Consider the following 54,854-nt stretch of genomic DNA (forward strand, 5'->3'; position numbering starts at 1 on the left):
GTAGACATTGCCATCAACATCCAACGCCACAAATCCACGACGATCTCCACGGGCGAGAAAGTAACCGCGATCTTCAAGAGCATTCTTGAATCCAACCTGACTATCGCAGCGTTCCCACGCTTGCTGGAAAGCCTGCTTGATTTCGCGTGGGTCAAGGCCTTGGCGTTTGGCCTGTTGCCATTCTTCGAGCGTAAAGTTGAGCGGGGATTTATTCCCATAGGTTGCCAAGCCATCGGGCAGCACCCACCCATGATCCAGAAACAGTTCGCGCGATAGATCACGCAGTTTGTTTTTGAAGTGGGGGAGGTTGATCGCCTTCATTTCATCCGCATCAATCCGCGATCACACCACATGCGCGTGGCGACGACCTTCCTTCTCATGCATGACGATAGCGCGTGGCTGACCAGTCAGCCCGAGTTGCTGTTCTACGCGGTCTGCTGCCTCAAGGAAGTCTTGTTCGGTGGCGATGTAATCTTGTGGTGGGTTCAAGCTCAGGGAAAACATGAACTGCTTACATTGTGTGGCTTTAGAAATTGCGTGCATCTCAGCGAATGCACCGTGAAGTTGTTCCGATAAAATTCCACGCAACTCTAAACAGCTCACATGATCATTGTCACGATCATTCATGAGGTGATCTGCCAAAGCTTTGGCACCAGCCCGTTGAGAACCTTTGAGGATCATGATTTTACCCCCAAGGCTTCCATCAATGTCGCTCTTATCCACGCCACTTCGGCAACAGCACGTTTGAGATCATCTTCTAGTTCAGGATCGACGATCAACGTGCCTTGATTCAGGTGCTTGGCGATTTGATTGAGATTGTTGGCCTGTCGGGTTTGTCCCAGACGCGCTAGCACCTCAGCTAAGAGCTGTTGCTCCGCAACAGGTGGTTTCCGCCGCTTCCGATATTTGGGAGCTTCAGCGGCAAAAACCACGGACTTGATATACGAGGACAGCGACATGCCCCCAGCCTGAGATTCAAGCTGAGAACGTTCCGCAGGGGTAAGGCGTAATGAGAACGGTGCGAGGCGGCTCATGGGCGTGGCCCTCGCAGGATATTCTTGTCATCCTTGAGGATGTCATTCCAACGCTCAAGCTCTTGGAAAACCTCTTCAAAATCGACCTTCGCGCCTTTTCCAGATGAGTTTGGGCAAAATCCATCTGACCGCACCAAATCTCTCAAAAGATTTGATTTTTAAGGGCCGAATTCTCGGCCCTTTGTTTGTTTTTGGGGATGTCGTATCAGCCGACAATCAGTTGTTTGAGCTGCAAAGCTTCATGTTCCAGCTCCGTTAGGCGGTAGTTCACCAAATCTCCAATCGTGACCATGCCTATCAGGCCGGAGTCGTCTGCAATAGGCATGTGGCGGAAACGACCCTCCGTCATGCGGCGCAGAACGGAAACCATTGGCTCGTCCGGTGTGCAGGTCTGCACTTTGCTGGTCATCACGTCTGACACCTGCTGAGGTAGGGTTTGGCCGGGAGTTTCTGCCAGTTTGCGGACGATATCGCGCTCGGACAGAATACCTTGCAAAGCGCCGTTGGCGTCGGTCACCAGGAGGGCACCGATTCCGCGTTCTTTCAGTACTTTCACGGCATCCCCAAGCGTGTCTTGTGGGCGAATCGAAAACACGTTTCCGCCTTTTTGATCCAGCACCTTTTGCACGGTGGCCACATCAGACGATGTATTTGTGTCCGTGGATTGGCTCATGGTTTTGGTCTTCCCCTCCGATTTGCGGTTTGGGGCTTGATAGGAACTGGGCATTCGGGGCTCCTTGCGTAGAAAATTCTCTAGTCTTATGTGTCCAGCCTAACTGCAGAATCTGCTTTTGGGGAATTTTCTTTTGCCAGACGTTGTGCTTTCGCCTTGGATTGCCACTCTATTGTTTGTTTTGGCCTGCTTGGCAGGCCATCGCTATCGCCGCGTGTGGAAAGAAGAGGGCCCGCGGTGGCAGCTTTGGGTGTTTGGTGTCACAGCAGCGGTGTGTTTGTTGGCGGTTGGGTTGTTGCCGATCACCACAAACTAAAAAGGCGTCTCAATGAGACGCCTTCTGATCATATTGTGGTTTCGGAGGTTAGGCGCGGTCTTCTTCCTGCATCTGTTCCAGCATCTTTTTGGCGCGTGGGCATTGCAGGCGCTCGCGCAGCGGGCTGTCCGGATCAATATCCTTGCTGCACACCACGCATTTGTCTGCGTCACTGATTGCGTTCAACCCGCCGCAAGAGCCTTTGATTGTGCGCCCGCGAAACATCACTCCAACCGCCATTCCAAGCGTTACCAGAAGCAACAGTACAAAAGTGAGCATAAAGGTTTCCATCGCTTGGGGTCCTTTGAAGAGGTTAGCTGGGTTGAATGCTGGCGAATTGATCGGTGGCGTAGGTTTCGAAGCGCATCTTACCAGATGTGATCTCACGGTCGATAAACAAGGCCGCGAGATTTTGCCGCTCCGCAATTTCCATGCCACGTTCGCGCCCGACCACCAGGAGGGCGGTGGCCCAGGCGTCCGCAAGCATAGCGTTTTGGGTCAAGACAGATACAGATGCGGTGGCGTGGGTCAGAGGGCGACCTGTCGTCGCGCTCAGGATGTGGCTGTAGCGGGTGCCGTCATGTTCGAAGTAGTTCCGGTAGTCGCCGGACGTCGCCATGCCCAGATCGGACACGCCCAGCACCTTTAGGAAGCTGCGCTGACGTGCATCAGGGGTTTCAATGGCGATTTGCCACGGTAAACCCTCGGCATTTTTGCCGGACGTGATGATGTCGCCGCCAATCTCTACCATAAAGTCGGTAACGCCAAAGCTTCTGACGGTGTCGCCCAGGCGATCAACACCAAACCCCTTGCCGATAGCAGAGAGGTACATCTGGGTGCCATCGTGGGACTTTGAAAGTGTGTTGCCGTCCAGCGTGAGCGCCTCAGACTGGCCCACAAATTGCATTGCCTTTGCGACAGCGGCGCTGTCCGGAATACGACCTGTAGGCTTTTGTGTCCCGAATCCCCAGAGATCAATCAAAGGGCCAAGGGTGAGGTCAAACTGCTTGTCACTGGTGTCATGCACGTCTTGAGCAGTCTGCAGAAGTTCGAGCATGTCTGCGCTAAGGAAAAACGGTGTATCGGCTTTTAGCGCATTGATCCGCGAAATTTCTGAAGTCGGGTTCCAGTTCGACATTTTTTTGTCGACATCCTGCAAAGCAGCATCAATTGCGGTCTTCAGGGCGTCCTTGTTGAGACCGCCGCGCGGTTCAACTGCGACAATGGTGTAAGTGGTGCCCATTGTTTGGCCGCTTAACAACAGATCAGCTGCGCCGCGTTTGCAGGCCGCAAGCGCCAACGTCATGAAGATAAAACTGCGTCGCGAAAGGGCGGTCATTTTTAGAGAATCTCACTGAGTTGCAGGAACAAATCTAGGCCGCGGCCCAATTTCGGGGGGCTGCGGTGTATCCGCGCTGTTGCAGACGTTCTTTATTGCCCTCAAAGGTGAGAAACAATAGAAAAGTGGCAGTTTAAGGGCTGGTTGCGCGCGCGTTGAACGCGTATAGGCATGCGCGATAGGCACCTAAACTCGAAGACGAACCAGAAAACGACAGGATGACATAGGCGTGCAGCATTTTGCGCTACGAAAAGGCCTGAATCTTCCGATCACCGGCGCGCCGGTATCAGATGAGATTCACGAAGGGGCTGCGGTACGCACCGTGGCCCTTTTGGGCGGCGACTATTTAGGATTGAAGCCACGCATTTCCGTATCAGAAGGAGATGTGGTGGCGGCCGGAGATCCGGTTTTTGCTCACAAAGATACCATGGATGTGAAAGTGGTTGCGCCGGTCTCTGGCCGGGTCAAAGCCATTAACCGTGGCGCCCGACGTGTTTTGCTCAGTGTGGAAATTGAAGTGGACACCGACGCAGCAGAGCCAAAAGACTTCTCGTCGATTGGCGATGTGACCACGCGAGAAGGCCTGGTGGAGCGTCTCTGTGCCGCCGGTTTGTGGACCTCTTTCCGCACGCGGCCTTACTCCAAAGTGCCCACGCCAGACGAATCTCCAGCGGCGATCTACGTAAACGCCATGGATACAGAGCCGTTGGCCGGCGATCCAGCAGTGGTCGTCGCCGATGCGGGTGATGCGTTTGCCAAAGGGCTTGCCGCCATCACCAAGCTGACCGAAGGCGCGACGTACCTGTGCCACGCGCAAGGGGCAAATGTGCCAAGCGCGGACGGCGTGACGGTTGCGACTTTCTCGGGGCCACACCCTGCGGGGCTCGCTGGCACCCATATGCACTTCCTGGAGGCGCCAACCGCGACCAAAACTGTTTGGACGATTGGCTTCCATGACGTGATCGCAATTGGCCGGTTGTTGGAAACCGGCAATATTGACGCTAGCCGTGTGATCGCACTGAGCGGCCCGTTATGTGCTAAGCCACGTCTGGTTCGCACCATTGAAGGCGCTTCCTTGAAAGAGCTCACCGTAGGTGAAGTTTCCTCTGACCTTCCAGTTCGTTTGGTGTCCGGTTCGGTACTGAGCGGTCAGGCAGGGGAAGACGTTGTGACGTTCCTTGGGCGCTATGCCCGTCAGGTCACTGTCATAGAAGAGGATCACAAGCAAATTCCGATGGGTTGGATCCGTCCCATGCCGTCGAAGTACAGCTTCCTGCCGGTGCTGGGGTCCGCCTTCTCCAAAAAACTCTATCCACTGACCTCAAATTTGAATGGTGGCCGTCGCGCGATGGTGCCACTTGGAACGTTTGAGGCTCTGATGCCGCAGGACTTTCTGCCTACGCAACTGCTGCGTGCGCTGTTGGTGATGGACACCGACGAAGCGCAAAAGCTCGGCGCGCTGGAGCTGGACGAGGAAGATCTCGGTCTCGTTGGCTTTGCCTGTCCTGCTAAATACGAATATGGCGAAGCACTCCGCGATAGCCTGACCAAGATTGAGAGGGAGGGCTAACCATGGGGTTGCGCAACTTCTTTGATCGTATTGAGCCGCACTTTGTAAAAGGCGGCAAATACGAAAAACTGTTCCCGATCTATGAAATGGTCGAGAGCTTCATCTATACGCCGAAGACCGTGACCAAGGCCGCGCCACATGCGCGTTCCTATGTCGATATGAAGCGTATCATGACCTACGTGGTGATCGCGACGATCCCCTGTATCATCATGGGACTCTACAACGTGGGTCTTCAGGTCAACTCGGCCTATGCGACAATCGACCCAAGTGGCTGGCGCGCGGCGATCATCTCTGCGCTTGGCATTGGCTTTGATGCCTCCAACCCGCTGGCAAACTTTGCACATGGATTGCTCTATTTCCTGCCGATCTACATAACGACGCTTGTTGTCGGTGGTATCTGGGAAGTGATCTTCGCAACGGTCCGTGGTCACGAAGTCAACGAAGGTTTCCTTGTTACCTCCATGTTGTTCGCACTGATCATGCCGCCTGCCGCACCTCTGTGGCAGGTTGCGTTGGGCATCAGCTTTGGTGTGGTCGTCGGTAAAGAAGTCTTTGGTGGCACAGGCAAAAACTTCTTGAATCCTGCGCTCACTGGGCGTGCGTTCCTGTATTTTGCCTATCCGGCAGACATGTCGGGCGACACGATCTGGACACCAGTGGATGGATTTTCCGGCGCGACCGCGCTGTCCGTTGGTGCCTCCCAAGGGTATCAGGAACTGCCAAACTACGGCATGACCTGGATGGATGCGTTCATTGGTACCGTTCAGGGGTCCATCGGCGAGGTCTCGGCTTTGGCTTGTTTGGTCGGTTTGGCTTTCCTTCTGATCACAAAGATCGCCAACTGGCGTCTGGTTGTCGGCTGTATGGGCGGCATGATCGGCTTCTCGCTTTTGCTCAACCTGATCGGCTCTGACACCAACCCAATGTTTGCAATGCCTTGGTATTGGCACTTCGTTGTTGGGGGCTTTGCCTTTGGTATGGTGTTCATGGTCACCGAGCCGGTGTCCGCATCCCACACCAATATGGGGCGCTACATCTACGGAGCGCTGATTGGCTTTATGGTTGTCATGATCCGTGTCATCAACCCGGCCTTCCCGGAAGGTATGATGCTCGCAATCCTCTTCGGTAACGTCTTTGCACCGCTGATCGACTACTTCGTCGTTCAAGCAAACATCAAACGGAGGGCCCGTCGCAATGTCTGACGTTTCCAACCAAAACAAAGGGCCCATTGCCCGCTTTCTGGCGGCCCCGCCGGACAGCGTTGGCAAGACGGTCTTTATCGCAGTAAGCCTGTGCCTTGTGGCCTCGATGATTGTGTCCGCTGTGTCTGTGGCTTTGCGCCCGATGCAGGAGCAGAACAAGCTGAAAGACAAACAAGCCAACGTTTTGCAGGTCGCTGGCCTGTATGAAGATGGCATGGATGTGATCGAAGGCTTCTCTGTGTTTGAGCCACAGGTGCTTGAGTTGGCGACCGGAACATTCACCGATCAGTTTGACCCGGCGACTTTTGACGATCGCGCGGCTGCTGCCGATCCGGAGCTGTCTGCGCGTCTCACTGACGATCCTGCTGGCATAGGCCGTCAGGCGAAGTTTGTGACGGTCTATCTGCTGCGTAACAACGATGGTTCGCTTGATAAGGTGATCCTGCCGATCCACGGCTATGGCCTGTGGTCGACGCTTTACGGCTTCATCGCGCTGGAAGAGAACGGCAACGACATTTTCGGCCTGCAGTTTTACGACCACGGGGAAACGCCTGGTCTGGGCGCTGAAATTGACAACCCGCGTTGGAAAGCTCTGTGGAACGGCAAACGGTTGTCGGATGACGACGGCACGCTGCAAATCACAGTGGCAAAGGCCGCTCCACCAGCCGGTGCCGAACACCATGTGGACGCGCTGGCAGGTGCAACTCTGACTTCGGTTGGTGTCGACAACCTCGTTCGTTTCTGGATGGGCGAAGCTGGCTTTGCACCATTCCTTGAAAACCTCAAAGCAGGAGAGATCTGATGGCCCAGACCAAGAGAGACCTTCTGATCGACCCATTGGTCGACAATAACCCGATCACTCTTCAAGTTCTTGGCATTTGTTCCGCGTTGGCGGTGACATCTTCGCTGCAGGTAGCATTTGTTATGGCTCTGGCTGTGACAGCAGTGACCGGCTTCAGCTCGATGTTCATCTCGGTGCTTCGTAACCAAATCCCGGGCTCGATCCGGATTATCGTGCAGATGGTGATCATCGCCTCTTTGGTGATCATCGTGGATCAGGTCCTGAAAGCCTACGCCTATGACGTGTCCAAGACACTGTCGGTGTTTGTCGGCCTGATCATCACCAACTGTATCGTGATGGGCCGCGCGGAAGCTTTTGCCATGAAGAACCCGCCAATCGACAGTTTCATTGACGGTGTGGGCAACGGCCTTGGCTACGGTGCGCTGCTGCTGGTTGTTGGCTCTATCCGCGAGCTGTTTGGCGCTGGTAGCCTGTTTGGTGTGAGCATCCTGCCGACCGTGAACAACGGTGGCTGGTACGTGCCAAACGGTATGCTGCTGTTGCCACCTTCGGCGTTCTTCATCATCGGTTTGCTGATCTGGGCGGTACGTGCCTGGAAACCGGAGCAGGTGGAAGAGCGTGAATACAAAATTCAAGTTGTGGAGGGCCACTAATGGAAGGGCTTCTCTCTCTGGCCGTAAAGGCCGTCTTTGTTGAAAACCTCGCGCTCTCCTTCTTCCTCGGCATGTGTACATTCATCGCCGTATCGAAGAAGATTTCGACCGCGCTTGGTCTGGGCATCTCCGTGATGCTGGTACAGGCCATTACGGTTCCCACCAACAACCTGCTTCTCACCTATCTGCTGGCGCCTGGTGCGCTGGCATGGGCTGGCTTCCCGAATGTGGACCTGACCTTCCTTGGCCTGATCTGCTACATCGGCGTGATCGCGGCGATGGTGCAGATCCTCGAGATGGTCCTCGATAAGTTCTTCCCGCCGCTCTACAACGCGCTGGGTGTGTTCTTGCCGCTGATCACCGTGAACTGCGCCATCCTGGGTGGCTCTCTGTTTATGGTGGAGCGCGACTACAACATCGCGGAAAGCGTGACCTATGGCCTGAGCTCCGGCTTTGGCTGGGCATTGGCAATCACCGCCATGGCCGGTGTGCGCGAGAAGCTGAAGTATTCCGACATTCCCGATGGTCTTCAGGGCCTAGGCATTACCTTTATCACCGCAGGTCTGATGGCTTTGGCCTTCATGTCCTTCTCCGGCGTGAAACTCTAAGGGGGTAGGCGCAATGGAAACATTTACTCTAGGTGTTGTTCTCTTCACACTGATCGTACTGGCGCTGGTGACCATTATTCTGGCGGCGCGATCTAAGTTGGTGAGCACAGGTAACGTTGAAATCACCATCAACGGTGAAAAGACCATCTCTGTGCCTGCCGGCGGTAAGCTGTTGCAAACCTTGGCGGAACAGAAGCTGTTTGTGCCGTCTGCCTGTGGTGGTGGCGGTACCTGTGCACAGTGTAAAGTGCGCGTCCATTCCGGTGGCGGGTCTATCCTGCCAACAGAGGAAAGCCACATCACCAAGCGCGAAGCGTCTTGCGGTGACCGCCTGTCTTGTCAGGTTGCGGTGAAGCAGGACATGAACATCGAAGTACCCGAAGAAGTGTTCGGCGTAAAAAAGTGGGAGTGTACCGTGCGCTCCAACGAAAACGTCGCGACCTTCATCAAGAACTTGGTTTTGGAACTGCCAGAAGGCGAGGATGTGAACTTCCGCGCTGGTGGCTATATCCAAATCGAGGCGCCTGCGCACAAGCTTTCCTACAAGGACTTCGCGATTGAGGAAGAGTACCACGAGGATTGGGACAAGTTTAATTTGTGGCAGTATGAGTCCACTGTGAGCGAGCCAATTGAACGTGCGTATTCGATGGCAAACTATCCGGACGAAAAAGGCCTGATCATGCTGAACGTGCGTGTGGCCTCGCCACCTCCGGGTTCGCAGGGCATCCCGCCCGGTCAGATGTCGTCCTATATCTTCAACCTGAAGCCTGGCGACAAAGTCACGATCTCTGGTCCATTTGGCGAATTCTTCGCTCGCGATACCAACAAGGAGATGGTCTTCATCGGTGGTGGCGCCGGCATGGCGCCGATGCGGTCGCACATCTTTGACCAGCTCAAGCGTCTCGAGAACCGCGACCGGAAGATCACCTTCTGGTACGGCGCGCGCTCCAAACGTGAGATGTTCTTTGTTGAGGACTTTGACGGTTTGGCAAAGGAGTTTGACAACTTCGAATGGCATGTGGCGCTGTCTGATGCGCTGCCGGAGGACGACTGGAAAGGCTACACTGGCTTCATCCACAACGTTTTGTTTGAGGAATATCTCAAGAACCACCCGGCACCAGAAGACTGTGAATTCTACATGTGTGGCCCGCCCATCATGAACCAATCCGTGATCAACATGTTGCTTGATCTGGGTGTGGATCGCGAAGACATCATGCTGGATGACTTTGGCGGGTAAACCCAAAGCAGATCACTAAAACGCCGCTCTTCGGAGCGGCGTTTTCTTTTGGCGACGTGTAAAAGCGGGTTGGCCTCCGGGGTGGGCGGTGGCAGGGTGCTCGTCTGTGCAGACCCAAAGAGCGAACAGGGGACACAATGGCCAAAGCGGTGTTTTTGCAAGGGGCGCTGATGCGTCATGTGGCGGTCATGTCGTTGACCTCCTCAGTTGGCTTGATGGCCATCTTTGCGGTCGACTTTGTCGATATGATTTTCATCTCGATGTTGGGCAACAAAGCGTTGGCAGCGGCAGTGGGCTACGCCGGTACTCTGCTGTTTTTCACAAATGCTATTAATATCGGCCTGTCGATTTCTGCGGGTTCATTGGTTGCGCGTTCCATTGGCGCAGACCAAACGAAGACCGCCAAAGAGTATGCCACCTCCGTGGCCCTTCTCGGCGCTTTGACAGGCCTTGTGATACCGGCAGTTGTCTTTCTGTACCTGGACCCGATCCTGAGCTGGTTGGGGGCCGAAGGTGACACTCTGGCTCTTGCGAAACGGTATGTTGGTATAGTGATGCCAACCATGCCGGTGATGTCATTGGCGATGGTGAGCATGGCCGTTCTTAGAGCCTATGGCGACGCTCGGCGCTCGATGATGGGCACGGTGTTTGGCGGGGCCGTGAATGCGGCGTTGGACCCACTGCTGATCTTTGGTTTCGGCTTGGGGTTGGACGGCGCGGCCTATGCCTCTGTCATTGCTCGCTTGGTGATGTGTACCTACGCGCTTTTATGTGTGCTGCGCATTCACCAGGGTTTTGCCGCGCCGAAGGCCAGTATTCTAAAACGTGACGCCAAAGCGATCAGTGCGATTGCAGGCCCGGCGATCCTGACCAATGTGGCGTCGCCAGTTGGCACCGCAATCGTGACCCGCGAAATGGCGCGCTATGGGACTGATGCAGTGGCGGCGATGGCGGTTATCGGCCGGTTGATGCCGGTGGCTTTTGCCGTGGTTTTTGCGCTTTCAGGGGCAATTGGCCCAATCGTGGGGCAGAATTTTGGAGCGTCGCAATTTGACCGTGTGCGCGGCACGCTGAAAGCGGGGCTTCAGTTCTTGTTGGCTTATACGCTTTTGGCGGCGCTGATCCTGTTTCTTGCGCGCGGTTTGATTGCCGATCTGTTTGAGGCCGAGGGCGAAATGCGGACCCTGATCTACCTGTTCTGCGGCCCGCTGGCGCTTTTGCAATTCTTCAATGGCGTGATTTTTGTCTGCAACGCCTGTTTTAACAATCTCGGGCATCCGATTTATTCCACTTACGTGAACTGGGGCCGCCATACGCTGGGCACCTATCCATTTGTAATTGCGGGTGGTCTCTATTGGGGGGCGTCTGGTGTGTTGATGGGGCAAGCTATCGGCGGCGCGATGTTTGCTGCAGTGGGTATTCTCATGGCCGTAAAAACAATCAACCGGCTCAGTCGTCCTGAACCGGTTGATCCGTTTGCAGAGGAAAGCACGCTGCATCACATCAGCGGGCGTCGCAATTGGTAGGTTAGCGCGGGAGTTTGGCCGCCTCGCTGGCCAGCGCTTCAACTTGGTCCCAGGCGCCTTCCTTGACCAGTTTGGCCGGAGCAACCCAGCTGCCACCGGCGCAAACCACATTGGGAAGTGACAGATAGTCAGTCGCGTTTTGCGGATTTACGCCGCCGGTGGGGCAGAAGCTGATTTGCGGCAATGGGCTTGCCAGTGAGCCAAGGAACTTGGCGCCTCCGGCAGCCTCTGCCGGGAAGAACTTCAACATGTTGTAGCCGCGCTCCAACAGTGCCATGGCTTCAGAGGCGGACGCCGCTCCCGGCAAAAGTGGGAGGCCTTCCGCCTCGCACGCTTCCAGCAACGTGTCTGTGGCGCCGGGCGAGACGCCGAAGGTTGCGCCTGCTTCCCTTGCGGCTTTCACATCGGCCGGTGTCAGCAGCGTTCCAGCGCCAACCAGGCCGCCAGGGACTTCCGCCATGGCGCGGATCACATCCAGCGCGGCAGGGGTGCGCAGGGTGACTTCGAGGGCAGGCAGGCCACCGGCCACCAAGGCTTCGGCCAGCGGCTTGGCGTGCGCCACGTCCTCAACGACAAGCACCGGTACAATTGGAGCCGCGTTACAGATCTCGCGGGCTTTCTCGCTCGCGGTTTGTGGAGTGATGGACATTGAAATTACCCTTCAAAAATGGAGGCGCCGGTGGTGGCGGGGCCAACCGCATTGCGGAAGGCGGCAAAGAGGTCGCGACCCGTGCCGTGTTGATACGAACTCAGGTCCGCAGCGGCCAGTTCGCGGCGGTCAAAATCCTCGACCAGAACTTCGAGTGTGCCCGCTTCTGCGTCGACGCGCACCATGTCTCCGTCGCGCAGTTTGGCGATGGGGCCGCCATCCAATGCCTCAGGCGAGACATGGATTGCTGCCGGAATTTTGCCGGAAGCACCAGACATGCGCCCATCTGTAACAAACGCAACTTGAAGGCCTTTGCCTTGCATGATGGACATCAAGGGCGTCAGGCTGTGGAGTTCAGGCATGCCGGTGGCCTTTGGTCCCTGGAAGCGCACCACAATAACCACGTCTTCGGTCAGCTCGCCCGCTTGGAAGGCAGCTTTGACTTCGTCTTGGTCGTGGAACACACGTGCAGGGGCTTCAACAAACCGATGTTTTGGTGCGACTGCAGAGATTTTCATAACGGAAGTGCCAATATTTCCCGTTAGTCTTGCGAGCCCGCCGGTCTCTTGAAACGGATCTGTTGCGGGGCGGACAATCTTGTCGTTGAGAGAGGTTGTTGTTCCAGGCTGCCAGATGAGCGCGCCGTCAATTAATTTGGGTTCTTGTGTGTAGTTGTCCAGACCGTCTCCCGCGACAGTTTTGGTATCCGGGTGCAACAGATCGGCGGACAGTAATTCGCCAATCATATAGCCAAGACCGCCAGCGGCGTGGAAGTGGTTCACATCCGCTAGACCGTTGGGATACACGCGGGCCAGAAGCGGTGTTACATCAGACAGTTCGGCGAAGTCTTCCCAAGTCAGGACAATGCCGCCTGCGCGCGCCATGGCGATCAGGTGGATCAGCAGGTTGGTCGAGCCGCCAGTCGCATTGAGCCCGACAATGCCGTTCACAAAGGCTTTCTCATCGAGAATATCGCAGGTCGGTGTGTAGTTATTGCCAAGCGCTGAAAGTGAAAGCGCGCGGCGGGCGCCTTCTTCGGTCAGGGCGTCACGCAGGTCTGTGTTGGGCGACACAAAGCTGGAACCGGGCAGGTGCAGGCCCATGAACTCCATGAGCATCTGATTGGTGTTGGCTGTGCCATAGAAGGTGCAGGTGCCTGGGCCGTGATAAGCGGCCATTTCTGAAGCCATAAGCTCGGCGCGATCCGCTTCCCCTGCGGCAAATCGCTGGCGCACCTGGGCTTTTTCATCATTGGAGATACCGGTGGCCATTGGCCCTGCCGGAAGGAAAACCGCTGGTAAGTGACCAAAGCTTTGCGCCGCGATCACCAGCCCTGGCACAATCTTGTCGCATACACCGAGATAGACGGAGGCATCAAAGGTGTTGTGGCTGAGGGCGACGCCAGCGGCCAGGGCAATCACATCACGAGAAAACAGTGACAATTCCATGCCTGCTTCGCCTTGGGTCACGCCATCACACATTGCCGGAACGCCGCCGGCAACCTGTGCCGTACCACCTGCGGCGCGGGCCGCGTCGCGCAGCAGGGCGGGGTAGCGTTCAAACGGTTGGTGTGCTGACAGCATGTCGTTGTAGGCGGTCACGATGCCGAGGTTACCGGCGCTTTTGGTTGCCAGCGCGTCTTGGTCCTGACCTGCGCCCGCATAGGCGTGTGCTTGGCCTGAACAGCTTAAATGCGCTCGTGCAGGGCCTTGGCTTGCGGCATCTGCCATCCGTTGCAAATAGCCATCGCGATGTGGCTTGGAGCGCGCGATGATACGCGCGGTGACTTTTTCTACGGTTGGGTGGAGTGGCATGGGAACCATCCTTCCTATTTGGGGCGTATTTTTAGAATGCTTGGTCGCCGATGGGCCGCCAGCGGCGTCCACCTTGGTGCATGAGCATGAGCGCTTCTTCGGGGCCGGAACTGCCCGGATCGTAGGGGACGGGGCGTTGGTTGGCCTCTTCCCACGCGGCGATAAGAGGGTCTGCCCAAGCCCAAGCGGCTTCGACTTCATCGCCGCGCATAAAGAGCGTCTGGTCGCCGCGGATCACATCCATGATCAGGCGCTCATAGGCGTCCTGAGACATCAAGTTTTCGCCAAGTGCGTCGGCAAATGACATGTCCATTGCCACCTCTGTGAGGCGCATGCCTCCGGGACCGGGCTCTTTGATGGTGGTGCGCAGGGTTATGCCTTCATCCGGTTGCAAGCGAATGATCAGGGCATTGCCTTTACGGCCTTCCATCTTGTTGGGAAAAATGTTGTGCGGCGGATCTTTGAATACCACAGCGATTTCGGACGCCCGATCGCGCAGTTGCTTGCCGGTGCGCAAATAAAACGGCGTCCCAGCCCACCGCCAGTTGCCAACGGATAGCTTCATGGCGATATAGCTTTCTGTTCGGCTGTCGGTGTTTCCTACGTCGTCAAAATAGCTCTGATTGTCCCGGCCGGCGCGATATTGGCCGCGTACAATGTCACCCGTTGCGACGGGTTCAAGGGCCTCAATCACTTTGACTTTTTCGTCTCGCACCGAATTTGGCGTAAACTTGCTTGGTGGCTCCATGGCAATCAGACACAAAAGCTGCATCAGGTGGTTTTGCACCATGTCGCGCATCGCGCCGGATTGATCATAGTACCCGCCACGGCCAGCCACACCAATGCTTTCGGCAACTGTGATCTGGACGTGGTCAATGTGAGTGGAATTCCACAGCGGTTCAAAAAGTGAGTTGGCAAAGCGCAGCGCCATAAGGTTCTGCACCGTTTCTTTGCCGAGATAGTGGTCGATGCGATAGATTTGCTGTTCGTCAAAATGCTTCAGCAAGTCTTTGTTCAGAGCCTTTGCACTTTCAAGATCGTGTCCAAAAGGCTTTTCGACCACAATCCGGCTGTCGTCCGTGGCGATGCCGTTGAGGCTCAGCCGCTCGGCAATGGCGCCAAAAAGAGACGGAGACACAGACAGGTAGAACGTGCGCGTGGTCTCTGGACGCAGTGCTTTCTTGAGTTCGCTCCAACCGGTTTCGCCCATGGCGTCGATATGGACGTAGCTCAAGTGATCGAGAAAATCTGTGACGAGATCGTCAGGGCGCATGGCCTCGTCGATAAATTCGATGAGCGCTGCCTTGATAAGGTCGCGGAATTCTGCGCTGTCCATGTCAGAGCGCGCCGAACCGATGATTTTGGCTTCAGCTGGCATTTGGCCCGCGCGAAACCGGTGAAACAGCCCCGGGAGAATTTTGCGTCGGGCCAGATCGCCCGTTGCGCCAAAGATCACGAGGTCAAAAGGTTCGACCGGAATTACGCGTGCAACCATAACAGTTTAGCCTTTCAGAAGAGCGCCCATGCGGCGGCCGGTGTCGAGCATACGATTGGAGAAGCCCCACTCGTTGTCATACCAGCTTACCACACGTACAAGACCATCTTCCGTCACGCTGGTTTGCGCCGGTGCAAACACGGAAGAGTGCGGGTCGTGGTTGAAGTCTGCAGATACCAGAGGCGCTTCCTCATAGCCAAGCACACCTTTGAGCGGGCCTTCCGCGGCAGCTTTCAGCGCATCGTTGATGGCGTCAATAGTGGCTGGTTTGGTGGTGTTGATCACCAAATCCACCATGGACACATTGGCTGTTGGTACGCGGATCGCGGACCCTTCCAACTTGCCCTTAAGATGCGGAAGAACCAGAGAGATTGCGCGAGCTGCGCCAGTGGACGTCGGGATCATCGACAGGGCAGCGGCGCGGGCGCGGTAGAGATCTTTGTGGTTGGTATCATGGGTTGGCTGATCGCCGGTGTAGGCATGGATCGTGGTCATGTAGCCGGTTTTGATGCCAAACGTGTCATCCAAGACTTTGGCCACAGGCGCCAGACAGTTGGTGGTGCAGGAGGCGTTGGACACGATGATGTCATCCGCAGTCAGCGTGTCGTCGTTGACCCCAAAAACAATGGTCTTGTCAGCATTTGCGCCAGGTGCAGAAACCAATACGCGCTTGGCTCCAGACTTCAGCAGCAGCTCCGCTTTGTCTTTGGCGGTGAAAATGCCGGTGCATTCATAGGCTACGTCAACATCAGACCAAGGCAGGTCCTGCGGGTCGCGAATGGCGGTTAGACGGATCTCTTGGTCGGCAACTTTCATCACGTCGCCTTCAAGGCTGACGTCGGCGTTCAGGCGGCCGTGAACGCTGTCGTATTTGAGCAGATGTACCAAGTGATCATTAGGGGAAAGGTCATTGATTGCAACGACTTGAATGTCTTTGGCGTTGCTTTCGATGAGAGCGCGCAGGACGCCGCGGCCAATGCGGCCAAACCCGTTGATGGCAATTTTGATGCTCATGTCATTCTCCAAACATGCAAATCAGCGCTTTCGGTAGCGCCACCGTTAGCGCTATCGATACGGTGAAATGCAACAAGAATCAAGGGCAGTAATTAACTTCCCGCAAAAGCGCTTTCGGGGTTGCTTTGGCCTTGGTTGTGTCCGACGATCCGGCCATGGGAAAAAAGCTACTTCTCAAGGACATCGCCAAACTGGCGGGTGTGAGTGAAATGACGGCCTCGCGCGCTATGCGGGGCGCACAGGACGTGTCTGAAACCACGCGCCAGAGGGTTGAGCAGATCGCTCGCGACGTCGGGTATGTGCCGAATCGTATCGCCGGGGCGCTGGCCTCAAAGAAAGTGAATCTTGTTGGTGTGGTCGTCCCGAGCCTGAATTCCTCGGTTTTTCCTGAGGTGCTGTCCGGGATCAGCTCTACGCTCAAGGCGACGGCACTAAAACCGGTGATTGGCGTCACCGGCTATGATTTGCAGGAAGAAGAAGAGGTTATACGCGAGATGCTGAGCTGGCGCCCCACCGGGGTTGTCATTGCCGGGCTCGAGCACAATGACGCAGCGCGCAAGATGTTGGCCAATGCCGACTGTCCTGTTGTGGAAGTCATGGATGTGGACGGCGAGCCGATCAAACACTGTGTGGGCATTTCGCACCTAGAGGCGGGCCGGAAAATGGCGCGCACAATCCTGAAGGCAGGCTACGGCAAAATCGGTTTCATCGGCACCAAAATGCCGCAGGATTTTCGAGCGGAGAAGCGGCTTCAGGGGTTCGAACTGGAGCTGAAGGAAGCGGGTCTGTCTCTGTTTGATCAGGAGCTCTATTCTGGCGTGTCTTCGATAGAGACCGGCAACAAATTGACGGAGATGTTAACGCAGCGCTCGCCGGAGCTTGAGTGCATCTATTTTTCCAGTGATGTGCTCTCGATCGGGGCCTATATGTATTGTCTTTCCAAAGGGCTTTCAGTTCCAGAAGATTTGGCGATTGCGGGCTTTAACAATTTGAATTTGCTCAAAGGTTTGCCAAAGCCTTTGGCGACAACAGACGCGCATCGATTTGAAATTGGTCAGAAAGCAGCCGAAATCATCCTGGCATCGCAAGCTCCTGACAGCCCGTCGCAGGTGATGAAACTGGAGCCGGTGGTTACCACAGGGCAGTCACTTTAACGGCCGTGTGGTAGAGCGTCAGCGACCAGTTTCGCGGTTTCGCGCCAGGTGCCTAAGGGCGGCAGGGTAGGACCGGAAAAACCCGCTTCTTCAAGAGCTTCCGGAATGTCTTGCCGGCAGTGATCGCCTTCCAAAGCGAAGAAAGGCAAGCACAGGCTTTGAGGCGGCAGGGCCTTTCCGGCATCTGCGATAAAAGGTGCCTCTTCCACAAATCCAACCGAAATCTGTAGTGTGTCAAACCGCTTTGAAAGTGCGTTTTGGAAAGCGCGGGCCGATTCGGCGGCTTTGGGTCCTTTTGCGGAGCCGTGTGCGGCAAGCAGTAGGTGACTTTGCGCCTCGTTCCAGTCAAGGTCCGCGAGCGTTTGCTTCACGCGGTCTACGACCAGGTCTGGCAAAAATACGTCAAACCCCAGCGGCGGAAGGATCGGCAAATCCGCGTCGCCTAAGCGCTTGGGCAACATGCGGGAGACAAAGAAGCCGTCCGCCATGAACATAGGAAACACTGGAGAACCTGATTGCATTTCAGCTACTTGCCGCTCAACTGCGCCCGGCATGGCGAGGGTTGCCGCGCGGATCGTCCAAGTGGGCAGGTGGTTGTTGACGGCTTTGGCAAAGCCTTGCAGCCAGAGCTCTGGCGGCACGGGGGCTGAGGGTTGCCCGTGCGCGACAATCAAGGCTTCGCGGGATTCCTTAGTCATGCAGCGGGCGCTTGGAATGCGGCGGCGAGATCTTCTGGCAGGTCAAATTCAGCCAAAGCGCGGGCGCGGGCGTCTTCGGACATTTTGCGGGCGGTTTTGACCACAATATCGAGGACTTTTTCAGGGCTGTGTTTGGCGGCAAAAGGCGCAAAGTACCATTTGATGAATACAAAACAGATAATGTCTTCAAGCGCTTGGACCTGATCGTTGCGCTTGATGCCCTCCTTGCGCAGCATTGCGCCCGCCGCAGTTACGTCTTCTTCGTCATATCCGGCCTCGGCCATGATCTCGCCCACGCGGTTGGCGTGGTGCACGCCAAGGTCGCGACGCCACTTCAAATAACCGGCGCGACCTTCTGGATAGTCTGCGCGTTTGAGCACCCAGCGTTCGATGTGTTGACCTCGCGATGCGATTTGTAACGCCTCGGAAGCATTGGGAAAAAGCCGGTTGCACTCTTCGGTCATACGTTGGCCATAGAGCAGCGCTTCGGGCTGTCCGTCATCAAGCTTCGGGTCTTTGGCGTTGGCGGTGTCGATGGCTTCCAAGGCGGTTTGAAGGCGGGTCATGGGCTGGCTCCGGGCTGCTTTGATAGGTTGGTTTTAGGTCCTGTGGCGGGTCACGAAAAGGGCCAAAAATTCACGTCGGTATTGCGTCTGTATCGCGACTGTTTCGCGGAGGTGCGTTTTTGAGGGTGTTCTGCAATGGTTATGTGCCGGTAAGAAAGGTGCGCAGCTGGTCCAGATTCAGCGGTTTGTGCAAAAGAGGCGCCTTGAGCGCCTGACATTGCAGTTTCAAGTCAGGGTCGCGGTTGGCGCTGATGACACAGGCGGGCAGGGGGCCGTAGGTTTTGCGCAGCTGGGCGATCAGATCGGTACCGGTGGCGCCGTTGTCGAGTTGGTAATCCGCCAACACCATGTCCGGTGCGATGTCGATTTCACGCAGCAGGTCGAGGGCCTCGATGTCGCTGCCGCAGGCGAGCACATCCGCGCCCCAGTTTTCCAAGGTCATGGAAATGGCGTTGCGTAGCTCGGTGTCGTTTTCGACCAAAAGCACGATGCGATGGGCGAGCGGCGCGGTTGGCTGTGGTTGGGGAAGGGGACTGTCAGTGGGGGCAGTTTGGTCTGTGTGCAACGGCAGGGTGATGCAAAAGCGCGTGCCTCGTCCGGGCTCGGACTGCATTTGCATAGGGTGGGCCAGGAGACGGCAGGCGCGCTCTACAATAGCAAGACCAAGCCCAAGGCCTTCGGCGGGGCTGGCGGCGGCATTCACGCGATGGAACTCGTCAAAGACTTTGGCTTGTTGCTCCACTGGGATGCCCGGACCCGTATCCCAGATTTCCACCACCATAGTTTCACCGCGACGGCGGGCAGCCACCAGCACGCGGCCGTCATCGGTGTAGCGCAGCGCGTTGGCGATGAGGTTTTGCAAAATCCGGCGGAGGTAAGTGGCATCGGAGTGGACGGTGACGTCATGGCTGCGCAGGTCGAAACGGAGGCCCTTTTCCCGGGCTATGGGCGCAAACTCGTCGTGGAGCTGGCCCAGCAGAGCGCCCAGCGGGATCTGTGTGTCGTGTACGGCAGCGCGGCCGCTGTCGAGCCGTGAAATGTCGAGCAGCGCGCCAAGGATATGTTCGACGCTTTGCAAGGCGGAGGAGGCCTTGGATAGGCGCTCGCGCTGATCCGGGGCTTCAAGATCGGTTTCCAGAGAGGCCATATAAAGCTTGGCGGCGGACAGCGGTTGCAGCAGGTCGTGGCTGGCCGCAGCCACAAAGCGGGATTTGGAGGCGTTGGCGCGTTCGGCTTCGGCCAAGGCATCCTGGAGTTCCAGAGTACGTTCCTGCACGTGGCGCTCCAGGGTTTCGTTGACCTGAGAGATGGTGCGCAGGGCGCGGCGCTCGGTCGTGATGTCGGTGAAGGAAATCACAAAGCCGCCGTCGGGCATATGTTGGGCAAACACGGCGAGGATGCGGTCTGCGCCCAGTTCGACTTCAAAGGACAAGGGGGCGCGGCGGCCCTCATGGGCGGCCCAATTGGCCAGCGCCTCCGCATCCGCCGCATGCAGGAAGGCGAGCTTGCGGGAGAGTTGATCAAAGATGGTGTCAAACGGCAGACCGAGATGGAAGCGGCGCAAGGGGATGGAGAGCAGTTCTCCCATGCGACGGTTCCAGCCGACGAGCCTGGCCTCCCGGTCAAAGATACCAACACCTTGATCGAGGTGCTCCAGGGTGGCCTTGATGAGCCGGGATTGATCGTCGAGCAGGCGCTCACGCTCTTGCCGCTCGATCAGCATCATGTCGGTGACATCGGTTTGCAGCACGACGGTGCCGCCATCGCGGGTGCGGTGCTCGGATACTTGGATCCATGTGTCGCCAGCCAGGCGGGCGTTGAAGACCACATGCTGCTCGCGGTGACGCAGCAGGCGTTGGTCGGCCCATTGGTTGGCCGTCATCCCGTCCGGTAGCTCTAGGAAGGCGCTTTGCGAGACGATGTCGACATAATTGGCAAACGGCAGGCCGGGTTTGAACAGGGGGTGGATGTCGCGCATGTGTTTGCCAAAGCGGGTGTTGCAGAGCACCAGCTTTTCGTCGGCATCAAACAGAGCAAAGCCTTCCTGCACGGTCTCGATCGCGTTGGCGAGATTGGCGCGGGCGGCTTCGGCTTCGGCGTTGGCTTGGGCAAGGGAGGCGTTGGAGGTGTTGAGCAGATCGAGCGCGTGCTCCAGCTCGCGGGTGCGGGCGGCCACCTCTTCTTCGAGCATCACGGCACGTTCGAATTGGGCATAAGCCACGCCGGTGGTGTCGGGGCTGGCCTCGGCTCGGCGCATCAAGGTGTCGACGATTTTCAGGAGCTTCTGGTTTTGCCGTACCAGAGAGTCCTTTGGGTCGATCAATGTGACGTCTGTCATTGTGGTGTCAGTCCGCTTCCGGAGGGTAGATGGCGACGCCGGTGAAGGTTTGATTGACATGCATCGAATTGACCTGTTCGCCGTAGGTGGAGAAGCCCACCACGTTATGTTTGGCGAGGACGCGGGAGATGTCACCCGTAATCTGTTTTTGGGTGGCCTCAACCCGGCGCAGGACGCAATCGCAGCCCAAAATCATGGCGGGTGTCTGGTCTTTGGCTAAGGCGCTGAGTTCGCGGTCCAGATGGGCCACCATGTCTTCTGGTTCCGCCAAAGTGAGCACCACACCTTCGTCAATTGCGGAGAAAAATTGCAGGTCACCGTTTTGGGCCACGCGCTGAATGGCGCGCACGTGGGTTTGTTCGCCGATGCGCACCACCACTGGATGGGCCGCAAAGGTGAAGGTGGACAGCTGCTCCGGGTCTTTGCCAAGAATGCGGGCGTACTCTCGAGCCGCCGGTTCGGCGTTTATTTCATAGACACGCCGCGTGGTCGGGTCGGCACCGGTCACCACCATACGTTTTTCAGTTGGTAGGAGATTGTCTGTTTTGAACACATGCACAGGACAGCTGGAGCGAAGCTGCACCACAACCGCCGCGTTGCTGTGAAACGCGCCTTTGTACAAGATATGCGTCTGGCCAAAATCTTCGCCGTCCCCTGCGGAGCCGCCAAACAGCGGCACCGGGCCAAGACCCATAGAGAGATCGGCAGCCAAGGCATCTTCGCGGGTAGAAAGGCCATCCACCATTAGAAAAGCGAATTCTGACGTCCAAGTTGGATGGCTTGCGGCAAGGGCTTTGCGGTTGTGGATCATATCGGTGATCCGCGCCTCGGCTTGGATGCGGGTGAGATCCTCGATGAAGAGCGTGCGGGCGGCAAAATGGGAGGCCGGTAGGCCGACAGCGACAATCTCGCCTTCGGTGTAGCCCGTTGCCGTGAGTTCGCCAGCCGTGGTGCAGCCCACAACCTCGGCGGCACCAAATCGCCCTTTAATGCCGGCAAAAAAGGTGTCCAGATTGGTGCGGGGGGATACAAATAGAATGACCAAGGCAAAGGGGTCTGGCCCCAATGCAGCGACAAGTTGGTCGGCTGCGTCTGGTGCGTCACAGGGCGCAAACCCTGTGCGCACGATGTTTGCCCCTGTCAGGGGCGCGCTGGCATCCATGCTGGCAATCCTCCCGCAGCCCACCTCAAAGCCGCTTGTGGAAGATTAGGCTGCCTAGCCGCTGCTGCGCAAGTGTTCCTCGAAGTTGGCCCCTTTGGCGATCAGGACTGCTTGCGTGCGCGAATGAACGCCCAATTTGCGCATGATCGCCGTGACATGGGCCTTCACAGTGGTCTCCGCGATGGAGAGTTCAAAAGCGATCTGCTTGTTGAGTTTGCCTTCACAAATCAAGTCAAGAATGCGGGCTTGTTGTGTTGTCAAACTAGCCAGGCGCGCCACGGCATCCCGAGTGGTGTCGTCCTCGTCGCGGGTGGGCATGTGGCCCTCGGGCAGGAAGCTGCGGTCCTCGGCCAAGGCTTCCAGAGCGCGGCGGAACATGTCGCGTTGGCTGTGTTTGGGAACAAATCCGGCCGCGCCGGCGTTGAGCGCTGCATTGATGATGCGGGTGTCCGCCATCGAAGAGACCACAAGAATTTTGGCATTGGTTGCTTTGCGCAGGCGCAGAAGGCCGTCAAACCCGTCCACGTCCGGCAGGTTCAGATCCAGCACAACCAGATCTGGGTGTGGGGTGTTTTCCAAGCGCGTCAGAGCGTCGGTCAGGCAGGGTGCGGTTGCCACGTCTGTGATCGGCGCGATGGCCTGGAGCGTCATAACCAACGCGTCGCAAAACAAGGGGTGATCGTCCACCACAAGAGCGTTGGAGAAGCGTTTGAGAACTGGCGAAGCAACATCATTTGGCATGGGGGTAGCCTAGCAGAGCGTGGTGCCACGCCAAGGGGGTCAAAGGTCGTATCCTGCGCGATTTCCTAGGAGGAGCCGCGCGCGTGGGCAAGGCTTTGCCGAGGGAAACTTTCCCCCTTGGGATGCGGTATTCTCGCGCCTAGGTGGTAGGGTATGATGACCGCAATCAAGTCGGGAGCGATAGAATGAACCGTTCAACATTAAGAACTGCTGGCATGCGCATGAGCCTTGCGGCGGTGCTGGCTCTGGGCGCGGGGAGCGTGATGGCAGAGATACAGGATCTACATGGATCGGTGATGTATCGCGAAAAGATTGCCCTGCCACCGGAGGCGCTTGTGGAGGTCACGTTGGAAGACGTGAGCAAGATGGACGTGAAGTCGACAGTCCTCGCCACTCAGACCTTGCGGCCGGAGGGGCAGGTGCCGGTAAATTTCCGCCTGAGCTATGATGACGCCATGGTTGAAGAGCGTGGGCGGTATTCGGTGCGGGCGGTGATCCGTGTAGGGGAGGATGTGCTGTGGCGCAGTACGCAGAGTTTTCCGGCATTGACCAATGATGCCCCTGAAACAGTGGATGTGGTGGTGGAGCGTATGGTGAAACCTGCTGAGAGCGCGCTCGCGGGCAATGAATGGCTGGTGGTGCAGATGAACGACAAAACCGTGGGCACGTCCCAGGTGCCGCAAATCCGGTTTGGCGCAGACGGCAAGGTCAGTGGCACGAGCGGCTGCAACCGGTTCTCGGGCAGCTACACCGAGAAAGATGGTCAGTTGGCGTTTGGGCCGTTGGCGACAACGCGGATGGCCTGTCCCGGTGAGTTGGATCAGCAGGAAAAAGACTTCTTCAAGACGCTGTCAAACGTGACTGGGTTTGGCGTGCGCGCTGGGCACACTGTGCTGCTTGATGCAGAGGGCACAGTGGTGATGACGCTGCTGGCGCAATAGTCGGGGGATTTGGCGTCGGCTGATCCAAATCAAAGCTGGAGTGGGTGTTTTGCGTCACATCTGCGGTCAGCAACGTGAAGGAGACAGCCGATGCTGCGACTGGCAATGATTCTGCATATCTTTATTGGGTCCACTTTGGCCGGTGTGGGCGTGATCGCCGCGCTGGTGACCGGTGTGAACAGCGGTTTGATGCTGTTTGCCTATGCGCTGATCGGCTTTGTGATTGCCTTTCCAGCCAGCTGGAAAGTGGCGCAGGCGCTTTATGCGCGCCCGTCCAAATCCAACCAGGCCTGAACCGAGGCAACAAACTCGCGCGGTTTCTCCGCGTGCAACCAATGGCCCGCGCCGGTGATTTTGGCAAAGCGGGCCTTTGGGAATTTTTCCCGGATTGTAGGGCGGTAGGCGTGCGTGACGTAGTCTGACGTGGCGCCGGACAGGAACAGTGTGTGGCCGCCGTAAGCGGTGCCGACCTCGGGGAAGTCCAGAATTTTTGGCATCTCGCGGTCCAGCACATCCAGGTTGAGGCGCCAGCGTTGTTCTTTCACATCCAGCGACTGGGTGAAGAAGGTTTGCAGCGTGGTGTCGTCCAGATGTTCGGCAAGTTGCGCCATGGCGTCAGAGCGTTTGGTTACCTTGGAGAGGTCGACGGCGCGCATGGCTTCGATGTTCTGATTCTGGTCATGGGTGTAGGTCACGGGCGCGATGTCCGCCACGATCAGGCGGTTGACCAGTTCGGGACGCGTGAGGGCCAGCACCATGGCGGCTTTGCCGCCCATGGAATGGCCAAGCACATCCAGCGGCTTGCCCTGAGCCGTGATGACCTCGGCCAGATCGGCGGCCATGTCCTGATAGGAATGGCTGTCATACCACGGGCTGAGGCCGTGGTTGCGCTGATCGACGCAGAGAATGCGGCGGGTGGCGGAGAGCTTTTTGGCAATGGCGCCCCAGTTGCGGCCGGAGCCAAACAGCCCGTGCACAATCAGAAGGTCCGGTTCAGCGGTGGCAGTGCCATGTTCGATCACGTTCAACATGGCGGTGTGATAGCGCGCTGTGCGGGCGGGTTCCAGAGTTGAGTGTTCTGCGTGCGCGGTCTAGGGTGCGCGCATGATGACGACGCAGGACATTCAGGCCAAAGAGGCGCGGCTTTTGGAACTGGCCAAGGAGAAATTTGGCGTGCGGGCCAAGACCTTGAGCCGGGCGATGAAGAAAATTGGGCGCAGGGTGCCGGCACGGCTGCATCGGCAGGCGGATGTGCTTGTAGAGGCGCAAAGGCTCGGCGGGCATCCGAAGCTGATGATGCAGGTGGATGGCGCGGCCGTGGCCAAAGCGTTTGACGAGATTGTCGCGCATTTGGAGACCATCGACGTGGCGGATCGGCGTAAAGGCGCTTTGCTCAATCTGGCAGCGGCGTTGGTGTTCAACCTGTTGGTGGTTGTGGTTTTGGTGATCCTTGTGTTGCGCTGGCAAGGGCTAGTCTAAGCGGTTTTTGGCGCGCGGTCGCACTCCCACATAATGTCTGGCGTGCCTATGAAGCGGCCCATGCGGGTGAGTTCTGCGTCCAGTTTGGCGGCGCGTGCTTCGGTCCAGTGCACGCCGGTTTCAGACCAAAGCTGTGTGATGGTGATTTCGCCCTTTTTGCGGTTGGCCTTGGCCTCTAAGCGCCCGACAAAGCGGTCCCCCTCCAAAAGCGGATAAACGTAATAGCCCCATTGTCGTTTGGCTACGGGAACGAAGATTTCGATGCGGTAGTCAAAACCAAACAGGCGGAAAAGACGGTCACGGTCGCGGATCACCGGGTCAAACGGATTGAGGATGCGTAGGCGAGAGGTGGGTGCGGTGATTTGTTCCAAGCGCTGAGCGATGTCGGCGGGGGCTTGCATCGGCAACCACTGCCGGTTGGCGGTTTGCACTTCGACATCGATGAGATCGGTTTTGCTCATCCAGTCTTTCACATCTGCGGTTTCGGCGGCTTCCCAAAAGCGTTTGATGTCGCCAGAGGTGGCAAAGCCAAGGCGGGCGAGTGCCTGAGTGCAAAGCCAGTTGATTTGCTCGGCTTGGTCAATCTCTGTGTGCCGCAGCGCATCCGGGATGACGCGTTCCGGCAGGTTGTAGAATTTTTTGAAGTTGTGGCGATAGCAGGTGGCCAGTTCGCCTGCGTACCACAGGTAATCTAGCGCCTGTTTGTGCGGTGGGCGGGACCACATTTCTTTGGGGCCTTCAATCTTGGTGTCAAAAGCCTCGGTCGACAGCGCGCCTTCGTCCGCGATGCGGGACTTGATGTCGGCTGTGTTGACTTTGGTGAGCGCGGTTTTGAACCAGCCCTTTTGGTCCATGTGAGATTTGCGGCGCTTAAACTGCGCGCGCCAATAGGGGTAGGTCTCGATGGGCAGGACGCTGGCGTCATGGGTGAAATGCTCAAACACCGTGCGGTCTTCGGCCAGCAGTTTGTTGAGCATCGGTTCGCGATAATTCTGGTTGCGAGACCAAAGGATGTGGTGATGCGCGCGGGAGAGGACTTGGATGCTGTCCAGTTGCACAAAGCCCAGTTTGCCAATGATGGCGCGCGGGTCGGCGGGGCCAGTGGGGGTGTCGGACAGACCTTGTAAAGAGAGCCAGAGGTGGCGGGCGTCGCGGTTTGAAATACGTAAACTCATGGCCGCACGCTAGGGGAAGAGTTCGAACAAAGAAAGAACATTTTTGCGGGTTGGTCAGCGGACTTGGCATTTGTTTTGCGGGCGCGTATGCCTGAACGTGGTTCAATATGTGGGGCACTATGGCTGGCAAAGTGGCAGAGCGGCGCGCGGCGTTGCGCATAAAGCTGATCGAATTAGCGGAAGAGCAGATTGCAGCGGGTGGACTGTCGTCCCTGAAAGCGCGGGAACTGGCCAAAGGGGCAGGCTGCGCGGTTGGAGCCATATACAACGTGTTTGATGACCTGCATGACCTTGTGCTCGAAGTGAACGGGCGCACGTTCAAGAAGCTCGGCGCGGCGGTGTCTGCCTCTTATGATGGCAGTGAAAGCCCGCGCCAGAGGTTGATCCTGATGTCCAACGCCTACCTTGAGTTTGCCGCCGCGCATCCAAAGCTGTGGCGGGCGTTGTTCGATGTGGAGATGACAGAGGATGGGGCGGTGCCGGAATGGTATCTGTCCTCACTGGGAGCGCTGTTTGCCAATATTCGCGCGCCCCTGTCGGAGCTTTATTCGGAAATGGGCGAAGAGGAACTGGGGTTGATGACTCGTGCGATGTTCTCGGCCGTGCATGGAATCGTGCTTTTGGGGCTGGAGAATCGCATCTCTGGCGTGCCGCCGGAGCACATTCGGACCATGATTGCGCAGGTTTTGTCCCGGATTGGCCCGGAAGTGGTCATGGAAAAATAAGCAAAAACAGGTGCTTCAAAGAAAAATGAACATCGTTCAATTTTTGTCTTGAACGATGTTCGGGAAAATTCTATCACCTTATTTGTGAACGATGTTCAAAAAAGGAGCGACAGATGTTCGGAACTTTGAAAACATTGATTGTAGGGGCAAACGCCCGGGCCGAAGAACAGGTGCGTGACGTCTATGCCATTGAGCTGATTGACCAAAAAATTCGAGAGGCGAGCGCAAACCTGAAGGCGGCAAAGGTGGCTTTGGCCGGGTTGATCCAGCGGGAGCGGGCGGAGCAACGTCAGATTGAAACGCTGGAAGCGCGCATTGCGGATTTGCTGGCGCGGGCAAAAGAGGCCCTTGCGGCGGAGAGGGAAGACCTCGCGCAGCAAGCGGCGCAGGCCATTGCCGATCTGGAAAACGAACTGGCGGGTCGCCAGCAAACCCAAGCGCGCCTAGAAGCGCGGATTATGCAGCTGCGCCAGAGTGTGGAGACCGCACATCGCCGCATCATCGACCTGAAGCAGGGGGCCGTATCAGCGCGCGCTGTGCGCAAGGAGCAAGGCATTCAGCGCAAAGTGAACCGCCACTTGGGAGGCGACAGCCCGTTTGAAGAGGCTGAGGCGCTGATCTCCCGCGTTACGGGCGAAGATGATCCGTTTGAGCAAGGCGAAATCCTGCGCGAAATCGACAGTGGCCTGAACCATGGCGATATCGCGGGACGTATGGCGGATGCCGGGTTTGGCGCGTCGGACAAAACCACAGCGCATTCGGTGCTGGATCGCCTGAAAACTCAATCCAATTAAATCGCCGCAGATAGCAACGCACTTTTGACCCATAGAATTCGGAGAAACCAAAATGACTGACCGCAATGACAATTCCACCATCCTGATGCTCAACATGGCCGGTGTGGCCTTGGCCTATGTGCTGCTTGGCATTTCCCTTTGGCTGTCAACTGACGTGCCGCTGTCGACGAAAGGCTATTGGGGCATGGGCATCGTGCTTCTGACCATTAGCCTGATCAACGTGGTGAAGTACCGATTTGATAACCAGCAGCGCGAAGACCGCATTCGCCGCATCGAAGAAGTGCGTGACGAGAAGATGCTGGAAGAGGCGCTGTTGGACGGCAAGCCCGGCGCGTAAGGCACCGCAAAAATTCAAAAAGCACCCGGGTTTGCGCTCGGGTGCTTTCTGTTTGGGCTATGCCTTGGCCTCCGCCATCAGCCATTTGCGAAAGGCCCGTTCTTTGGCGCTTAGGGGGCGGGGCAGGGTGACCAGATGATAGCCCAGGTCGGTGCGCGGCAGGCTACAGATCTGTTTGAGCGTGCCAAAGGCGACCTCGCGTTCGACCAGAGATTTGGGGTGTACCGAGACACCCAGGCCAGCCACGGTGGCGGAGAGCACAAGCTCATTAGTTTCCAGCGAGGTCATGTCCACGCTGTTGAGATCCAGACCGGCGTCCTCCACAACCTGCCGCCATTCCAGCATGTGCAGATCCATTAGCCACGGGTAGTTTCCGGCCTCCGCCAGAGTAATTGTTTTGCTCGTGGAAAGCAGCTTGGGGGAGGCCACCACCCAGAACTCGCCAGACGTGAGCAACTCGCAGGCCACGCCCGGCCATTGCCCATTGCCAAAGCGGATGGCCATGTCAAAGCCGTCCCTACGGAGGTCGATCAAACTAACACTAGGATTGATGCTGAGCGAGATTTCCGGGTGCGCCTGCCAAAAGCCACCAATGCGAGGCATGAGCCAGTTTGCGGCAAAGGAGGGGGTGACGCTGACCGACAGCGGACGGTCCTCTTTGGAGCGCTGAAGCGCGGAGACACCTTCGGCAATCACCTCAAACCCATCGGAGAGATGCTGCGCCAGATGGCGGCCTTCTTCGGTGAGCGCCACACCACGTCCGGAGCGAAACAATAGTGGCGTGGAGAGGTCGGCTTCCAGACTGCGCACATGCTGGGCAATCGCGGCGTGGGTCACATTGAGTTCGCGGGCAGCGGCGCTCAAGTTCTGGTGACGGGCGGCGGCCTCAAAGGCGCGCAGGGCGGCGAGAGAGGGTAGGGAGGACCAATCCATATTGTAATCCTGACTTACATATTGAATGGCATATTGAGTCGATTTTCCGCGCTCTGTCCACCATGTTTGGATCAGATCAACACAAGGAGTGCCAGATATGTTGGGAATTCTTTCAAATAGCTTTCAGGTGGCCACCCGTCAGGCGCATTGGGCGGACAAGGACGCAACACCAGTATCAGAGACCAAACTACAGCCGCATTGGCGTGAGGATCGCCGTGCCCGGTTTGCCCGCAAAAGTGTGCTGGATCAGGCGACAGATGGGGCGCGGCCCAAGTTGTTTGGCTGGTAAGGCAGCGACGCGTTAGCGCTTTTGCCATTCCATAATGTGCAGATAGGGCGCGCGGTTGTAGCTTTCCGCCCGCGCGCCGCCGGTGGCTTTAGGCTCGTCAAAATGGGTGAGCTGAAAACCACAGTTCAACAGCGCCTGCATGTAGAACGCCAGCGGTCGGTGCCAGTTTTGAATGCGTATGCCGCTCCACTCCGCCCAACTCGGGAAAGCGTCTAGGTAGCGGTCCATTGTGAGCGTAGTGGTGCCGTCGGAGTTTTTGACCGGCGTGCCCTTGGATTGGCTGGCGGTGGTCCATGGGTTCAGGTTGGCGATCAGCAAGAGCCCGTTTGGGCGCAACACGCGGTGCGCCTCTGCTAAGGCTATGGGGACGTCCGGTATGTCGATCAACGACAGGTAGCTGACCGCCAAGTCAAAGCTGTTGTTGTCAAACGGCAGGTTCTCGGCGCGCGCGACGTGGTAGTCGGCACCGCCTTTGGCCTTTGCGTGCGAAATCAACGCTTCGGTGGGATCAATGCCCGCAACATGATCCACGTTTGGGGCTATCATGCGGCAGAACCGCCCTTCGCCACAGCCGAGGTCCAGCACCGCCTCTGGAGCAGCCCTCCTCAAGCGCTCCAGCATCGGGGTGTCGAGCACATGCTCCCGACTAAAATCGCCAGTCTCTCCCATTGACGCAATCCAGGCCTCAACCGAGGCGTCCCAACCGTCTGTCATTGTCGTGCTCCGCTGACCGTCTGTAATAAGCGCTATTCAAGAAATTGCGGTGGTACGTGATCTACCAGCCAAACGCCATTGGCGGATTGATAAAAGGTATGGCCATTCTGAGCCATTTCCTCAGTTCGGATCGTCAGTACAACCGGGGAACCATGGCGCCCACCTACGGCCTTGGCGGTTGCGGTGTTGTCGGAGAGATGCACATGGTGCCGCGTGCCTTTGAGCAATCCATTTTGACGAATGGACGCCAGGTTGGTTTTGGCAGTGCCGTGAAACAGAATGCTCGGGGGCGTTTTGGGGGCAAGCCCGAGGTCGACCTGGATCGAATGCCCCTGATTTGCCCGGATGCGGGAGCCGTCGAGGTTCAAGGAAAAGCGCTGCTTTGCGTTGGTGCGCACCACCTCGGCAATGAGGTCATGTGTGAGAGGATGCTCAGATTTCGCAATTAGGTCAGCGACCTGCGCCCATCCCTGTGCATCAAGCGTTAATCCGATGCTGTCCGGTGCGTGCCGAAGGATGTAGCTCAAATACTTGCTGGTCTTTTTCAAATCATCTTTGGTCATATTGCCAAAAGAAAAGGCCGCCGCTGGAAAGTCCAGCGACGGCCTACAAGTTTTTGGGTGTACGTGACCTTAGAGGTTCGGGTATAGCGGGAATTTGGCGCAGAGATCTGCGACTTTGGCTTTTACTGCCGCTTCCACGTCTGCGTTGCCTTCCTCACCGTTGGCGGCGAGGCCATCAACCACTTCTACAATCATGTCGGCAATCGCGCGGAACTCGTCTTCGCCAAAGCCGCGAGTGGTGCCTGCCGGGGTGCCCAAGCGGATGCCGGAAGTCACCATTGGCTTTTCCGGGTCAAACGGGATGCCGTTTTTGTTGCAGGTGATGTAGGCGCGGCCGAGCGCTTTCTCGGTGGCGTTGCCTTTCACGCCTTTCGGGCGCAGGTCGACCAGCATCACGTGGGTGTCGGTGCCACCGGTGACGATGTCCAGACCACCTTTCATCAGCTGATCGGCCAGAGCGACTGCGTTGGCGCGCACCTGCTTTTGGTACTTTTTGAATTCTGGGCGCAGCGCTTCGCCAAAGGCTACCGCTTTACCAGCAATCACGTGCATCAGCGGGCCACCCTGGATGCCAGGGAAAATCGCGGAATTCACTTTCTTCGCAATGGCTTCGTCGTTGGTCAGGATCATGCCGCCGCGTGGGCCGCGCAGGGTTTTGTGGGTCGTGGTGGTGGCCACATCCGCGTATGGGAACGGGGATGGGTGTTCGCCTGCGGCAACCAGGCCGGCGAAGTGGGCCATGTCGACCATCAGGTAAGCGCCCACGGAGTCTGCGATTTCACGGAACTTGGCGAAATCGATCTGACGCGGGATGGCGGAACCACCGGCGATGATCATCTTTGGCTTGTGCTCGTTGGCCAGTTCCTGCACCTGATCGTAGTCCAGCAGGCTGTCTTGCTTGCGCACGCCATACTGTATGGCGTTGAACCATTTGCCGGATTGGTTTGGCTTGGCGCCGTGGGTCAGGTGACCACCGGCGTCCAGGCTCATGCCGAGGATGGTGTCGCCTGGCTGCAGCAGGGCGGTGAACACACCTTGGTTGGCTTGGGAGCCGGAGTTTGGCTGCACGTTGGCGAAGTCACAACCAAACAGCTCTTTGGCGCGGTCGATGGCGAGGTTTTCGGCCACGTCCACGTATTGGCAGCCGCCGTAGTAGCGGCGACCTGGGTAGCCTTCGGCGTATTTGTTGGTCAGCACAGAGCCCTGCGCTTCCATCACGGCGGCGGACACGATGTTCTCCGAAGCGATCAGTTCGATCTCGTCGCGCTGGCGGCCCAGCTCGTTGGTGATCGAGCCAAACAGCTCTGGGTCGCGGGAGGCGAGGGATTCAGTGAAAAAGCCAGCATCACGGGTGGTGGACATGGGCATGTGCTCCAGATCATGGGGTTCGCGTTGCTGCGCTTCCTAAAGGAAAGGTTGGTGTGTTGAAAGGTCCCAAAGCGACGCAACACCTTGCCTGAACGCCGCAGATGGTGCAGGGGATAAACATATGACGCCATAGGAAACCTTTGGCAGGGCAGGGAAACCTGTCGGTGTTTGAATGGAGCCGGGACCAATATGTCCGAAAGAATCGCTTTTGTGGCCAGCAACGCGCCGGTGGCGCAGACCGCGCGGGCGGCGCTGATTGGCCGGTATGGCAATGTTGTACCGGAAGAGGCGGATGTGATTGTCGCGCTGGGCGGGGACGGCTTCATGCTGCACACGTTGCATGACACTCAGGCTTTACCTGCGCCGGTCTATGGGATGAACCGCGGCACGGTAGGCTTTCTGATGAACACCTATTCGGAAAGTGATCTTTTGGAACGGCTTGCGGCGGCGGAAGAGGAAAAGCTCAATCCGCTGGCGATGCGGGCGACCTGTGTCGACAACTCCGTGCATGAGGCGCTAGCGATCAACGAAGTGTCCTTGCTGCGGGCGGGGCCGCAGGCGGCCAAGCTGCGCATCAAGATTGATGGTCGGTTGCGCATGGAAGAGCTGGTCTGTGACGGCGCGCTGATCAGTACTCCAGCGGGGTCTACTGCGTACAATTACTCCGCGCATGGGCCGATCCTGCCGATTGGCTCTGATGTGCTGGCGCTCACAGCGATTGCACCATTTCGCCCCCGTCGGTGGCGGGGGGCTCTATTGCCTAAACAAGCGACAGTGACTTTCGAGGTTCTTGAGGCCAGCAAGCGCCCTGTGATGGCGCATGCGGACAGCCGCTCGATCGAGAATGTGGCTGCGGTTGAAATCCGCTCGGATGAGAGCATCGCGCACCGGATCCTGTTTGACCCGGGCCATGGGTTGGAAGAGCGCCTGATCCGCGAGCAGTTTGTCTGACACCAAAAAGCGCGCCCTCAATTTGGCACGCCGTCCTGGCTTCTTCTTGCCCTAAATATCCCGGGGGTGCGGGGGCTGGCCCCCCCGCCGGGTTTACGATGTGGCGTAGCCGATGCTTTGCAGCGCCACAGTAATTTCATCCAGAATGACAGGGTCATCAATCGTGGCGGGCATTTTCCACTCGGTGCCATCCGCAATGCTGACCATGGTGCCGCGTAGGATTTTGCCGGAGCGGGTTTTGGGAAGGCGATCGACCACTACGGCCAATTTGAACGCCGCCACCGGGCCGATTTTTTCACGCACCAGTTTCACAACTTCTTTCACAACTTCACCGTGGTCACGGTCTGCGCCTGCGTTGAGGCAGAGGAAGCCGACCGGCATTTGGCCCTTGAGCTGATCCGCCACGCCAATCACCGCGCATTCCGCGACGTCCGGGTGTCCGGCGAGCACCTCTTCCATGCCGCCGGTGGAGAGGCGGTGGCCCGCGACGTTGATCACGTCATCGGTGCGCGCCATGATGTAAACGTAGCCGTCTTCGTCAATCATGCCTGCATCGCCGGTTTCGTAGTAGCCGGGGAAGTTGGTCAGGTAGGATTTTTTGAATCGGTCTTCGGCATTCCACAGGGTTGGTAGCGTGCCCGGCGGCAGCGGCAATTTGCTGACAATGGCGCCAAGTTCGCCGGGCGGCAGCTCGTTGCCGCCTTCGTCCAGCACTTTCATGTCATAGCCTGGCATGGGCAGGGACGGGCTGCCCAGTTTCACAGGCAGAAGCTCGATGCCCACGGGGTTACAAATGGCCGGGTAGCCCAATTCGGTCTGCCACCAGTGGTCGATGATTGGTTTTTGCAGCTGGTCTTGTGCCCATATGATGGTGTCGGGGTCTGCACGTTCGCCTGCGAGGAAAACCTGTTCCATGCAAGACATGTCGTACTTCTTCACAAACTCGCCTTGGGGGTCTTCGCGTTTTACGGCGCGGAAGGCTGTGGGGGCGGTGAAGAAGGTTTTGACTTGGTGTTCGGAAATCACCCGCCAGAAGGTGCCCGCGTCGGGCGTGCCAACCGGCTTGCCTTCAAACACAATGGTGGTGTTGCCGTGGATCAATGGTGCGTAGGTGATGTAGCTGTGGCCCACAACCCAACCCACGTCGGAGGCTGCCCAGAACACATCGCCGGGATCGACGTTGAAGACGTTCTTCATGGTCCAGTTCAGCGCAACCAAGTGGCCGGCGGTGTGGCGCACCACGCCTTTGGGTTGGCCGGTGGTGCCTGAGGTATAAAGGATGTAGGCGGGGTGGTTACCTTCGACAGGTACGCATTCGGCAGGTTCAACGCCATATTGGAAGCCGTGCCAGTTGAAGTCGCGGCCTTCGATCAACTGAGCCACTTCTTGCTCGCGTTGGAAGATCACGCAGAAGTCGGGCTTGTGAGTGGCGAGGTCGATGGCGCCGTCCAGCAGTGGCTTGTAGTGCACCACGCGGCCCGGCTCGAGGCCGCAGGAGGCGGCGATGATGGCTTTGGGTTTGGCGTCGTCAATGCGGACGGCCAGCTCGTTGGAGGCAAAGCCGCCAAAGACCACGGAGTGGATCGCGCCGAGACGGGCGCAGGCCAGCATGGCTTCGAGTGCTTCAGGGATCATCGGCATGTATATGATGACGCGGTCGCCCTTTTCCACGCCTTTGGCACGCAACGCTCCGGCGAGGGAGGCAACGCGGTTGCGCAGCTCGACGTAGGAAATCTCGCGCTTGGAGTGGGTGATCGGGCTGTCGTGAATGATGGCAGTTTGCTCGCCGCGACCGGCCTCGACGTGGCGGTCCACGGCGTTCCAACAGGTGTTGACCTTGGCGTCCGAGAACCACTCATACATGTGGTCGCCCTTGTCAAAGAGCGCTTGGCTGGGCGGGGTGTCCCAGTCAATGGCGTCTGCTGCCTGCATCCAAAATGCTTCGGGGTCGTTCTTCCAGCCGTTGTAGACGTCCTGATATGACATTGGGGTCCTCCTATCCTTACCCAAATGGATAGAGGAGGGGTTGTCGTGGCGGCAAGTCTTGGCGGTGGAGACGTGGCAGATTATCGCAGAAAATTTGCAAGTCTTTGCTCAGGCGATCTGCAAATTTTTGCAAAGGTAAGGGTTTGCTTGGGGTTCGCTGGAAAATGTCGGGGGCTTTGCAAAGTTGCGAAGTTTCGAAGTGCAAAACGCGGCGGGAATCACTCCGCCGCGTTTTTTGTGAACTTAAAGAGGGCGGCTTAGCCGTATTGCGTCACCGGTGTGCCCGCGATGGCGGCCATGTTCAGCAGGCCGCGCGCGGTGATCGACGGGCTGACGATGTGGGCGCGGTTGCCCATGCCCATCAGGATCGGGCCCACTTCCAAAGCACCGGCGCGCATTTTCAGGATGTTGCGCACGCCAGAAGCTGCGTCTGCGTGGGCGAAGACCAAAACATTGGCCGCGCCGTTCAGGCGGGTGCGTGGGAAGACGCGGGCGCGCAGATCGGGGTCAAGTGCAGTGTCGACGTTCATCTCGCCTTCGTAGGTGAAGTCACGTGGGCGGCTGTCCAGAATCTCGATGGCTTCGCGTAGGCGCTTGCCGGAGCCTTGTTGGTGGTTACCAAACTGGCTTTGTGAGCAGAGCGCGATGTTGGGTTCCAGACCAAAGCGACGCACGTGACGCGCGGCGCCGATGGTGATGCGGGCAATGTCCTCGGGGCTTGGCAGTTCGTGCACTTGGGTGTCCGCAATGAACAGAGGTCCGTCTTCGAGGATCATCAGCGAGAGCGCACCATGTGGCGACAGGGATTTGTTGCCCAAGACCTGTGTGATGTAGTTCAGGTGCCAGCGGTATTCCCCAAAGGTGCCGCAGATCAGGCTGTCTGCTTCTTCGCGATGCACCATGATCGAGCCAATCGCGGTGGAGTTGGTGCGCATGATGGCTTTGGCGAGGTCAGGTGTGACGCCGTCGCGCTCCATCAACTCGTGATAGCTGTTCCAGTAGTCATAGTAGCGCGGGTCGTTTTCCGGGTTCACGATCTGGAAGTCCTGGCCGGGGCGGATAGAGAGGCCAGCGCGTTCGCAGCGGGCTTCGATCACCTCCGGCCGGCCAATCAGGATTGGGGTTTCGGTGGTCTCTTCCAGGATCGCTTGCGCGGCGCGCAGGACCCGTTCGTCTTCGCCTTCGGAGAAGACAATGCGGCGGGCAGCTTTGCGGGCGGTTTCAAACACCGGGCGCATTAGGAGCGCGGATTTGAAGACAGACTGGTTGAGTTTGTGCACATAGGCGTCGATGTCGTCGATCGGGCGGGTGGCGACACCGCTGTCCATGGCGGCCTTGGCTACGGCAGCCGACACCACGCCCACAAGGCGCGGGTCAAACGGTTTGGGGATCAGGTATTCCGCGCCGAAGGTGAGCTGTTCACCTTTGTAGGCCGCCGCGGCTTCAGCAGAAGTTGTGGCGCGGGCGAGTTCGGCGATGCCGTTCACGCAGGCGACGCACATGTCGTCGTTGATTTCGGTGGCACCGACATCCAGTGCGCCGCGGAAGATGAAAGGGAAGCAGAGGACGTTGTTGACCTGGTTTGGGAAGTCGGAGCGGCCGGTGGCAATGATCGCGTCGGGCGCCACTTTGCGGGCTAGGTCCGGCATGATTTCCGGGGTGGGGTTGGCCAAGGCAAAGATGATCGGCTGCGCAGTCATTTTCTCGACCAGTTCCGGTTTCAGCACGCCGGGGCCGGAGAGGCCGAGGAACATGTCGGCGCCGTCAATCACCTCGTCGAGGGTACGCAGGTCAGTTTTCTGCGCAAATTCCGCCTTTTGCGGGTTCATGTCCTCTTCGCGGCCTTCATAGACCAGACCGTGGATGTCGCAGAGCCAGACGTTTTCGCGCTTTACGCCGAGTTTCAGGAGCATGTTGAGGCAGGCGATGCCTGCTGCGCCGCCACCTGTGGAGACAATCTTGATGTCTTCGAAGTTTTTGCCCGCCACTTGCAGCGCATTGGTCGCCGCGGCGCCGACAACAATGGCGGTGCCGTGCTGGTCGTCATGGAACACAGGAATGTTCATGCGCTCGCGGCAAAGCTTTTCAACAATGAAGCAGTCCGGTGCTTTGATGTCTTCAAGGTTGATGGCGCCAAATGTCGGCCCCATGGCGCAGACGATGTCCGCCAGTTTTTCTGGGTCAGCTTCGTCCAGCTCGATGTCAAAGCAGTCGATGTTGGCAAATTTCTTGAACAGAACCGCTTTGCCTTCCATGACCGGCTTGGAGGCCAGCGCGCCGATGTTGCCGAGGCCCAGAACCGCAGAACCGTTGGACACCACAGCCACGAGGTTTTGGCGCGCCGTGTAAAGCGCGGCGTTGGCCGGGTCTTCTTTGATTTCGATGCAGGCTTCCGCAACACCTGGGGAATAGGCGCGGGAGAGATCGCGACCGTTGGCCAATGGCTTGGTTGCGCGGATCTCCAATTTTCCCGGCTTTGGGTTGGCGTGATAAAACAGGGCGGCGTCGCGCAGAGATTGGTTGCGGTTGTCGGACATGGCGGACCTCATTTTGCGCGGGGCGCAGCGGCGGTTTGTGGGGTGGTCAAAATTTTGTTCAGCATTAAACTAGTTTTTCTTCCGAGGAAATGGCCAAATGTAACTTGGCGGAAAGCGCCTCAAATTCGCCGTTGAGTTTTTGACCATTTGGTTACATTCTCGGAAAATTCTGCCGTCAGAGTGCAGTGAGGAGCGGGTATGGAAGAGATCAGAGCAGAGGTGCGGTTGCCAACGCAGGAATTGCGCGATGACATCCCCTTTTACACCAAAGTGCTCAAAATGCGGATAGATATGATTTATCCCGCGGATGACCCGACGGTGGCTGTGTTTTCCGGACACGGCCTGCGGCTGCGCGTTGAGAAAGGCGCGGAAGAAGCGCCGGGGTGCCTGCGGATATTGGCGGATGATCCAGATGGGTTTGCGGATGGCACGCGGGAGCTGACTGCGCCGAACGGTACAAAGGTCGAAATTGAAGAGCTGAACCCGCCGTTGGTTCTGCCGGAGGTGCAGCATTCCTTTGTTGTGCGCAGGCTGGCGGATCAGGCGCCTTGGGTGATTGGTCGTGCCGGGATGCACTACAGAGATTTGGTGCCGGACCGGTTGGGTGGTGCGATGATTGCCAGCCATATCCGTATCCCGGACGGTGGGCCGGTGCCGGATATGGTGCATTATCATAAGGTGGGATTTCAGCTAATTTTCTGCGTCAAGGGTTGGGTTGACGTCTTGTATGAAGATCAAGGCGGGATGCGGCGTCTCAATGCGGGGGACTGCTTTATCCAGCCGCCGGAAATTCGCCATCGGGTTTGTGAGGCCAGTGACGATCTGCAGGTGATCGAGATTGGGGTGCCAGCGGACCATGTGACGGAGATTGACCATGAAATGGAACTTCCAACCCCGCATGAGCGGCCAGACCGCGAGTGGGATGGGCAGCGCTTTGTCCATAATCTGGCAGAGGTTGCAGAATGGGGCGAGTTCCGATTACCGGGCTTTATGTGCCGAGACACAACTATTGCAACCAACACGAAAGATGTGGCGGGGGTGCAGGTGATCCGCCGTGGAGACGGCGTTCCGCAATGGGCGAGCCATGATGCGGATATCCACTTTACCTTTGTGATGCAGGGCACGATGGTTCTGGAAGGTGAGGGGCGCGAGCCACATGCCTTGGAAGCCGGGGATGCCTTTGTGATCCCGCCAGGAATGAAAACCCTCTACGCCGATCCAAGCGCGGACATTGAATTGCTCGAAGTCACGTTGCCGGGGGCGTTTAAGACGAAAGTGACAGAGAGATGAGCTTGGAAAAATCGGCTTTTGCCGTGCGCGAAAATGCCTATGCGCCGTATTCGAGTTTTAAGGTAGGCGCGGCGGTCCGTTCTGAAGGCGGAACGGTTTATGCGGGCTGCAACGTGGAGAATATCGCATATCCGGAAGGTACGTGTGCCGAGGCTGGTGCGATTGCCGCGATGGTCGCGGCGGGGGAGACACGTTTGACCGAAGCTTTTGTGGTTGCAGACGCTAAGCAGCCAGTGACGCCTTGCGGCGGGTGTCGCCAGAAACTCGCGGAGTTTGCTGCGGGTGGAGATACAAAAATTACGATGGCGACGCTGGATGGCGCGCGGCTGACGATGACTATGGCGGAGTTGCTGCCGGGGGCGTTTGGCACCGACCACATGGATACCGACCACCAAGACCGCGACTGACAAAGGAGAAAAGTATGGACGCACGGGCCATCATCGCGCAGTTGCGCAAAGGCGAAGATCCCAGTCGTGAGGAACTGGCCTGGTTTGCCAGAGGGTTGGCTGACGGAACGGTCAGTGATGCTCAGGCCGGCGCCTTTGCTATGGGGGTTTGTGTGCGCGGTCTCTCTGAGGAGGGTCGAGTGGCGTTGACCCTGGCGATGCGGGACAGTGGGGACACGATGTCTTGGGACTTGCCCGGACCAGTGCTCGACAAGCATTCTACCGGCGGCGTGGGCGATTGCGTGAGTTTGGTTCTGGCACCGGCTTTGGCAGCCTGTGGGGCTTATGTGCCTATGGTGTCTGGGCGGGGGCTTGGTCACACTGGCGGGACGCTGGATAAGCTGGAGGCCATTCCGGGCTACCAGACTGGATTGGATGAGGCACAGTTTGATAAGGTGGTGCGCGACGCCGGGGCGTCGATTGTCAGTGCCACAGCTGAGATCGCGCCAGCGGATAAACGGCTTTATGCGGTGCGGGATGTGACCGGAACTGTAGAAAGCCTTGATCTGATCACGGCTTCAATACTGTCGAAGAAATTGGCGGCAGGCCTTCATGGCTTGGTGCTCGATGTGAAGGTTGGCAGCGGGGCGTTTATGAAGACGCTCGCAGATGCCGAGGCACTGGCGGATTCTTTGGTCAGCACGGCCAATCTTGCGGGCTGCCCGACAAGCGCGGTGATTTCTGACATGAACCAGCCGTTGGCGCCGTCGTTGGGTAATGCGCTTGAGGTGGCGGAGTGCATGGAGGTGCTCTGTGGTTCTAAGGGCGGGCCTTTGGCGGAGTTGAGCGTGTCCCTTGGCGGCGTGTTGTTGGCCAATGCGGGCTTGGCGGCGGATGTTGAGGCAGGTGTCGCTAAGATGGTTGAGGTTTTGGCAAACGGGCAGGCCGCGGAACGATTTGGCAGGATGGTAGCGGCCCATGGCGGACCAATGCGGTTTGTTGAGGAGTGGCAGCGTTTTTTGCCGGAGGCCTCGGTGATCCGCGAGGTCAAGGCGCCTCGTGATGGCTTTGTAACCGCAATCGAGGGCGAAGCGTTGGGCCTTGCTGTTGTCGGGCTTGGCGGGGGGCGCATGGTGGAGAGCGACGTGATTGATCCTGCGGTGGGCTTCTCAGAGGTGGTGCGTTTGGGCACGCAGGTCAGAGCGGGTGACCCGCTGATGCGGGTGCATGCGAGCCGAGAGGATAAGGCGGATGTCGCTGCGCAAGCTGTGCTGGAGGCTATAGACATTGGCGAGCAAATGCCGGATATGCCGCCGCTCATTCACGAAAGGAGCCGCTGATGGCACGTGCATTTCTGGTGGTGATGGACTCGGTTGGCATTGGCGGTGCGCCGGATGCCGCACGGTTTTTCAACGAAGACCGCCCCGACACTGGCGCGAATACCTTGGCGCATATTGCGCAGGCCTGCGCCGAAGGGCGGGCTGAGGACGGACGCAGCGGGCCGCTTGAGCTGCCCAACTTGGACGCGTTGGGTTTAGGTGCCGCCTGTCGGTTGGCGTCGGGCGATACCACGCCCGGTCTGGATGCGAAGCCAAAGGGCGCTTGGGGCGCGGCCACCGAGGTGAGTCCTGGTAAGGACACGCCATCCGGTCACTGGGAGTTGGCGGGGCTACCGGTGCCGTGGGAGTGGCGCTATTTTCCCAAAGAGCAGCCGTGCTTTCCGGCCGATTTGACCAAATTGGTATGTGAACTGGCTGGGGTGGATGGCATTCTAGGAGATTGCCATGCTTCCGGTACCGTGATCATCAACGATCTTGGCGCGGAGCATGTGAAAAGTGGCAAGCCAATTTGCTACACCTCTGCGGACAGCGTTTATCAGATCGCCGCACATGAGGAGACTTTTGGTCTCGACCGTCTTTTACGGCTGTGTCAGGATCTTGCGCCGACCTTGCATGAGATGAAGATTGGTCGCGTGATTGCGCGGCCGTTTGTGGGGGATGCAGAGACAGGATTTACGCGCACCACCAATCGCCGCGACTATGCCATTGCGCCGCCGGACACGCTGTTGACCAACTGGGTGCAAGATGCCGGTCGCAAGGTACACGCTGTTGGCAAGATTGGCGATATCCTCACAATGGCGGGTATTGATGATTGCACCAAGGGGGCGGATGCCAAGCTGATGCAGGATTTACAGGGACTGGTGGAAACCGCTGACGATGGCAGTCTGACCTTTGCAAACTTTGTGGAGTTTGACAGCCTTTATGGCCATCGCCGCGACATATCCGGCTATGCGCGTGCGCTGGAGTGGTTTGATTTGGAAATCGAAAAGGTCCTTCAAAATTTGAAGGCGGATGATCTCTTGATCCTGACCGCGGATCACGGCAATGACCCAAGCTGGACCGGAACCGACCACACCCGTGAGCGCGTGCCAGTATTGGCCGCCGGTGTGGGCGCAAAAGAAGCCGGGATCATGGATTTTGTTGATGTGGCCGCAACGGTGGCCACACATCTGGGGATCACACCTCCCCGTGGAAGGAGTTTCTTATGAGCGTTGCTGACCTGCCTAAAGTCGAGCTGCACCTGCACCACGAAGGCGCGGCCCCCCCCGCGTTTATCAAACAGCTGGCGCATGAAAAGAACGTCGATCTGAGCAAGATCTTTGATGACAACGGCGGCTACGCGTTTCGGGACTTTGTGCACTTTCTGAGCACCTATGAGGACGCAACCTCTGTGTTGACCGGGCCGGAAGAGTTTGCGCGGCTGACCACTGCGATCCTGGAAGAAAGCGCCAAGAATGGCGTTGTTTACACCGAAAGCTTTATAAGCCCAGACTTCTGTGGCGGCGGTGACCTTGGCGCTTGGTGCGAGTACCTCGCGGCGATTGAGGAAGCCGCCACTGCGGTAGAGGCCAAGCACGGGATCACCTTGCGCGGTGTTGTGACCGCAGTGCGTCACTTCGGGGCCGACAAGTCTAAAACTACAGCACATTGCGCGGCAGAAACAGCTGGTGACTTTGTGACCGGCTTTGGCATGGGCGGCGACGAAGGTCAGTTCACACAGGGAACCTTTGCTTATGCCTTTGATCAAGCCAAAGAAGCAGGTTTGCAACTGACCACCCACGCAGGGGAATTTGGCGGCCCGGAAAGCGTTTGGGATGCGATCAAAGACCTGAACGTGGAGCGTATCGGCCATGGCGTGCGCAGTATTGAAGATCCTGAACTGGTGAAAGAACTGGTGGCGCGTCAGATCACGCTTGAAGTCTGCCCCGGTTCCAATGTGGTGCTAGGCCTGTTTCCGGACTTTGCCAGCCACCCCATTCAGAAATTGCGGGATGCCGGTGTCAAAGTAACCGTCAGTACGGATGATCCTCCATTCTTTCACACCACCATGCGCCGCGAGTACGAAGAGCTCTCCAAAGCCTTTGGATGGGACGAGAGTGATTTTCGGGCGCTCAACCAGACCGCGCTTGACGCGGCCTTCTGTGATGCCGATACCAAAGCCAAAGTAGCAAAGCGATTGGAGCAAGCCTGATGGATCATTTGACAGTTGTGGATCACCCGCTGGTACAGCACAAGCTGACCATCATGCGCGATCAGGCCACCTCGACTGGCGAGTTCCGCCGTCTGCTGCGCGAGATTAGCCAGTTGCTGGCCTATGAGATCACTCGTGAACTGCCGATGACCACCAAGAAAATCCAGACCCCGATGGTGGAGATGGATGCGCCGACGCTGGCGGGGCGCAAGCTGGCGTTGGTGTCGATTTTGCGGGCGGGCAATGGCCTTTTGGATGGGATGCTGGAGCTGGTGCCGTCGGCGCGTGTGGGCTTTGTCGGGTTGTACCGTGACGAGGAAACGCTGGAGCCGGTGCAATACTACTTCAAGGCCCCAAGTGAGTTGGATGAACGTCTGGTGATCGCGGTTGATCCGATGCTGGCAACCGGCAACAGCTCTGCGGCGGCGATTGATTTGCTGAAAAAACAGGGTGCCAAAAACATCCGGTTCCTGTGTCTGTTGGCCGCGCCGGAAGGTGTGGCGCGGATGAAAGAAGCGCATCCAGATGTACCAATTGTGACTGCCGCGCTGGATGAGCGGTTGAACGAAAAGGGCTATATTTTGCCCGGATTGGGTGATGCGGGCGACCGCATGTTTGGCACCCAATAGGTCAAATTTCGTGTTTTCAACGGTTTACTCGTTGGAAACAAACCGGCTAAGGTGCCCCTACATCTTGTGGGGGCAAAATGAAACTGACCAGAGTTATTGCGATCGGCGTGATCGCAAGTTCCTTGGGCATTGGTGCGGTCACCGCGCAGTCCATTAGTTCAAACGAAATCCCGGCGGAATTCCCGCCGAACGATTTCAAGGGTAAGCAGTTTGTTGACAGCCGTGGATGTGTCTACATCCGCGCCGGTGTTGATGGGGCCACAACTTGGGTGCCGCGGGTGACGCGGGAACGCAAGGTGATTTGTGGCTTCAAACCCACCTTCTCCAAAGCCCAGACCACCACCAGCGCCGCGGCAAAGCTCGACAAAAATGTTGTTCAGATTCAGCCGGCAGCACCGGAGTCCGGTGCACCTGCTGTGGCTGCGGCGCCAAAAGCAGTTGCGTCTGCGGCAGCGACGACAACAACGGCACGCACCACCGGCAGCGCTGCAACCAGCACGGCAAAAACCACTACTCGCACAGTGAAGGTGCCAAAGCAGGCCAAAGGTGCGCCGCTTTACACCACACCAACCGCGGCCCGTCCGACCACTACAACAACCAAGAAAACCACCACACGTACGGTTGCCCCGGCAGCCACCGCAGCGGCACCAACGGTGATCCAGCCTGCGCCAGTGGCCCCCAAAACCACGACAACAACCGTGCGCCGGACCTCCAATCAAGCCCCGCGCGCGGCTGGTGTCGTGTCGCCGTGTCGCGAAGGGGTGACATCCTGGAGAGGCTCTGCCGTTCGGTGCGGACCTCAAGCCCAGTCTCCGGTGACGCCCGGGCGTGGGGGGGCAACAGCGCAACCACCGCAGATGCGCTTTGATCAGAACAGTTCGCTGCGTCGTCCGCCGGTTGGCACCGTTGTGCGCGTCGGCGAAGTTGCGCCGGATGTGCGGGTTGTGCCGCGCCACGTGTATGAAGCCAACAAACACACACAGGTAGTGTCGGTGGTGCCTGAAGGCTATCGTCGTGCGTTTGATGATGGCCGCTTGAATGAACGTCGGGCTGAAATGACACTCGCAGGTGAGGCTCAGATGGCGCAGGTGTGGACACAGACTGTGCCGTATCAATTAGTCGATACTTCCAATGCGGAAGCTGTGTCGCGGGCGGCAACGCCAAATACCGCTGCTACAAACGTGTCCACCAAATCGCAGCCTGCCACCAAGTCTTTGCGGCTGGCAGGCACGCCATATGTGCAGGTTGGTACGTATAACGATCAGGCCAGTGCCCAGGCTGCGGCCAAACAGGTGAAACGTCTTGGGCTGCCGGTGCGGATCGGCAAATACCAGCGACATGGTGCGACCCAGCGTATGGTGCTGGCAGGTCCGTTTGCCAGCGCAGACAGTGCCAATGCAGCGCTGAGCAAGACCCAGAGCGCCGGATTTGGCGGCGCTTTTGTGCGTCAGTAATGCAGCTGAGGTCTGCGGTGGCGTTTAGCTGCCGCAGATGCCTTGAAGAGCCACCCAGTAACGGTCAATCAGGATCGGTTCTGGCAATTCTTCGGTGAAAGGGGCGGCCTCGATCAAGGCCAGTGTGCTTTCCCCTGATGGGTCCCTCGCCAGCGCGTAAGGCTGTAGTCGGACCCGCTTTTGCTCAAATGCCTGGATCAACGTGTCATCTGCGGCCGCCGCAGGCGGGCTGCTGATCATCAGTTCGATATGCTGAAGCAGCAGATCTTCCGGCAGCGCGCCGGTGGTCAGCAGGCGCAGGCTGGCGCGAATGCCGCCGGTTTCTAACACGCCACGCAGGGGATCGGGTGAGGCAGCCTGTGCAGCCACGATGTAACCCGCGGCCACATCCGGCTCTTCGTGATCCTCGATGGTGTCGCGCCCCAACAGCACAACATTGCCGGGTAGAGCGATGGCTTCACGCAGTGCACTGGGCAATACAGAAATTGACCGCACTTGCAGGCGCTTTTGCAAGGCGTCCACGGCCGGAATGGCCAGAGGAGCGGTGCACGGTTGACCTGTTAGCCGGGTGGCGAGCTGTTGCATGTCCTGACCAATGGTCTGGCGGGCCACATTGGGCACCACGCGTAGGGTGTGGTTTGCCAAGGCGTCGGGCAGCCAGAATACGGCCAGCCCCGCCAAAGCAGTTGCGGTCAGGGCCAAGACTGTTTTTCGCAAACGGCCAGAGGCGCGTTTTGGCCGGGCGACCGCTTTGCGCAGTTTTTCGATGGCGTCCACCAGATCATCGTGGGACGGATCGATTTCCAGCGTCTCATCAGAGTCGCCGTCCGGAAAAAACGCCGCTGGGGTTTGACCCGGATTGAGGCGGCGTACGGCCGGCAAGGACCAGTGGGTGAGTGCGCGGTCCTGGCTGTCTTTGATCACCAAGGAAGCCTCGCCCAGAGACACAATCACTTCACGCCGTTGCACGTCCGGCGTTTCTCGCCACAACGCGGTGCCTTCCAAGCGTTGGAATTTGTCTAGTGCAGTGCTCATTGGTGGGTGCTCAGCCTCATTTTGCAAGAAACCCTAGCAGGGGGCAAACGGAGGAGCAATCACATGGCGGTCACGAAAAAGGCCCGGAGCGATGTCCGAGCCTTGTTCGATACGTGTCTTGCAACCGTTACAGGATTTTGATGCCTGCCGATTTGATGTCCGCTAGGAAAGCGTCGAGACCCTTGTCGGTCAGCGGGTGGTTGATCATGGATTTGATCACGCCGGGAGGGGCGGTCATCACGTCGGCACCAACCAGCGCACATTGGGTGGCGTGGTTCACGGTGCGCACGGAGGCGGCAAGGATTTCAGTTTCGAAACCGTAGTTGTCATAGATCTGACGAATGTCGGCGATCAGGTCCATGCCATCCATGTTGATGTCATCCAAGCGGCCGATGAAAGGAGAGATGAAGGTTGCGCCCGCTTTCGCCGCCAGGAGCGCCTGGTTGGCGGAGAAGCACAGGGTGACGTTGACTTTGTGGCCATCGTCGGTGAGTGCTTTACAAGCTTTCAGGCCGTCCCAAGTCAGAGGTACTTTTACCGCGATGTTGTCGGCGATCTGCACCAGCTTGCGGCCTTCGGCGATCATTTCGTCAGCGTCTGTGGCGGTCACTTCGGCGGAAACCGGACCGTCAACCAGGTCACAGATTTCTTTGGTGACCTCGAGAATGTCACGGCCGGATTTTTTGATCAGGGATGGGTTGGTGGTTACGCCGTCAACCATGCCGGTTGCGTTCAGCTCGGCAATGGCTTTGATGTCGGCGGTGTCTACGAAGAATTTCATGTCAGTTCCTCTCCTGTGCGTGCAGGTTTGAAAGGGCGGCGCTTGCAACTGCGGGATTGCGCTGCGGCTGACTTGGCTTTACCCGATAGAGAGCCCCGCTGGAAGTGGGAATGCGCCCCACGGCAGTATTTTCCGTTAGCGATAACGATTTTGGCGGGCCAAGACGGTGTGAGGGACAGTTGAGCGAGACAGACTTCTTTCCTGAAGGGGCGTTGATAGCGGTGCTGACCACGCAACCGCTGGACCGGATGTTGGACTACAAAGCGCCGGAAGGTGGGGTTTTTCTGGGCGCTTTTGTTGAGGTGCCATTGGGACCGCGCCGGGTGCTTGGCGTTGTCTGGGGGCCAGGCAAGGGTGACTACGACATCAACAAAATCCGCCCTGCCAACCGCGCCTTGGATGTGGCACCGATGGGGGCGGACATGCGTGGGTTTTTGCAGCGCGCAGCGGATTATACGCTCACGCCGATGAATGCGATGCTCCGGCTGGCGACCCGTGCACCCGGCTTGTCGGACCCGCCCTCGATGCGCAAGATCTACCGGCGCGGGGAAGGCGAGCCGGATCGGCAAACCGATGCTCGCCGCCGCGTGCTGGAGACCTTATCTGAGTACGGCAATCTCGCCTTTACCATGGGGGAACTCTCGGAGATGGCGGGGGTGACCAATTCCGTCATCAAGGGCTTGGTCAAGCAGGGCGTTGTGCGCGAGGAAGCTGCGCCACGGGACACGCCGTTTCCGCGTCTGGACCCGGACTACGGCGGCAAGGAGCTGTCTGAAGATCAGGAGGCGGGCGCGGCGGAGTTGCGCGCGGGAGTTCAGAGCGGGACCTATGGCACAACCTTACTGCGTGGCGTGACCGGTTCGGGCAAAACGGAAGTGTATCTGGAGGCGGTGGCCGAGTGTTTACGCAAGGGGAGACAGGCGCTGGTTCTATTGCCGGAGATTGCCCTGACAGCGGAGTTTCTAACGCGTGTGGAGGCGCGGTTTGGCGCGAAACCTGCGGAGTGGCACTCGGGCGTGACCATGACCGAGCGCCGCCGGACTTGGAAAATGGTAGGTGAAGGCGGTGCCCAGATGGTGATCGGGGCGCGGTCGGCGTTGTTTTTGCCGTATCGCGACTTGGGTCTGATCATTGTCGATGAAGAACACGACACGTCTTACAAGCAGGAAGACGGCGTGTTGTATAACGCGCGGGACATGGCGGTGCTGCGGGCGGCGCTTTGCGAGGCGCAGGTGATTTTGGCCTCGGCCACGCCCAGCCTTGAAAGCTGGGCCAATGCCGAAGCGGGCAAATACAAAAAACTGGAGCTGACCAGCCGCTATGGCGCGTCCGTGCTGCCGGAGATGCGCGCGATCGACATGCGGGCCGAGAAATTGCCCGCCAGTCGTTGGATTTCGCCCAGTCTAAAGGCGGCGGTGGACGCGCGGATTGCCAAGGGGGAGCAGGCGCTGCTATTCATCAATCGGCGGGGCTATGCGCCGGTCACGATTTGTCGTGCCTGTGGGCATCAGATTGGCTGTGACAATTGCGATGCGCGGATGGTGGAGCACCGGTTCCTCAAGCGCCTGCTGTGCCACCAATGTGGTGAGACCAAGCCGATGCCGGAGGCTTGTCCGTCTTGTGAGGTCGAGGGAAAGCTTGCGCCAGTTGGGCCAGGCGTGGAACGTCTCGCGGAGGAGGCGCAGGAGCTGTGGCCGGACGCCCGGCAGGCTGTGTTGAGTTCGGACCTGTTTGGATCAGCGCGTGCGCTGAAGGAGAGCATCCGGACAATTGCTGATGGTGGAGCCGACATTATCATCGGGACACAGTTGGTAGCGAAAGGGCATAACTTTCCACTGCTGACGTTGGTCGGTGTGATTGATGCGGATCTCGGGTTGCAGGGCTCCGATTTGAGGGCTGCAGAACGAACGTTTCAATTGATGCGACAGGTCGCCGGGCGTGCCGGGCGATCCGAGCGGGCGGGCTTGGCGTTGCTGCAGACGTTTCAGCCGGAGCATCCGGTGATCCGTGCCATTTTGACCGGCGACGAGACCGGGTTCTGGCGGGCCGAAGCTGATGAGCGTCGTCACGCAGTGGTGCCGCCGTTTGGGCGCATGGCGGGGATTATCCTGTCTGGCAGCGATGTGGCGCAGGTGTTTGATCTGGGCAATGCGCTGGCGAGAAACGCTGGCATGCTGCGCGCCATTGGGGCAGAGGTCTATGGTCCGGCCCCTGCACCGATAGCGCGTGTGCGCGGGCGGCATCGCGTGCGGCTCTTGGTGAAAGCAGACAAATCCGCGCCGTTGCAGAGCGCTTTGGCGCAATGGGTGGGGCAATTCCGGCTGAAGGGCGATCTGCGTCTCGCGGTGGATATCGATCCACAGAGTTTTTACTGACCTCAAACTTAGAAGGTGCGGAAGTGCAGGCTGATCTGTGCGTCTTTTGATCTCGCCTTTTTGCCGCGATCGGCGTACTTGCTGCACATGTTTAGAAAAATCTCTATTGATGACGCACATCTGTTGCCGTGGTGGCGTCGCCCGATCACCTTGCTGTTCCTCATGGCGCTGGCCATGCCGATTGCCTTCAACACCTGGAGCGCGCTGCTCAACAACTTTGTGATTGAGCTGGCGGATTTTGACGGGTCAGACATTGGGCTCCTGCACACCGTGCGCGAAATCCCCGGATTTCTGGCAATTGGCGTGATCTTCTTGCTGCTGTTCATTCGGGAACAAGTGCTCGGGCTGTTGTCCTTGGCGCTGCTTGGCGTTGCGACAGCGGTCACGGCCTATTTTCCGACCATGGGCGGGATTTTGATGATCACCCTGCTGAGTTCGATTGGCTTTCACTACTATGAAACCGTGAACCAATCGCTTCAGCTGCAATGGCTCGACAAGAAACGTGCCCCAAAGGTTCTGGGTTGGCTTGTCGCGGCAGGGTCAGCGGCGACTTTGCTGGCGTATGGCATCATCGTGTTGGGCTGGAAGCGGTACAATTGGGATTATGACGTGGTCTACCTCGCGGGGGGCGGTATCACGGCGCTGATCGCGCTCTACTGTTTTGTGGCGTTTCCGCAGTTTGAAGGCCGCACGCCGCAAGCGCGCAAGATGGTGCTGAAGAAACGCTATTGGCTGTATTATGCGATGCAGTTTATGGCGGGTGCCCGCAGGCAAATTTTTGTGGTCTTTGCAGGATTCATGATGGTGGAGCGCTTTGGCTTTGACGTGCATGAGATCACCGCGCTGTATTTGATCAACCTTATCGCCAATATGCTGTTTGCGCCTTTGATCGGCGGCGCTGTGTCGAAGTTTGGCGAGCGGCGCACGTTGATCTTTGAGTATGCGGGCCTTGTGATTGTCTTCCTGGCATATGGCGGCATCTATTTCTTCGGCTGGGGCATTGCCTTGGCGGCAACACTCTATGTTGTTGATCACCTGCTGTTTTCGCTGGCATTGGCATTGAAGACCTATTTCCAGAAAATCGCGGACCCGGAAGATATGGCGCCGACTGCGGCTGTGGCCTTTACAATCAACCATATCGCGGCGGTGTTCCTGCCGGTTCTGCTGGGCCTGCTGTGGTTGGCATCCCCTGGGGCTGTGTTTGTGCTCGCGGCCTCCATGGCGTCGGTGTCGTTGGGTTTGGCTTTCCTGATCCCGCGCCATCCGGAAAAGGGCAATGAAACCCGACTGACGCGGCCTCTGGCTGCTGCTGCGGAGTAGTTTGTGCTTGCGCAGGCTTGACGGGGCCGAGGGGAGACCCTAGGCCCTGCGCAACCTGATAGGAGAGCAACATGCCGACATTCACCGCACTGACCACATTGATGGGCAAAGAGCAGGCCGAAGCGCTGGGCGCGGCGATGGAGCGGCTGGTGCCGGAACCAACGGGGGTTGGGGTGTTCGAGGTCGAAGACGGGTCTGGCCTCTGGGAAATTGGCGGCTACTTTGTTGAAGCGCCAGATGAGGCGGGGTTGGCCGTTTTGGCGGCAGCGTTCAGCGCGAAGCCTTTTGTGGTGTCCGAGCTGCCGGAAACCGATTGGGTGGCCCATGTGAAGCGTGAGCTGGCGCCGGTTGAGGCCGGGCGGTTCTTTGTCTACGGCAGCCACGACGCGGATAAAATTCCGGAAGGTGCCGAGCCGCTGTTGATCGAAGCCGCGATGGCCTTTGGCACCGGGCACCATGGCACCACTTTGGGCTGCCTGAAAGCGCTGGACCGCGTGGCCAATGAAGGCTTTGTGGGGCAGAACGTGGCGGACATCGGCTGCGGTACGGCGGTGCTGGGCATGGGGGCGGCGCGGATTTGGCCAAATCCGGTGTTGGCGAGCGATATTGACGAGGTGGCCGTGGATGTGGCCAAGGCCAACGTCACGGCAAACGATCTGGATGGGAAGGTCATCTGTCTGGAGGCGGCTGGTTTTGGGCATCCTGACTTGGCGGCCAAGGCGCCTTATGATCTGGTGTTTGCCAACATCCTGAAGGCTCCACTGGTGGATCTGGCACCGGATATGGGCGCCAATATTGCCGCGAACGGCCACGCGATCCTTTCCGGCATCCTGAACGAGCAGGCGGACGAGGTGGTCGAGGCTTATGATGCGGCAGGCTTTGATGTGCACACCCGCGAAGAGATTGGCGAGTGGACCACGCTGACGCTGACACGCCGCGCCTGACGCGGGCAACTCTGCACACAGAATCAAGACACGGGCGGCTGCCATCAGTCGCCCGTTTTTTTTGTGCGCATAGTCGTATTTGTTTCTTCTTTTTGCACAGTCCCTGGTGTAGTCTAGGGTTGTTTCCACTTTTCCTGCGGAAGTGCATAATTGAGGTCAGATTTGACGATAATTTGCCTCATTTTCGGCTTTGTGCCTTAATTTCGCCACATTTCGAGACCAGATTTGGCCATGTTTGGTGGGGGCCAAACCTGAGTTAGTTGCCATGAGTGAATCTTACGCAGAATTTCATGATCGCCTTGCACGGATCTATCGCAAGCAGGCGAAGACCGGTCGTGTGGGCCGTGAATCTGTTGTGATCAATCGCAACGGTTACATGATTGTCAAAGGCGCGGGCCGCCGCCGGGGTATCCCTTGGGCAGGCCTGTTCACCGTGGTTGTGTCTTTCTTCATGATCAAAGGCATCATGATGTCTCAGTTTGGCCCTGACTTCTATTCGCAGGACGTTGCGCGGTTGAGCGGTGGTACGCCGGTGGAAAAGGCTGCGGCCTGGACTATGGCCCCCGATCCCGTGTCGCGCTGGATTGCGACGCAAATCAACACCAAGCTCTAAAACTCCAAAGTTTCCGTGGATCCCTCCAAGATCCCACACGGCCCCGGGTCTCTCTCCCCGGGGCCGTTTCTTTTTTTGACGCGTAAAACAAAACCGCCGCCTCGAAGGAGGCGACGGTTTGCGGTCCCACGGAACAAAGCTGCCGTGAGTGGTGGGTGCTTAGCGGATCGCGTAAATGTCGGAGCGGGACAGACCAATGTCGTCCAGCTCGCGGTCGCTGAGCATTGCCAGAGCATTGCGTGTGCGGCGCTTTTCATTCCAATCGACGAAGCGGGCAACAAGCGCGAAGAGGGGCTGACCGATACGGCCAGCAGAACCAGAGGTCGACGTATGTTCGAAGGCGGCCATATCAGAAATCCTTTCTTTCAGTTGCTATGGACTGTGTTTTCGATTGGCCGCACATAGGGCTCAAAATGCACCCCAGCAAGCGTCAAAACGGCATAGGTGGCATGCGGTTATTGCATAGGTCGAAAATTGCGGAAACACCTTATTAATAAGGTCGTTTTTGGTGTCGTGAAGGGTCGCATTTAGACCATTTGGGGCAGGCATTAGGCGGGTCGCCAAATCGTCGCACCTGCAAAAACTTTTGTCGCAATTTGCTTCAGGCTTGGCGTTTGTTCTCGTTTCGTGCTACTTCACGGAGAATAACAAGAAAACAGAGCACAATGGGGCACAACATGCGCGTATTGGGAATCGATCCAGGCTTGCGAAACATGGGCTGGGGCGTGATCGACGCAGACGGCAGTAAGATGAGCCATGTGGCCAACGGGATTTGTCATTCGGTTGGGCAGGATTTGGCGGCACGACTGTTGTCTCTGCATGAGCAGCTAACGGATGTTGTCGCGCGCTTCTTGCCGGACCATGCGGCGATCGAGCAGACCTTTGTGAACAAAGACGGTGCAGGCACGCTCAAGCTGGGCCAAGCGCGTGGGATTGCCTTGTTGGTGCCGGCGCAGGCGGGGCTGCATATTGGTGAGTATGCGCCTAACAAGGTGAAGAAGACGGTAGTGGGTGTGGGGCACGCGGAGAAGCATCAGGTGGAACATATGGTGAAGTTGCAGCTTCCTGGGGTGAAGATCGCCGGGGCGGATGCGGCGGATGCGTTGGCGATTGCGATGTGCCACGCGCATTACGCTCGGGCAGGGGCTGGTTATGCGGAAGCATTGAAGAGGGCGCAGGCATGATTGGCAAGATTTCCGGGACGCTGGAGTACCGCAGCACGGATCACGTTCTGATCGATGTGCGCGGCGTGGGCTATGTGGTTTACTGTTCTGACCGGACTTTGGCGGCTTTGCCTAGTGTGGGTGAGCCGGTGGCGCTTTATACCGATCTGTTGGTGCGGGAAGACCTGTTGCAGTTGTTTGGCTTCTCAAGCCTGTTTGAAAAGGAATGGCACCGCCTGTTGATGAGCGTGCAGGGGATTGGCGCGAAGGCGAGCTTGGCAATCCTTGGCGCGCTGGGAGCAGACGGTGTGAGCCGGGCGGTAACCCTTGGCGATGTGGCGGCGATCAAGGCGGCAAAAGGTGTCGGACCTAAGACGGCGCAACGTGTTGTTATTGAATTGAAAGACAAGGCGCCGGAAGTGATGGCACTAGGTGGGACGCTTGGGGAGGCCATGGCGTCGGTTTCTGGTGAAGAGGCGGCTGCGGACGATGAGGTAATCGAAGATGTGGCACGCACTCCGGTGAATGCGGGTGGGGCTTCGGCGGCTGCTGGAGCGGCCGCTGCGGCGTCTATGAGTGTGCAGGCCGATGCTTTGTCGGCGCTGGGTAACCTTGGTTATGGGCCGGCAGATGCGGCAGGCGCAGTCGCGCAAGCGGCGGGGGAAGACCCCGAGGCGGATACATCTGAGTTGATCCGCGCAGCGCTTAAACTACTGGCACCAAAGGGGTAAAACATGGATCAGCCAGACCCCACATTGCGACCGGAAGCGCGGCCTGAGGATGCGGATCGCGCGTTGCGTCCGCAAGAATTGGATGCCTTTATCGGTCAAAGAGAAGCGCGCGCGAACCTGCGGGTGTTCATTGAAAGTGCGCGCCGTCGCGGTGAAGCCATGGACCACACATTGTTCCATGGTCCGCCGGGTTTGGGGAAGACCACTTTGGCGCAAATCATGGCGCGGGAGTTGGGGGTAAACTTCCGTATGACTTCTGGTCCGGTGCTTGCAAAGGCCGGAGACCTGGCGGCTATCCTCACCAACCTTGAAGCGCGCGACGTGCTTTTTATCGATGAAATTCATCGGCTTAATCCAGCGGTCGAAGAGGTGCTTTATCCCGCGATGGAGGACTTTGAACTCGATCTGGTGATCGGGGAGGGGCCGGCGGCGCGGACGGTTCGGATTGAGTTGCAGCCCTTTACTTTGGTGGGGGCGACGACGCGGTTGGGGCTGTTGACCACGCCGCTTAGAGACCGTTTTGGGATCCCGACGCGGCTACAGTTTTACACAGAGGGTGAACTCAACGAGATTGTCACGCGCAACGCCAACAAATTGGGTGTGCCTGCGCAGGATGGTGGCGCGCGGGAGATTGCGCGGCGCTCGCGCGGGACGCCGCGGATTGCCGGGCGTTTGCTGCGGCGGGTGGTGGATTTTGCCCTGGTGGAAGGCGATGGGGTTATCACAAAATCCCTTGCAGATGGCGCACTTACGCGGCTTGGGGTGGATAACCTTGGGCTGGATGGGGCGGACCGGCGTTACCTGCTTTTCATTGCCGAGAACTACGCTGGTGGACCGGTTGGGATCGACACAATCAGTGCGGCCTTGAGCGAAAGCCGAGATGCCATAGAAGAGGTGATTGAGCCGTTTTTGCTGCAACAAGGGTTGATCCAACGGACGCCACGCGGGCGGATGTTGGCGCAAAAGGCCTGGCAACATCTGGGGCTGAGTGCGCCGCGGCCTCGGGAACAGAGCGATCTGTTTACCCCGCCAGGCAACGGCAAATAAGGCGTCGGTATCGCGTCGGTATTGTGACTGTTTCGCGGAGGTGCGGTTTTGAAAGTGGAAGATGTTAACGCGATGACACAAACGCCAGTTGCGACTTTGGGCGAAGTGGACGTGCGTAAGCTGACCGAACAGGCGGCTGCGGTTTCCGACATTTATGCCGAGCGATTTGGCA

General features: G+C 58.0%; 56 protein-coding genes and 1 pseudogene (1 of these 57 running past the window's edge). 31 read left to right on the top strand and 26 right to left on the bottom strand.

Annotated features, from left to right (window positions below):
* The 6 genes and pseudogenes from MK208_RS16725 to MK208_RS16755 all read right to left on the bottom strand — a co-directional run.
* Positions 1–321, bottom strand: a pseudogene (locus tag MK208_RS16725) (relaxase); the annotation flags it as partial.
* Positions 322–342: 21 nt separating this feature from the next.
* A complete protein-coding gene (locus MK208_RS16730) occupies positions 343–723 on the bottom strand; it encodes a hypothetical protein (RefSeq protein ID WP_294118520.1) in 381 nt (126 codons plus the stop codon).
* Entirely contained in the window at positions 678–1,034 is a 357-nt protein-coding gene (gene mobC, locus MK208_RS16735; protein WP_294118521.1) for a plasmid mobilization relaxosome protein MobC, read from the bottom strand. The genes MK208_RS16730 and mobC overlap by 46 nt, the downstream gene beginning before the upstream one ends.
* Positions 1,035–1,239: 205 nt before the next feature.
* Positions 1,240–1,761, bottom strand: coding sequence for a CBS domain-containing protein (locus MK208_RS16740; RefSeq protein WP_294118522.1), 522 nt, complete (start codon positions 1,759–1,761; stop codon positions 1,240–1,242).
* Positions 1,762–2,071: 310 nt separating this feature from the next.
* Positions 2,072–2,314 carry a (Na+)-NQR maturation NqrM gene (gene nqrM / locus MK208_RS16750; RefSeq protein WP_294118525.1) on the bottom strand — a complete coding sequence of 81 codons (243 nt, stop codon included), beginning with the start codon at positions 2,312–2,314 and terminating at the stop codon, positions 2,072–2,074.
* Positions 2,315–2,336: 22 nt separating this feature from the next.
* Positions 2,337–3,362: an FAD:protein FMN transferase gene (locus MK208_RS16755; RefSeq protein WP_294118527.1), complete on the bottom strand. Its 1,026-nt coding sequence runs from the start codon at positions 3,360–3,362 to the stop codon at positions 2,337–2,339.
* 229 nt (positions 3,363–3,591) lie between these two features.
* On the opposite strand from MK208_RS16755, the gene MK208_RS16760 reads away from it, so the two are divergent.
* From MK208_RS16760 to MK208_RS16790, 7 genes are all read left to right on the top strand, one after another.
* Positions 3,592–4,932, top strand: a complete 1,341-nt coding sequence (locus MK208_RS16760) for a Na(+)-translocating NADH-quinone reductase subunit A (protein ID WP_294118530.1) — start codon at positions 3,592–3,594, stop codon at positions 4,930–4,932.
* Positions 4,933–4,934: 2 nt separating this feature from the next.
* Positions 4,935–6,134 carry an NADH:ubiquinone reductase (Na(+)-transporting) subunit B gene (locus MK208_RS16765; RefSeq protein WP_294118531.1) on the top strand — a complete coding sequence of 400 codons (1,200 nt, stop codon included), beginning with the start codon at positions 4,935–4,937 and terminating at the stop codon, positions 6,132–6,134.
* Complete coding sequence (locus tag MK208_RS16770; protein ID WP_294118532.1) at positions 6,127–6,936, top strand: Na(+)-translocating NADH-quinone reductase subunit C; 810 nt, start codon at positions 6,127–6,129, stop codon at positions 6,934–6,936. The genes MK208_RS16765 and MK208_RS16770 overlap by 8 nt, the downstream gene beginning before the upstream one ends.
* Positions 6,936–7,589, top strand: a complete 654-nt coding sequence (locus MK208_RS16775; protein ID WP_294118534.1) for an NADH:ubiquinone reductase (Na(+)-transporting) subunit D — start codon at positions 6,936–6,938, stop codon at positions 7,587–7,589. Before MK208_RS16770 ends, MK208_RS16775 begins: the two co-directional genes overlap by 1 nt.
* The gene (nqrE, locus tag MK208_RS16780) at positions 7,589–8,197 is read left to right on the top strand and encodes an NADH:ubiquinone reductase (Na(+)-transporting) subunit E (protein ID WP_164645323.1); all 609 of its coding nucleotides are present in this window, start codon (positions 7,589–7,591) and stop codon (positions 8,195–8,197) included. The genes MK208_RS16775 and nqrE overlap by 1 nt, the downstream gene beginning before the upstream one ends.
* A 13-nt stretch (positions 8,198–8,210) precedes the next feature.
* Entirely contained in the window at positions 8,211–9,434 is a 1,224-nt protein-coding gene (gene nqrF, locus MK208_RS16785; RefSeq protein WP_294118537.1) for an NADH:ubiquinone reductase (Na(+)-transporting) subunit F, read from the top strand.
* A gap of 137 nt (positions 9,435–9,571) precedes the next feature.
* Positions 9,572–10,960: an MATE family efflux transporter gene (locus tag MK208_RS16790; RefSeq protein ID WP_294118538.1), complete on the top strand. Its 1,389-nt coding sequence runs from the start codon at positions 9,572–9,574 to the stop codon at positions 10,958–10,960.
* A gap of 1 nt (position 10,961) precedes the next feature.
* Here the strand turns inward: MK208_RS16790 and eda are convergent, their stop codons facing one another.
* The 4 genes from eda to gap are packed head-to-tail and all read right to left on the bottom strand — an operon-like array spanning position 10,962 to position 15,932.
* A complete protein-coding gene (eda, locus tag MK208_RS16795; protein WP_294118540.1) occupies positions 10,962–11,609 on the bottom strand; it encodes a bifunctional 4-hydroxy-2-oxoglutarate aldolase/2-dehydro-3-deoxy-phosphogluconate aldolase in 648 nt (215 codons plus the stop codon).
* Between the two features lie 5 nt (positions 11,610–11,614).
* Complete coding sequence (gene edd, locus MK208_RS16800; protein WP_294118542.1) at positions 11,615–13,423, bottom strand: phosphogluconate dehydratase; 1,809 nt, start codon at positions 13,421–13,423, stop codon at positions 11,615–11,617.
* Positions 13,424–13,454: 31 nt separating this feature from the next.
* Complete coding sequence (gene zwf / locus MK208_RS16805) at positions 13,455–14,918, bottom strand: glucose-6-phosphate dehydrogenase (protein WP_294118543.1); 1,464 nt, start codon at positions 14,916–14,918, stop codon at positions 13,455–13,457.
* 6 nt (positions 14,919–14,924) lie between these two features.
* The gene (gene gap, locus MK208_RS16810; RefSeq protein ID WP_294118545.1) at positions 14,925–15,932 is read right to left on the bottom strand and encodes a type I glyceraldehyde-3-phosphate dehydrogenase; all 1,008 of its coding nucleotides are present in this window, start codon (positions 15,930–15,932) and stop codon (positions 14,925–14,927) included.
* Positions 15,933–16,087: 155 nt separating this feature from the next.
* On the opposite strand from gap, the gene MK208_RS16815 reads away from it, so the two are divergent.
* Positions 16,088–17,086, top strand: a complete 999-nt coding sequence (locus tag MK208_RS16815) for a LacI family DNA-binding transcriptional regulator (protein ID WP_294118547.1) — start codon at positions 16,088–16,090, stop codon at positions 17,084–17,086.
* Here MK208_RS16815 and MK208_RS16820 read toward each other — a convergent pair.
* From MK208_RS16820 to MK208_RS16840, 5 genes are all read right to left on the bottom strand, one after another.
* Positions 17,083–17,784, bottom strand: a complete 702-nt coding sequence (locus MK208_RS16820) for a CbiX/SirB N-terminal domain-containing protein (protein ID WP_294118549.1) — start codon at positions 17,782–17,784, stop codon at positions 17,083–17,085. The genes MK208_RS16815 and MK208_RS16820 overlap by 4 nt on opposite strands.
* Positions 17,781–18,350 carry a DUF4202 domain-containing protein gene (locus MK208_RS16825; protein ID WP_294118550.1) on the bottom strand — a complete coding sequence of 190 codons (570 nt, stop codon included), beginning with the start codon at positions 18,348–18,350 and terminating at the stop codon, positions 17,781–17,783. Before MK208_RS16825 ends, MK208_RS16820 begins: the two co-directional genes overlap by 4 nt.
* A 139-nt stretch (positions 18,351–18,489) precedes the next feature.
* Complete coding sequence (locus MK208_RS16830) at positions 18,490–20,688, bottom strand: PAS-domain containing protein (RefSeq protein ID WP_294118552.1); 2,199 nt, start codon at positions 20,686–20,688, stop codon at positions 18,490–18,492.
* A 7-nt stretch (positions 20,689–20,695) separates the two neighbouring features.
* Positions 20,696–21,850: an FIST N-terminal domain-containing protein gene (locus MK208_RS16835; protein WP_294118553.1), complete on the bottom strand. Its 1,155-nt coding sequence runs from the start codon at positions 21,848–21,850 to the stop codon at positions 20,696–20,698.
* Positions 21,851–21,904: 54 nt separating this feature from the next.
* A complete protein-coding gene (locus MK208_RS16840) occupies positions 21,905–22,591 on the bottom strand; it encodes a response regulator transcription factor (protein ID WP_294118554.1) in 687 nt (228 codons plus the stop codon).
* A gap of 185 nt (positions 22,592–22,776) precedes the next feature.
* On the opposite strand from MK208_RS16840, the gene MK208_RS16845 reads away from it, so the two are divergent.
* Together MK208_RS16845 and MK208_RS16850 are read left to right on the top strand one after the other, a co-directional pair.
* Entirely contained in the window at positions 22,777–23,532 is a 756-nt protein-coding gene (locus tag MK208_RS16845; RefSeq protein ID WP_294118555.1) for a YbaY family lipoprotein, read from the top strand.
* A 90-nt stretch (positions 23,533–23,622) separates the two neighbouring features.
* The gene (locus MK208_RS16850; RefSeq protein WP_294118556.1) at positions 23,623–23,826 is read left to right on the top strand and encodes a CTP synthetase; all 204 of its coding nucleotides are present in this window, start codon (positions 23,623–23,625) and stop codon (positions 23,824–23,826) included.
* Here the strand turns inward: MK208_RS16850 and MK208_RS16855 are convergent.
* Entirely contained in the window at positions 23,793–24,563 is a 771-nt protein-coding gene (locus tag MK208_RS16855; RefSeq protein ID WP_294118557.1) for an alpha/beta fold hydrolase, read from the bottom strand. The genes MK208_RS16850 and MK208_RS16855 overlap by 34 nt on opposite strands.
* A 73-nt stretch (positions 24,564–24,636) precedes the next feature.
* Here MK208_RS16855 and MK208_RS16860 point away from each other — a divergent pair, with 73 nt between their 5' ends.
* Positions 24,637–25,011, top strand: a complete 375-nt coding sequence (locus MK208_RS16860; protein ID WP_294118558.1) for a hypothetical protein — start codon at positions 24,637–24,639, stop codon at positions 25,009–25,011.
* On the opposite strand, the gene MK208_RS16865 is transcribed toward MK208_RS16860, so the two are convergent.
* On the bottom strand, positions 25,008–26,186 hold the full coding sequence (locus MK208_RS16865) for a crosslink repair DNA glycosylase YcaQ family protein (protein ID WP_294118559.1): 1,179 nt from the start codon (positions 26,184–26,186) through the stop codon (positions 25,008–25,010). The genes MK208_RS16860 and MK208_RS16865 overlap by 4 nt on opposite strands.
* Positions 26,187–26,305: 119 nt before the next feature.
* Between MK208_RS16865 and MK208_RS16870 the strand changes: the two genes are divergently transcribed.
* From MK208_RS16870 to MK208_RS16880, 3 genes are all read left to right on the top strand, one after another.
* On the top strand, positions 26,306–26,911 hold the full coding sequence (locus MK208_RS16870; RefSeq protein WP_294118561.1) for a TetR/AcrR family transcriptional regulator: 606 nt from the start codon (positions 26,306–26,308) through the stop codon (positions 26,909–26,911).
* 113 nt (positions 26,912–27,024) lie between these two features.
* A complete protein-coding gene (locus MK208_RS16875) occupies positions 27,025–27,705 on the top strand; it encodes a PspA/IM30 family protein (protein ID WP_294118563.1) in 681 nt (226 codons plus the stop codon).
* Between the two features lie 52 nt (positions 27,706–27,757).
* Positions 27,758–28,042, top strand: coding sequence for a hypothetical protein (locus tag MK208_RS16880; protein ID WP_294118565.1), 285 nt, complete (start codon positions 27,758–27,760; stop codon positions 28,040–28,042).
* A gap of 57 nt (positions 28,043–28,099) precedes the next feature.
* On the opposite strand, the gene MK208_RS16885 is transcribed toward MK208_RS16880, so the two are convergent.
* The gene (locus tag MK208_RS16885) at positions 28,100–28,975 is read right to left on the bottom strand and encodes a LysR family transcriptional regulator (protein WP_294118566.1); all 876 of its coding nucleotides are present in this window, start codon (positions 28,973–28,975) and stop codon (positions 28,100–28,102) included.
* Positions 28,976–29,072: 97 nt separating this feature from the next.
* Between MK208_RS16885 and MK208_RS16890 the strand changes: the two genes are divergently transcribed.
* On the top strand, positions 29,073–29,264 hold the full coding sequence (locus MK208_RS16890; RefSeq protein WP_294118568.1) for a hypothetical protein: 192 nt from the start codon (positions 29,073–29,075) through the stop codon (positions 29,262–29,264).
* 12 nt (positions 29,265–29,276) lie between these two features.
* Here MK208_RS16890 and MK208_RS16895 read toward each other — a convergent pair whose 3' ends face one another.
* The 3 genes from MK208_RS16895 to glyA form a co-directional block, all read right to left on the bottom strand.
* Positions 29,277–29,978: a class I SAM-dependent methyltransferase gene (locus tag MK208_RS16895; protein WP_294118569.1), complete on the bottom strand. Its 702-nt coding sequence runs from the start codon at positions 29,976–29,978 to the stop codon at positions 29,277–29,279.
* Positions 29,979–30,010: 32 nt separating this feature from the next.
* On the bottom strand, positions 30,011–30,541 hold the full coding sequence (locus tag MK208_RS16900; RefSeq protein ID WP_294118570.1) for an RNA 2'-phosphotransferase: 531 nt from the start codon (positions 30,539–30,541) through the stop codon (positions 30,011–30,013).
* A 69-nt stretch (positions 30,542–30,610) separates the two neighbouring features.
* The gene (gene glyA / locus MK208_RS16905; RefSeq protein ID WP_294118573.1) at positions 30,611–31,909 is read right to left on the bottom strand and encodes a serine hydroxymethyltransferase; all 1,299 of its coding nucleotides are present in this window, start codon (positions 31,907–31,909) and stop codon (positions 30,611–30,613) included.
* Positions 31,910–32,098: 189 nt separating this feature from the next.
* Between glyA and MK208_RS16910 the strand changes: the two genes are divergently transcribed.
* Positions 32,099–32,860 (top strand): NAD kinase, encoded by a 762-nt coding sequence (locus MK208_RS16910; protein ID WP_294118574.1) that lies wholly within the window; start codon positions 32,099–32,101, stop codon positions 32,858–32,860.
* A 93-nt stretch (positions 32,861–32,953) separates the two neighbouring features.
* Here the strand turns inward: MK208_RS16910 and prpE are convergent, their stop codons facing one another.
* A complete protein-coding gene (prpE, locus tag MK208_RS16915; RefSeq protein ID WP_294118575.1) occupies positions 32,954–34,846 on the bottom strand; it encodes a propionate-CoA ligase PrpE in 1,893 nt (630 codons plus the stop codon).
* A 257-nt stretch (positions 34,847–35,103) separates the two neighbouring features.
* Positions 35,104–37,383 (bottom strand): NADP-dependent malic enzyme, encoded by a 2,280-nt coding sequence (locus MK208_RS16920; RefSeq protein WP_294118576.1) that lies wholly within the window; start codon positions 37,381–37,383, stop codon positions 35,104–35,106.
* A 198-nt stretch (positions 37,384–37,581) separates the two neighbouring features.
* Between MK208_RS16920 and MK208_RS16925 the strand changes: the two genes are divergently transcribed.
* The 7 genes from MK208_RS16925 to MK208_RS16955 all read left to right on the top strand — a co-directional run bounded on the left by MK208_RS16925 (position 37,582) and on the right by MK208_RS16955 (position 44,673).
* Positions 37,582–38,673: a cupin domain-containing protein gene (locus MK208_RS16925; RefSeq protein ID WP_294118577.1), complete on the top strand. Its 1,092-nt coding sequence runs from the start codon at positions 37,582–37,584 to the stop codon at positions 38,671–38,673.
* A complete protein-coding gene (locus tag MK208_RS16930; protein ID WP_294118578.1) occupies positions 38,670–39,080 on the top strand; it encodes a cytidine deaminase in 411 nt (136 codons plus the stop codon). Before MK208_RS16925 ends, MK208_RS16930 begins: the two co-directional genes overlap by 4 nt.
* Before the next feature lie 14 nt (positions 39,081–39,094).
* Positions 39,095–40,399 (top strand): thymidine phosphorylase, encoded by a 1,305-nt coding sequence (locus tag MK208_RS16935; protein ID WP_294118579.1) that lies wholly within the window; start codon positions 39,095–39,097, stop codon positions 40,397–40,399.
* Complete coding sequence (locus MK208_RS16940) at positions 40,399–41,607, top strand: phosphopentomutase (RefSeq protein ID WP_294118580.1); 1,209 nt, start codon at positions 40,399–40,401, stop codon at positions 41,605–41,607. Before MK208_RS16935 ends, MK208_RS16940 begins: the two co-directional genes overlap by 1 nt.
* Positions 41,604–42,590 carry an adenosine deaminase gene (locus MK208_RS16945; protein WP_294118581.1) on the top strand — a complete coding sequence of 329 codons (987 nt, stop codon included), beginning with the start codon at positions 41,604–41,606 and terminating at the stop codon, positions 42,588–42,590. The genes MK208_RS16940 and MK208_RS16945 overlap by 4 nt, the downstream gene beginning before the upstream one ends.
* Positions 42,587–43,219, top strand: coding sequence for a uracil phosphoribosyltransferase (gene upp / locus MK208_RS16950; protein WP_294118681.1), 633 nt, complete (start codon positions 42,587–42,589; stop codon positions 43,217–43,219). Before MK208_RS16945 ends, upp begins: the two co-directional genes overlap by 4 nt.
* Positions 43,220–43,296: 77 nt before the next feature.
* The gene (locus tag MK208_RS16955; protein ID WP_294118583.1) at positions 43,297–44,673 is read left to right on the top strand and encodes an SPOR domain-containing protein; all 1,377 of its coding nucleotides are present in this window, start codon (positions 43,297–43,299) and stop codon (positions 44,671–44,673) included.
* Positions 44,674–44,697: 24 nt separating this feature from the next.
* Here MK208_RS16955 and MK208_RS16960 read toward each other — a convergent pair whose 3' ends face one another.
* Both MK208_RS16960 and fsa read right to left on the bottom strand, forming a co-directional pair.
* On the bottom strand, positions 44,698–45,708 hold the full coding sequence (locus tag MK208_RS16960) for a hypothetical protein (RefSeq protein ID WP_294118585.1): 1,011 nt from the start codon (positions 45,706–45,708) through the stop codon (positions 44,698–44,700).
* 127 nt (positions 45,709–45,835) lie between these two features.
* Complete coding sequence (fsa, locus tag MK208_RS16965; protein ID WP_294118587.1) at positions 45,836–46,489, bottom strand: fructose-6-phosphate aldolase; 654 nt, start codon at positions 46,487–46,489, stop codon at positions 45,836–45,838.
* Positions 46,490–46,668: 179 nt separating this feature from the next.
* Between fsa and MK208_RS16970 the strand changes: the two genes are divergently transcribed.
* The 4 genes from MK208_RS16970 to MK208_RS16985 all read left to right on the top strand — a co-directional run bounded on the left by MK208_RS16970 (position 46,669) and on the right by MK208_RS16985 (position 51,741).
* Positions 46,669–48,864, top strand: a complete 2,196-nt coding sequence (locus MK208_RS16970; RefSeq protein ID WP_294118588.1) for a primosomal protein N' — start codon at positions 46,669–46,671, stop codon at positions 48,862–48,864.
* 87 nt (positions 48,865–48,951) lie between these two features.
* Entirely contained in the window at positions 48,952–50,184 is a 1,233-nt protein-coding gene (locus MK208_RS16975) for an MFS transporter (protein ID WP_294118589.1), read from the top strand.
* 71 nt (positions 50,185–50,255) lie between these two features.
* Complete coding sequence (locus MK208_RS16980; RefSeq protein WP_294118590.1) at positions 50,256–51,128, top strand: 50S ribosomal protein L11 methyltransferase; 873 nt, start codon at positions 50,256–50,258, stop codon at positions 51,126–51,128.
* Between the two features lie 265 nt (positions 51,129–51,393).
* Entirely contained in the window at positions 51,394–51,741 is a 348-nt protein-coding gene (locus MK208_RS16985; protein WP_294118591.1) for a hypothetical protein, read from the top strand.
* Between the two features lie 159 nt (positions 51,742–51,900).
* On the opposite strand, the gene MK208_RS16990 is transcribed toward MK208_RS16985, so the two are convergent.
* Positions 51,901–52,089: a DUF1127 domain-containing protein gene (locus MK208_RS16990; RefSeq protein WP_294118592.1), complete on the bottom strand. Its 189-nt coding sequence runs from the start codon at positions 52,087–52,089 to the stop codon at positions 51,901–51,903.
* 329 nt (positions 52,090–52,418) lie between these two features.
* On the opposite strand from MK208_RS16990, the gene ruvC reads away from it, so the two are divergent.
* From ruvC to MK208_RS17010, 4 genes are all read left to right on the top strand, one after another.
* Positions 52,419–52,925, top strand: a complete 507-nt coding sequence (gene ruvC, locus MK208_RS16995) for a crossover junction endodeoxyribonuclease RuvC (protein WP_294118593.1) — start codon at positions 52,419–52,421, stop codon at positions 52,923–52,925.
* Positions 52,922–53,635, top strand: a complete 714-nt coding sequence (gene ruvA / locus MK208_RS17000) for a Holliday junction branch migration protein RuvA (RefSeq protein WP_294118594.1) — start codon at positions 52,922–52,924, stop codon at positions 53,633–53,635. The genes ruvC and ruvA overlap by 4 nt, the downstream gene beginning before the upstream one ends.
* Positions 53,636–53,638: 3 nt before the next feature.
* Positions 53,639–54,682, top strand: a complete 1,044-nt coding sequence (gene ruvB / locus MK208_RS17005; protein ID WP_294118595.1) for a Holliday junction branch migration DNA helicase RuvB — start codon at positions 53,639–53,641, stop codon at positions 54,680–54,682.
* Between the two features lie 72 nt (positions 54,683–54,754).
* On the top strand, positions 54,755–54,854 hold the start of the coding sequence (locus tag MK208_RS17010) for a hypothetical protein (protein WP_294118597.1). The gene runs 239 nt beyond the window's last position; only the first 100 of its 339 coding nucleotides appear in the window; the start codon lies at positions 54,755–54,757; the stop codon falls past the right edge of the window.

Source organism: Shimia sp., assembly GCF_022448905.1.
In the GTDB taxonomy this organism is placed as follows: domain Bacteria; phylum Pseudomonadota; class Alphaproteobacteria; order Rhodobacterales; family Rhodobacteraceae; genus Shimia.

What these genes read in the sequence shown, in the direction of transcription:
- prpE (WP_294118575.1), bottom strand. Translation starts at nt 34,846, where the DNA reads ATGTCATATCAGGACGTCTACAACGGCTGGAAGAACGACCCCGAAGCA.
- MK208_RS16890 (WP_294118568.1), top strand. Translation starts at nt 29,073, where the DNA reads ATGTTGGGAATTCTTTCAAATAGCTTTCAGGTGGCCACCCGTCAGGCG.
- MK208_RS16840 (WP_294118554.1), bottom strand. Translation starts at nt 22,591, where the DNA reads ATGCCAAATGATGTTGCTTCGCCAGTTCTCAAACGCTTCTCCAACGCT.
- MK208_RS16830 (WP_294118552.1), bottom strand. Translation starts at nt 20,688, where the DNA reads ATGACAGACGTCACATTGATCGACCCAAAGGACTCTCTGGTACGGCAA.
- MK208_RS16885 (WP_294118566.1), bottom strand. Translation starts at nt 28,975, where the DNA reads ATGGATTGGTCCTCCCTACCCTCTCTCGCCGCCCTGCGCGCCTTTGAG.
- MK208_RS16930 (WP_294118578.1), top strand. Translation starts at nt 38,670, where the DNA reads ATGAGCTTGGAAAAATCGGCTTTTGCCGTGCGCGAAAATGCCTATGCG.
- MK208_RS16945 (WP_294118581.1), top strand. Translation starts at nt 41,604, where the DNA reads ATGAGCGTTGCTGACCTGCCTAAAGTCGAGCTGCACCTGCACCACGAA.
- fsa (WP_294118587.1), bottom strand. Translation starts at nt 46,489, where the DNA reads ATGAAATTCTTCGTAGACACCGCCGACATCAAAGCCATTGCCGAGCTG.
- MK208_RS16765 (WP_294118531.1), top strand. Translation starts at nt 4,935, where the DNA reads ATGGGGTTGCGCAACTTCTTTGATCGTATTGAGCCGCACTTTGTAAAA.
- edd (WP_294118542.1), bottom strand. Translation starts at nt 13,423, where the DNA reads ATGCCACTCCACCCAACCGTAGAAAAAGTCACCGCGCGTATCATCGCG.
- gap (WP_294118545.1), bottom strand. Translation starts at nt 15,932, where the DNA reads ATGAGCATCAAAATTGCCATCAACGGGTTTGGCCGCATTGGCCGCGGC.
- MK208_RS16900 (WP_294118570.1), bottom strand. Translation starts at nt 30,541, where the DNA reads ATGACCAAAGATGATTTGAAAAAGACCAGCAAGTATTTGAGCTACATC.
- MK208_RS16820 (WP_294118549.1), bottom strand. Translation starts at nt 17,784, where the DNA reads ATGACTAAGGAATCCCGCGAAGCCTTGATTGTCGCGCACGGGCAACCC.
- MK208_RS16835 (WP_294118553.1), bottom strand. Translation starts at nt 21,850, where the DNA reads ATGGATGCCAGCGCGCCCCTGACAGGGGCAAACATCGTGCGCACAGGG.
- nqrM (WP_294118525.1), bottom strand. Translation starts at nt 2,314, where the DNA reads ATGGAAACCTTTATGCTCACTTTTGTACTGTTGCTTCTGGTAACGCTT.
- MK208_RS16980 (WP_294118590.1), top strand. Translation starts at nt 50,256, where the DNA reads ATGCCGACATTCACCGCACTGACCACATTGATGGGCAAAGAGCAGGCC.
- ruvB (WP_294118595.1), top strand. Translation starts at nt 53,639, where the DNA reads ATGGATCAGCCAGACCCCACATTGCGACCGGAAGCGCGGCCTGAGGAT.
- ruvC (WP_294118593.1), top strand. Translation starts at nt 52,419, where the DNA reads ATGCGCGTATTGGGAATCGATCCAGGCTTGCGAAACATGGGCTGGGGC.
- MK208_RS16940 (WP_294118580.1), top strand. Translation starts at nt 40,399, where the DNA reads ATGGCACGTGCATTTCTGGTGGTGATGGACTCGGTTGGCATTGGCGGT.
- MK208_RS16755 (WP_294118527.1), bottom strand. Translation starts at nt 3,362, where the DNA reads ATGACCGCCCTTTCGCGACGCAGTTTTATCTTCATGACGTTGGCGCTT.
- MK208_RS16920 (WP_294118576.1), bottom strand. Translation starts at nt 37,383, where the DNA reads ATGTCCGACAACCGCAACCAATCTCTGCGCGACGCCGCCCTGTTTTAT.
- MK208_RS16935 (WP_294118579.1), top strand. Translation starts at nt 39,095, where the DNA reads ATGGACGCACGGGCCATCATCGCGCAGTTGCGCAAAGGCGAAGATCCC.
- ruvA (WP_294118594.1), top strand. Translation starts at nt 52,922, where the DNA reads ATGATTGGCAAGATTTCCGGGACGCTGGAGTACCGCAGCACGGATCAC.
- eda (WP_294118540.1), bottom strand. Translation starts at nt 11,609, where the DNA reads ATGTCCATCACTCCACAAACCGCGAGCGAGAAAGCCCGCGAGATCTGT.
- MK208_RS16770 (WP_294118532.1), top strand. Translation starts at nt 6,127, where the DNA reads ATGTCTGACGTTTCCAACCAAAACAAAGGGCCCATTGCCCGCTTTCTG.
- MK208_RS16910 (WP_294118574.1), top strand. Translation starts at nt 32,099, where the DNA reads ATGTCCGAAAGAATCGCTTTTGTGGCCAGCAACGCGCCGGTGGCGCAG.
- MK208_RS16925 (WP_294118577.1), top strand. Translation starts at nt 37,582, where the DNA reads ATGGAAGAGATCAGAGCAGAGGTGCGGTTGCCAACGCAGGAATTGCGC.
- MK208_RS16825 (WP_294118550.1), bottom strand. Translation starts at nt 18,350, where the DNA reads ATGACCCGCCTTCAAACCGCCTTGGAAGCCATCGACACCGCCAACGCC.
- zwf (WP_294118543.1), bottom strand. Translation starts at nt 14,918, where the DNA reads ATGGTTGCACGCGTAATTCCGGTCGAACCTTTTGACCTCGTGATCTTT.
- MK208_RS16975 (WP_294118589.1), top strand. Translation starts at nt 48,952, where the DNA reads ATGTTTAGAAAAATCTCTATTGATGACGCACATCTGTTGCCGTGGTGG.
- nqrF (WP_294118537.1), top strand. Translation starts at nt 8,211, where the DNA reads ATGGAAACATTTACTCTAGGTGTTGTTCTCTTCACACTGATCGTACTG.
- MK208_RS16880 (WP_294118565.1), top strand. Translation starts at nt 27,758, where the DNA reads ATGACTGACCGCAATGACAATTCCACCATCCTGATGCTCAACATGGCC.
- MK208_RS16985 (WP_294118591.1), top strand. Translation starts at nt 51,394, where the DNA reads ATGAGTGAATCTTACGCAGAATTTCATGATCGCCTTGCACGGATCTAT.
- MK208_RS16990 (WP_294118592.1), bottom strand. Translation starts at nt 52,089, where the DNA reads ATGGCCGCCTTCGAACATACGTCGACCTCTGGTTCTGCTGGCCGTATC.
- MK208_RS16845 (WP_294118555.1), top strand. Translation starts at nt 22,777, where the DNA reads ATGAACCGTTCAACATTAAGAACTGCTGGCATGCGCATGAGCCTTGCG.
- MK208_RS16815 (WP_294118547.1), top strand. Translation starts at nt 16,088, where the DNA reads ATGGGAAAAAAGCTACTTCTCAAGGACATCGCCAAACTGGCGGGTGTG.
- MK208_RS16855 (WP_294118557.1), bottom strand. Translation starts at nt 24,563, where the DNA reads ATGTTGAACGTGATCGAACATGGCACTGCCACCGCTGAACCGGACCTT.
- MK208_RS16865 (WP_294118559.1), bottom strand. Translation starts at nt 26,186, where the DNA reads ATGAGTTTACGTATTTCAAACCGCGACGCCCGCCACCTCTGGCTCTCT.
- MK208_RS16740 (WP_294118522.1), bottom strand. Translation starts at nt 1,761, where the DNA reads ATGCCCAGTTCCTATCAAGCCCCAAACCGCAAATCGGAGGGGAAGACC.
- MK208_RS16775 (WP_294118534.1), top strand. Translation starts at nt 6,936, where the DNA reads ATGGCCCAGACCAAGAGAGACCTTCTGATCGACCCATTGGTCGACAAT.
- mobC (WP_294118521.1), bottom strand. Translation starts at nt 1,034, where the DNA reads ATGAGCCGCCTCGCACCGTTCTCATTACGCCTTACCCCTGCGGAACGT.
- MK208_RS16875 (WP_294118563.1), top strand. Translation starts at nt 27,025, where the DNA reads ATGTTCGGAACTTTGAAAACATTGATTGTAGGGGCAAACGCCCGGGCC.
- MK208_RS16860 (WP_294118558.1), top strand. Translation starts at nt 24,637, where the DNA reads ATGATGACGACGCAGGACATTCAGGCCAAAGAGGCGCGGCTTTTGGAA.
- MK208_RS16850 (WP_294118556.1), top strand. Translation starts at nt 23,623, where the DNA reads ATGCTGCGACTGGCAATGATTCTGCATATCTTTATTGGGTCCACTTTG.
- MK208_RS16895 (WP_294118569.1), bottom strand. Translation starts at nt 29,978, where the DNA reads ATGACAGACGGTTGGGACGCCTCGGTTGAGGCCTGGATTGCGTCAATG.
- nqrE (WP_164645323.1), top strand. Translation starts at nt 7,589, where the DNA reads ATGGAAGGGCTTCTCTCTCTGGCCGTAAAGGCCGTCTTTGTTGAAAAC.
- glyA (WP_294118573.1), bottom strand. Translation starts at nt 31,909, where the DNA reads ATGCCCATGTCCACCACCCGTGATGCTGGCTTTTTCACTGAATCCCTC.
- MK208_RS16790 (WP_294118538.1), top strand. Translation starts at nt 9,572, where the DNA reads ATGGCCAAAGCGGTGTTTTTGCAAGGGGCGCTGATGCGTCATGTGGCG.
- MK208_RS16870 (WP_294118561.1), top strand. Translation starts at nt 26,306, where the DNA reads ATGGCTGGCAAAGTGGCAGAGCGGCGCGCGGCGTTGCGCATAAAGCTG.
- MK208_RS16955 (WP_294118583.1), top strand. Translation starts at nt 43,297, where the DNA reads ATGAAACTGACCAGAGTTATTGCGATCGGCGTGATCGCAAGTTCCTTG.
- MK208_RS16960 (WP_294118585.1), bottom strand. Translation starts at nt 45,708, where the DNA reads ATGAGCACTGCACTAGACAAATTCCAACGCTTGGAAGGCACCGCGTTG.